General features: G+C 35.4%; 52 protein-coding genes (1 of these 52 cut by a window edge). 6 read left to right on the top strand and 46 right to left on the bottom strand.

Going from position 1 to position 57,671, the window contains the following annotated elements; all coding sequences use genetic code 11:
- From HMPREF0072_RS07085 to pcp, 8 genes are all read right to left on the bottom strand, one after another.
- Window positions 1-638 carry the 5' portion of a hypothetical protein gene (locus HMPREF0072_RS07085; RefSeq protein ID WP_004828755.1) on the bottom strand. It extends 88 nt beyond the left edge of the window, so only the first 638 of its 726 coding nucleotides appear in the window; its start codon is at window positions 636-638; its stop codon lies off the left edge, out of view.
- A gap of 55 nt (window positions 639-693) precedes the next feature.
- The gene (locus HMPREF0072_RS07080; RefSeq protein WP_004828753.1) at window positions 694-2,784 is read right to left on the bottom strand and encodes a DEAD/DEAH box helicase; all 2,091 of its coding nucleotides are present in this window, start codon (window positions 2,782-2,784) and stop codon (window positions 694-696) included.
- A complete protein-coding gene (locus tag HMPREF0072_RS07075; protein ID WP_004828751.1) occupies window positions 2,781-4,103 on the bottom strand; it encodes a BREX system ATP-binding domain-containing protein in 1,323 nt (440 codons plus the stop codon). Before HMPREF0072_RS07075 ends, HMPREF0072_RS07080 begins: the two co-directional genes overlap by 4 nt.
- Window positions 4,096-5,766, bottom strand: coding sequence for a tellurite resistance TerB C-terminal domain-containing protein (locus HMPREF0072_RS07070; protein WP_004828749.1), 1,671 nt, complete (start codon window positions 5,764-5,766; stop codon window positions 4,096-4,098). The genes HMPREF0072_RS07075 and HMPREF0072_RS07070 overlap by 8 nt, the downstream gene beginning before the upstream one ends.
- A gap of 94 nt (window positions 5,767-5,860) precedes the next feature.
- Complete coding sequence (locus HMPREF0072_RS07065; protein ID WP_004828748.1) at window positions 5,861-6,712, bottom strand: fructosamine kinase family protein; 852 nt, start codon at window positions 6,710-6,712, stop codon at window positions 5,861-5,863.
- Window positions 6,713-6,805: 93 nt separating this feature from the next.
- Window positions 6,806-7,825 carry a CAP domain-containing protein gene (locus tag HMPREF0072_RS07060; RefSeq protein ID WP_004828746.1) on the bottom strand — a complete coding sequence of 340 codons (1,020 nt, stop codon included), beginning with the start codon at window positions 7,823-7,825 and terminating at the stop codon, window positions 6,806-6,808.
- Window positions 7,826-7,913: 88 nt separating this feature from the next.
- Window positions 7,914-8,921, bottom strand: a complete 1,008-nt coding sequence (locus HMPREF0072_RS07055) for an alpha/beta fold hydrolase (RefSeq protein WP_004828745.1) — start codon at window positions 8,919-8,921, stop codon at window positions 7,914-7,916.
- On the bottom strand, window positions 8,921-9,565 hold the full coding sequence (pcp, locus tag HMPREF0072_RS07050) for a pyroglutamyl-peptidase I (protein ID WP_004828743.1): 645 nt from the start codon (window positions 9,563-9,565) through the stop codon (window positions 8,921-8,923). The genes HMPREF0072_RS07055 and pcp overlap by 1 nt, the downstream gene beginning before the upstream one ends.
- Before the next feature lie 89 nt (window positions 9,566-9,654).
- On the opposite strand from pcp, the gene HMPREF0072_RS07045 reads away from it, so the two are divergent.
- Window positions 9,655-9,951, top strand: coding sequence for a rhodanese-like domain-containing protein (locus HMPREF0072_RS07045; protein ID WP_037327100.1), 297 nt, complete (start codon window positions 9,655-9,657; stop codon window positions 9,949-9,951).
- A 25-nt stretch (window positions 9,952-9,976) separates the two neighbouring features.
- Here HMPREF0072_RS07045 and HMPREF0072_RS07040 read toward each other — a convergent pair whose 3' ends face one another.
- The 3 genes from HMPREF0072_RS07040 to HMPREF0072_RS07030 are packed head-to-tail and all read right to left on the bottom strand — an operon-like array spanning window position 9,977 to window position 13,544.
- Window positions 9,977-10,177 carry a cold-shock protein gene (locus HMPREF0072_RS07040; protein WP_004828739.1) on the bottom strand — a complete coding sequence of 67 codons (201 nt, stop codon included), beginning with the start codon at window positions 10,175-10,177 and terminating at the stop codon, window positions 9,977-9,979.
- A complete protein-coding gene (locus HMPREF0072_RS07035; protein WP_004828737.1) occupies window positions 10,174-10,908 on the bottom strand; it encodes a class I SAM-dependent DNA methyltransferase in 735 nt (244 codons plus the stop codon). Before HMPREF0072_RS07035 ends, HMPREF0072_RS07040 begins: the two co-directional genes overlap by 4 nt.
- Window positions 10,908-13,544, bottom strand: coding sequence for a valine--tRNA ligase (locus tag HMPREF0072_RS07030; protein ID WP_004828736.1), 2,637 nt, complete (start codon window positions 13,542-13,544; stop codon window positions 10,908-10,910). Before HMPREF0072_RS07030 ends, HMPREF0072_RS07035 begins: the two co-directional genes overlap by 1 nt.
- Before the next feature lie 457 nt (window positions 13,545-14,001).
- Here HMPREF0072_RS07030 and HMPREF0072_RS07025 point away from each other — a divergent pair, with 457 nt between their 5' ends.
- The 3 genes from HMPREF0072_RS07025 (at window position 14,002) to HMPREF0072_RS07015 (ending at window position 18,248) form a co-directional block, all read left to right on the top strand.
- A complete protein-coding gene (locus HMPREF0072_RS07025; protein WP_004828735.1) occupies window positions 14,002-14,799 on the top strand; it encodes a pyruvate, water dikinase regulatory protein in 798 nt (265 codons plus the stop codon).
- Window positions 14,800-14,812: 13 nt separating this feature from the next.
- On the top strand, window positions 14,813-17,437 hold the full coding sequence (ppdK, locus tag HMPREF0072_RS07020) for a pyruvate, phosphate dikinase (protein WP_004828733.1): 2,625 nt from the start codon (window positions 14,813-14,815) through the stop codon (window positions 17,435-17,437).
- 103 nt (window positions 17,438-17,540) lie between these two features.
- Window positions 17,541-18,248 carry a TraX family protein gene (locus HMPREF0072_RS07015; protein WP_004828731.1) on the top strand — a complete coding sequence of 236 codons (708 nt, stop codon included), beginning with the start codon at window positions 17,541-17,543 and terminating at the stop codon, window positions 18,246-18,248.
- A 44-nt stretch (window positions 18,249-18,292) separates the two neighbouring features.
- Here HMPREF0072_RS07015 and HMPREF0072_RS07010 read toward each other — a convergent pair whose 3' ends face one another.
- The 13 genes from HMPREF0072_RS07010 to purE form a co-directional block, all read right to left on the bottom strand.
- Window positions 18,293-18,562 carry a hypothetical protein gene (locus tag HMPREF0072_RS07010; protein ID WP_004828729.1) on the bottom strand — a complete coding sequence of 90 codons (270 nt, stop codon included), beginning with the start codon at window positions 18,560-18,562 and terminating at the stop codon, window positions 18,293-18,295.
- The gene (locus HMPREF0072_RS07005) at window positions 18,562-18,855 is read right to left on the bottom strand and encodes a hypothetical protein (RefSeq protein ID WP_004828727.1); all 294 of its coding nucleotides are present in this window, start codon (window positions 18,853-18,855) and stop codon (window positions 18,562-18,564) included. The genes HMPREF0072_RS07010 and HMPREF0072_RS07005 overlap by 1 nt, the downstream gene beginning before the upstream one ends.
- Window positions 18,856-19,116: 261 nt before the next feature.
- Window positions 19,117-19,707: a hypothetical protein gene (locus HMPREF0072_RS07000; protein ID WP_004828726.1), complete on the bottom strand. Its 591-nt coding sequence runs from the start codon at window positions 19,705-19,707 to the stop codon at window positions 19,117-19,119.
- 22 nt (window positions 19,708-19,729) lie between these two features.
- Window positions 19,730-20,314, bottom strand: coding sequence for a hypothetical protein (locus HMPREF0072_RS06995; RefSeq protein ID WP_039931224.1), 585 nt, complete (start codon window positions 20,312-20,314; stop codon window positions 19,730-19,732).
- A 322-nt stretch (window positions 20,315-20,636) separates the two neighbouring features.
- Window positions 20,637-22,280 carry a formate--tetrahydrofolate ligase gene (locus HMPREF0072_RS06990; protein WP_004828723.1) on the bottom strand — a complete coding sequence of 548 codons (1,644 nt, stop codon included), beginning with the start codon at window positions 22,278-22,280 and terminating at the stop codon, window positions 20,637-20,639.
- A 6-nt stretch (window positions 22,281-22,286) separates the two neighbouring features.
- Window positions 22,287-23,525: a phosphoribosylamine--glycine ligase gene (gene purD, locus HMPREF0072_RS06985; RefSeq protein WP_004828722.1), complete on the bottom strand. Its 1,239-nt coding sequence runs from the start codon at window positions 23,523-23,525 to the stop codon at window positions 22,287-22,289.
- Window position 23,526: 1 nt separating this feature from the next.
- Window positions 23,527-25,044 carry a bifunctional phosphoribosylaminoimidazolecarboxamide formyltransferase/IMP cyclohydrolase gene (purH, locus tag HMPREF0072_RS06980; RefSeq protein ID WP_004828721.1) on the bottom strand — a complete coding sequence of 506 codons (1,518 nt, stop codon included), beginning with the start codon at window positions 25,042-25,044 and terminating at the stop codon, window positions 23,527-23,529.
- The gene (purN, locus tag HMPREF0072_RS06975) at window positions 25,041-25,604 is read right to left on the bottom strand and encodes a phosphoribosylglycinamide formyltransferase (RefSeq protein WP_004828720.1); all 564 of its coding nucleotides are present in this window, start codon (window positions 25,602-25,604) and stop codon (window positions 25,041-25,043) included. Before purN ends, purH begins: the two co-directional genes overlap by 4 nt.
- Window positions 25,601-26,605, bottom strand: coding sequence for a phosphoribosylformylglycinamidine cyclo-ligase (purM, locus tag HMPREF0072_RS06970; protein ID WP_004828719.1), 1,005 nt, complete (start codon window positions 26,603-26,605; stop codon window positions 25,601-25,603). Before purM ends, purN begins: the two co-directional genes overlap by 4 nt.
- On the bottom strand, window positions 26,602-28,017 hold the full coding sequence (purF, locus tag HMPREF0072_RS06965; protein ID WP_004828718.1) for an amidophosphoribosyltransferase: 1,416 nt from the start codon (window positions 28,015-28,017) through the stop codon (window positions 26,602-26,604). The genes purM and purF overlap by 4 nt, the downstream gene beginning before the upstream one ends.
- Before the next feature lie 20 nt (window positions 28,018-28,037).
- Window positions 28,038-31,706, bottom strand: a complete 3,669-nt coding sequence (locus tag HMPREF0072_RS06960; RefSeq protein WP_004828717.1) for a phosphoribosylformylglycinamidine synthase — start codon at window positions 31,704-31,706, stop codon at window positions 28,038-28,040.
- On the bottom strand, window positions 31,693-32,733 hold the full coding sequence (locus tag HMPREF0072_RS06955) for a 5-(carboxyamino)imidazole ribonucleotide synthase (protein ID WP_004828716.1): 1,041 nt from the start codon (window positions 32,731-32,733) through the stop codon (window positions 31,693-31,695). Before HMPREF0072_RS06955 ends, HMPREF0072_RS06960 begins: the two co-directional genes overlap by 14 nt.
- Complete coding sequence (gene purE / locus HMPREF0072_RS06950) at window positions 32,730-33,209, bottom strand: 5-(carboxyamino)imidazole ribonucleotide mutase (protein ID WP_004828714.1); 480 nt, start codon at window positions 33,207-33,209, stop codon at window positions 32,730-32,732. Before purE ends, HMPREF0072_RS06955 begins: the two co-directional genes overlap by 4 nt.
- A 180-nt stretch (window positions 33,210-33,389) precedes the next feature.
- Between purE and HMPREF0072_RS06945 the strand changes: the two genes are divergently transcribed.
- Window positions 33,390-34,070, top strand: coding sequence for a phosphoribosylaminoimidazolesuccinocarboxamide synthase (locus tag HMPREF0072_RS06945; RefSeq protein ID WP_037326708.1), 681 nt, complete (start codon window positions 33,390-33,392; stop codon window positions 34,068-34,070).
- A gap of 80 nt (window positions 34,071-34,150) precedes the next feature.
- Here HMPREF0072_RS06945 and HMPREF0072_RS06940 read toward each other — a convergent pair whose 3' ends face one another.
- From HMPREF0072_RS06940 to HMPREF0072_RS06890, 11 genes are all read right to left on the bottom strand, one after another.
- Window positions 34,151-35,455: a sodium-dependent transporter gene (locus HMPREF0072_RS06940; RefSeq protein ID WP_004828710.1), complete on the bottom strand. Its 1,305-nt coding sequence runs from the start codon at window positions 35,453-35,455 to the stop codon at window positions 34,151-34,153.
- A 178-nt stretch (window positions 35,456-35,633) separates the two neighbouring features.
- Window positions 35,634-36,932, bottom strand: coding sequence for a sodium-dependent transporter (locus HMPREF0072_RS06935; RefSeq protein ID WP_004828707.1), 1,299 nt, complete (start codon window positions 36,930-36,932; stop codon window positions 35,634-35,636).
- 2 nt (window positions 36,933-36,934) lie between these two features.
- Window positions 36,935-38,020: a tryptophan--tRNA ligase gene (gene trpS, locus HMPREF0072_RS06930; protein ID WP_004828705.1), complete on the bottom strand. Its 1,086-nt coding sequence runs from the start codon at window positions 38,018-38,020 to the stop codon at window positions 36,935-36,937.
- Between the two features lie 42 nt (window positions 38,021-38,062).
- Window positions 38,063-39,176, bottom strand: a protein-coding gene (gene prfB / locus HMPREF0072_RS06925; RefSeq protein WP_155811889.1) for a peptide chain release factor 2 whose coding sequence is annotated in 2 segments (ribosomal slippage) — window positions 38,063-39,100 and window positions 39,102-39,176 — 1,113 coding nt in all. Because the reading frame shifts where the segments join, the coding sequence is not laid out codon by codon here.
- Window position 39,177: 1 nt separating this feature from the next.
- Window positions 39,178-41,907: a preprotein translocase subunit SecA gene (gene secA, locus HMPREF0072_RS06920; RefSeq protein WP_039931220.1), complete on the bottom strand. Its 2,730-nt coding sequence runs from the start codon at window positions 41,905-41,907 to the stop codon at window positions 39,178-39,180.
- Window positions 41,908-42,190: 283 nt separating this feature from the next.
- The gene (locus tag HMPREF0072_RS06915; RefSeq protein ID WP_004828702.1) at window positions 42,191-43,084 is read right to left on the bottom strand and encodes an RluA family pseudouridine synthase; all 894 of its coding nucleotides are present in this window, start codon (window positions 43,082-43,084) and stop codon (window positions 42,191-42,193) included.
- A gap of 20 nt (window positions 43,085-43,104) precedes the next feature.
- Entirely contained in the window at window positions 43,105-44,412 is a 1,308-nt protein-coding gene (locus HMPREF0072_RS06910) for a serine hydrolase (protein WP_004828701.1), read from the bottom strand.
- A gap of 8 nt (window positions 44,413-44,420) precedes the next feature.
- A complete protein-coding gene (locus HMPREF0072_RS06905) occupies window positions 44,421-45,884 on the bottom strand; it encodes a hypothetical protein (RefSeq protein WP_004828700.1) in 1,464 nt (487 codons plus the stop codon).
- Between the two features lie 78 nt (window positions 45,885-45,962).
- The gene (locus tag HMPREF0072_RS06900) at window positions 45,963-47,393 is read right to left on the bottom strand and encodes a hypothetical protein (RefSeq protein WP_004828699.1); all 1,431 of its coding nucleotides are present in this window, start codon (window positions 47,391-47,393) and stop codon (window positions 45,963-45,965) included.
- Window positions 47,394-47,570: 177 nt separating this feature from the next.
- Entirely contained in the window at window positions 47,571-48,131 is a 561-nt protein-coding gene (locus HMPREF0072_RS06895) for a LemA family protein (RefSeq protein WP_004828696.1), read from the bottom strand.
- A gap of 19 nt (window positions 48,132-48,150) precedes the next feature.
- Complete coding sequence (locus HMPREF0072_RS06890) at window positions 48,151-49,107, bottom strand: DUF3137 domain-containing protein (RefSeq protein WP_155811888.1); 957 nt, start codon at window positions 49,105-49,107, stop codon at window positions 48,151-48,153.
- Window positions 49,108-49,300: 193 nt separating this feature from the next.
- Between HMPREF0072_RS06890 and HMPREF0072_RS06885 the strand changes: the two genes are divergently transcribed.
- Window positions 49,301-50,128, top strand: a complete 828-nt coding sequence (locus HMPREF0072_RS06885) for an exodeoxyribonuclease III (protein WP_004828692.1) — start codon at window positions 49,301-49,303, stop codon at window positions 50,126-50,128.
- An 86-nt stretch (window positions 50,129-50,214) separates the two neighbouring features.
- Here the strand turns inward: HMPREF0072_RS06885 and mnmA are convergent, their stop codons facing one another.
- The 11 genes from mnmA to msrA all read right to left on the bottom strand — a co-directional run.
- The gene (gene mnmA / locus HMPREF0072_RS06880; RefSeq protein ID WP_004828691.1) at window positions 50,215-51,318 is read right to left on the bottom strand and encodes a tRNA 2-thiouridine(34) synthase MnmA; all 1,104 of its coding nucleotides are present in this window, start codon (window positions 51,316-51,318) and stop codon (window positions 50,215-50,217) included.
- Complete coding sequence (locus HMPREF0072_RS06875) at window positions 51,315-52,382, bottom strand: cysteine desulfurase family protein (RefSeq protein ID WP_004828690.1); 1,068 nt, start codon at window positions 52,380-52,382, stop codon at window positions 51,315-51,317. The genes mnmA and HMPREF0072_RS06875 overlap by 4 nt, the downstream gene beginning before the upstream one ends.
- 75 nt (window positions 52,383-52,457) lie before the next feature.
- Window positions 52,458-52,745: a hypothetical protein gene (locus HMPREF0072_RS06870; protein ID WP_004828684.1), complete on the bottom strand. Its 288-nt coding sequence runs from the start codon at window positions 52,743-52,745 to the stop codon at window positions 52,458-52,460.
- The gene (locus HMPREF0072_RS06865; RefSeq protein ID WP_004828682.1) at window positions 52,729-52,974 is read right to left on the bottom strand and encodes a hypothetical protein; all 246 of its coding nucleotides are present in this window, start codon (window positions 52,972-52,974) and stop codon (window positions 52,729-52,731) included. Before HMPREF0072_RS06865 ends, HMPREF0072_RS06870 begins: the two co-directional genes overlap by 17 nt.
- Window positions 52,964-53,980, bottom strand: coding sequence for a sensor histidine kinase (locus tag HMPREF0072_RS06860; RefSeq protein ID WP_004828680.1), 1,017 nt, complete (start codon window positions 53,978-53,980; stop codon window positions 52,964-52,966). The genes HMPREF0072_RS06865 and HMPREF0072_RS06860 overlap by 11 nt, the downstream gene beginning before the upstream one ends.
- Window positions 53,965-54,624 (bottom strand): response regulator transcription factor, encoded by a 660-nt coding sequence (locus HMPREF0072_RS06855; protein ID WP_004828678.1) that lies wholly within the window; start codon window positions 54,622-54,624, stop codon window positions 53,965-53,967. The genes HMPREF0072_RS06860 and HMPREF0072_RS06855 overlap by 16 nt, the downstream gene beginning before the upstream one ends.
- Before the next feature lie 88 nt (window positions 54,625-54,712).
- Window positions 54,713-55,408, bottom strand: coding sequence for an aldose epimerase family protein (locus HMPREF0072_RS06850; RefSeq protein ID WP_004828674.1), 696 nt, complete (start codon window positions 55,406-55,408; stop codon window positions 54,713-54,715).
- A gap of 57 nt (window positions 55,409-55,465) precedes the next feature.
- Window positions 55,466-55,879 (bottom strand): EamA family transporter, encoded by a 414-nt coding sequence (locus HMPREF0072_RS06845; RefSeq protein ID WP_004828673.1) that lies wholly within the window; start codon window positions 55,877-55,879, stop codon window positions 55,466-55,468.
- 41 nt (window positions 55,880-55,920) lie between these two features.
- Entirely contained in the window at window positions 55,921-56,142 is a 222-nt protein-coding gene (locus HMPREF0072_RS06840; RefSeq protein ID WP_004828672.1) for a YdbC family protein, read from the bottom strand.
- Between the two features lie 16 nt (window positions 56,143-56,158).
- Window positions 56,159-57,217: a GH25 family lysozyme gene (locus HMPREF0072_RS06835; protein WP_004828671.1), complete on the bottom strand. Its 1,059-nt coding sequence runs from the start codon at window positions 57,215-57,217 to the stop codon at window positions 56,159-56,161.
- The coding region (gene msrA, locus HMPREF0072_RS06830) for a peptide-methionine (S)-S-oxide reductase MsrA (protein ID WP_004828670.1) at window positions 57,214-57,671 on the bottom strand (458 nt) is incomplete at its 5' end. The genes HMPREF0072_RS06835 and msrA, both read right to left, overlap by 4 nt.

The following is a 57,671-nucleotide window of genomic DNA, read 5'->3' as shown; positions in this document are numbered from 1 at the left end:
TTAACATCTGTAGTTTTTGAAACAAGAACGTCTTTCCATCTGCCTTGGCTATTGTCTGTAAAAGACTCAAGCCAATTTCCCTCTAAGTCATAAATATCATATGACCCCTTGTTTAAATCATCAAGGTAAGTCATTTTATAGGTATCACCAATTTTTTCGACTTTCTTATCATAGCCACTTAGGAATTTTTCGTAAATTATATCTTCATTTCCAGAAATTATAGAGTCTTTTTTTGAATTTTTGCTATAATCGAAAATATCTGTATAATAAATCTTTTTATTTGTATCTATCCAACATCTTTCATTGCCTTTTCTAAAGAAGATTACCCCATCAAGCCTGCCGTCGATATCAATATTTTTTTCTGAATCTCTAGTTTGTATATATTTAAATGACTCACCTGTGTCAATATTTGTAGTTTCGCTAACAATCACACTCGGATCTTTATCCTCGTGATTTAGATATGTTTCTACAAATTCTTTTTCAACTCCATCAACTTTGCCCAAGTATTCCTCTACTTTGGCCTTCCTGTCCCTAAGTTCATCTTCATAATCTTTTTGTCCTATGGATCCTGCAGCGCTTAAATATACTCCACCAAAAACTATTAGACCTATAAGCAACATTGCTTTTATATGTTTCATAATATCCTCCTTATTTTATTAATTACATAATAACACGAAATAAGGAAATATTTAATTACAACTTTTGTAAGTATTCTTTAGCACCTTCAATATCTAAAACATTTTCAATTATATAGCTTACCTTCAATTCATTAGGGACTAGGATCATAAATTTATTTAAGGATATATATCCATCTATTAATCTTGAATTATCAATTAGAAATGATTTTATTTCTTCATCTTCAAGAGGATTTTCCCTTAATTCTTCTACCTTTCTTTTTATGCTAGGACCTATAAGAGTTGATGACTTATCTTCCACGTAATAATCCAGAGACTTGCTTTTGATATTTAAAATTAAAGCTAGAGTTTTATTTATCTTTGTAGACCTAAAGGTCCTAAGCCCGGTTTTACCGTCAAGGTCAACAAAATGATAGGATTCATTTTTTAATTCTTTGCCAAAATCATTTATTATTTTTTTACTTGGAGCGTCAAGGTCGATAGTAAGGGGATTTAAGAGGATTTCTTCCATCTTCGCCCTTATTTCTCCACTGATTTCAAAACCACCTGCACCTGCAAAGCTCCTGGCGTTTGCCTTATCAGACAGGCTCACTTTTATTTTTCGGCTCTTGTGGTTGATAGCTTCTATCTTCCACACCTGACCTGCAAGATATATCCTATCAGCTAACCTTAAATTTTCTCCTAGCTCAATCTCTCCCAGTGTTTGCTTGTCAGTTTGCACCCTGTAAGTTTTTTTCACAACAAATTGATTGTAAAAAGACCCCATTATCATTAATTTTTCGGCTTTATTGCCTACGATGTATTCTCCGTCAATTTCTTCAATAAAATCTTTTTCTAAGAGAAAATCAGTTAGAATCCTAAATTCTTCATCACTTATGTCAGAAAAACATTTTAAGTCATGGTTTAGCTTGTAAAAATCTTCAATTAACAAGCCATTTTTTTCAAGTAGGGTCGATAAAACTTGGTGGGCAAATATATCATAAGATTGTTGGGGCCTGTCTATCTTATCAAGCTTACCCTCTTCAAAAAGTCTTAGAGCTGCCAAAGCCTGAACTAAGTCCCACTTATCTGTGGCGATTTGATGGATGACTGATTTTCGAGTCCTTCTTCCTGACCTGCCTAGCCTTTGGGATAAGGATAAGACTGATGCAGGAGAGCCAACTTGGATTACCTGGTCTACTGCTCCTATGTCAATACCAAGTTCCAAGGTGGAAGTTGCCACAATGATAAAATCTGACCTACTGGTCTTGGCAAAATTTTCAATTTCAGTTCTTTTAAGCTTTGAAATTGAAGAATGGTGGGAGAAAACCCTAATCTCATAGGATTTTTCTGCCACAAGTTTTTTTAGCAAGTAAGATAATTTTTCAACCTTAGCTCTTGAGTTTGGAAATACTAGGGTTGATTTGCCTAGTGCATATTCTAAAATCTTCCTGGCAATTTCTTCATTTACATCTTCACACTCTATATAATCTAGACTGGTCTTTAAATCATTTTTTGACCTATCAAGAAGGATATTTGTCTCTCTGCCATTGAGGAAAAAACTTTTCGCTAAATCATAATTCTTATCCCCAATGGTTGCCGAAAGACCAAGCATTCTTGGTGGTCTTTCTGTGTAAGCATAAAGCCTCACAAGAAGGGATTTTAATTGAAGGCCCCTGTTGGTATCCAAAAATCCATGGATTTCATCAACTATAATAAAATCAAGATTCTTAAATAAAACACAAGCCCTCTCCTTATCAGAAACTAACATGGCTTCGAGGGATTCCGGAGTGATAAGTAAGATTCCCGTAGGGTTTTCCAAAAGCTTTTCTTTTTGACTAACTGATGCCTCTGAGTGCCAGCTAGTAACTCCTATATCAAAGTCTTCGCACATTTCGCTAATTCTTTTAAATTGGTCATTGATAAGGGCAATGAGGGGTGAAATATATAAAATTTTAAGCTTGGTTTTTATATCTTGGGATTTTGAAATAGTTGGTAAAAAAGCTGCCTCTGTCTTTCCAGATGCGGTAGGAGCTGCTAAGATTAGGTTATTATCTGTTGCAAAAATGTGTTTAATAGTTGCATCTTGGATTTTTGTAAGCGATGGCCATCCTTTTTCAAATATATATTTTCGCATATCCCTTGATAATAAATCGTAAGAATTTGTCATATCACTTCTATTTCATCATCTAAATTGTCTGGATCTTTGGAAACCGGAAGGAGTTTTCCAAATTTATCTAGAAGGAGCTCTGAGATTTCAGTTTCAGCATTTTGCCTTTTTATGTCAAGTATTTCTATAAAATCCTTTATAACTGCCCTTGGTGTCAAAAACTCATCTGCACCCGGCCTATTTAACTGGCCTTCCATGTAGGAAATTATTTCAGAGCTTGTAAAAGTAATTTCTGTTTTATAGTGGGCGTTGTAAATATTTACCAGATTTTCAAGTAAGGTATAAATTTCTTCGTCAGTCAATACCCTAAGCCCAAGGACGGTCTTGTTGGTATTTACAAACTCACTATCCATAGATGCTTCACTTCCAAGCCTACCCTTCAAGGCCCCATAAGAAACAAGACCTCTTGATTCATCAAAGACTGTTTTCCTTGTTGCTCCAAAATTTATAAATAAACCCTTGGCCAAGTTTGACTTGCACTCATTATAAATATTTAAAATCTTTTCGTAATTTCTCTCCCTAGTTGTGGCGTGTGGGAGTTTATAGAGGTTTACTGCCTCATCAAAATTTATCACAAAGCCTTTATATCCAATTTCTAAAAAAAGCTCTGCAAGATTTTTTATAGCCTCAAAATAATTGTCATCATTAATAATTTCATTTATTCCAAGATCTTTTTTAGCCTCTGTCTTTGTGGTTATATCTCCCCTAATCCACCTTATTGCCTTAAGTTTTAAAATCCTATCATTACTAATGAATCCTTCATAATATTTAGAAATTGCTTGACCAAGCTCATAGGAAAGACCAACAGCCTTAAATTTTGCTAAAGTTTCTAAAATTACTCCTATAACCTCATCTTTATGACCACCTGCCATTAAGTCTTTTAATTCATAACCCTTATTACTGCTAAGGCTATAAAAAATATTAGTAATCCATTCTTCGATTATAATTTCAATTACATTACCATTTCTAGCATTTTTAGTCTTTAAATTTTCTAATATTGTAGAATAAAGATTTACCGCCTTCCTATCAGTGGCATAAAACCTTCTTGAAGGATTAAGGTCGATAGTTGATGCTACAAAATTTTTAGATAGGGCGAGATTTTCTATGGTTTTTAGCATGAAAGATTTCCCTGAACCAAAGTCCCCAACCCAAAACCTAAGGTCACTATCGCCCTTTTCGATATTTTCCAAAATATTAACCAGCTCGTCAACCTCAGCCTTTCTGCCAACTAGGAGGTGACCTAGGCCAATGTCAGGCACAACACCAGCTTCTAAACTTTTTATAATTGTGCTTGCTTCTTTCGGATTTATCCTATCCATCAATTAACTCCTTTATCATTTGCTCATAAAACTCATCAATGAACACGCTATTGCCTTCAATTACGAGTGTTTGATCATTTGTATATTCATATAAGACATCATTAATATTATTTACAAAAACATTCAAAAAAAGTCCATCTTCCATAGCCAAATCATTTACTTCATCTTTTGAAATATAACCATCTTTAATGATTTTTTCCAATAACTTCATACTAGGTCTTGATAATTTCATATTATCAACTGGTGATTTTAAATCTGCCCCTTTGCTTATATTCGTTTCTTTTCCTGTCTCATCATCGATTTGATTTTCTTCACCACCAACAAAATCATTTATAGTCTCAACTGTTTTTGATAAGTCTTGTCTTGATTTTTTTACAAGTTTCTTATTCAACTTAATTCTTTTTGGCTTAACTTTTCTAAGCTCTAAGATTTCAGAAATCAAGTCTATATCAAAATCCCTACCCATAACTAATTTCAAAAATTCCTCGAAATTTTCTTGTCTAATAATTTCAAATAGGGCTTTCTTATCCTTAGTATTTTCCATTTTATTTCTAAAAATATGGTAAAGAGCTAACACTTTTATAGGTGTGAAATCATCTTTTAATAGGTTGTCTAAAATTTCTCTATAGTTATCTCCATCTTCAAATGACTTAAGAATCGCAACTTGTCGGTCCAAACTCAAACTAGCAATGAAACTAGCTATATCACTTGACTTATGAGGGTTTTCCTTTAGATAGCCCAGGTAAATCTCTTCAATCTTAGAATCTTTAAGATTATCAAGGTAAGCTAATTGGTATTCCATAAATACAATCAAAATATCATCGCAATGATTTTCAATAAGAAGATCAATAGCCTTTTGAGTTTTTATATCTGCTAGAAAAGAAAAATAATTTCTAACATTTGCTTCCGTTATTATAAGCAAGCTATCTAAAAGATTCTTAGACAGGGTGTAGGGCCTTGAATAAATTTTTAAAATATCAGAATTTATTTCATCTTTTCTAAATACAAGCTTTAGGCTTTGTAAAAATAAATTTATCGTTAAAGCGCTAAGACTTGGGCTTTCCCAAAGGACGTTTCTTCTCTGACCAAGTTGGAGAAGAGCCCTCTCCTCATCTTTGGCAAACTTATATTTTTCCCTCAAACTTCCATCTGGATCCCAAAAAACAACAACCTTGCCGCAAGCTGTTAGATTATAAAAATCAATAACTTCTCGGTTTAAAGCTGGAAAAGTTTCAAAAAATTTATCCGCCTCCACATTTAGGATTGGCTCCAAGTTTTCATGGGTGAGACTCGTTAAATTTCTATAAATTCTCATAGCCTTTTTTTCGTGATAGGGGTCAATAAAATCTTCCACATAATCACGTGCGAGGACATAGAGTTGGTTATAGAGGTAGGTGGTTTTAGGCATCTTTAAGTTTTTCTCACTTAGCCTCGCAAAATTTATATAAAGCTTAAGGCTTTGTGATTTAACCTGACTTGGCACATCCATGAGATTACCCGTCAACCTCAGTTTAGATACAAAATAACCATCATTTTTTTCTCCCAGGTCAAGGTTAATATTAGCTTTGATATGGTCTTTATTTATTTTTCTTTTAATTTTCTTTTTATCTACATCTTTGATATCTTCTAATAAATTTTCTATCAAAGCCTTTATATTATCCATACTACCTCCACTTCTAGCTTATGTATCATTATACTTCTGACAAGCACTTTTCTAAAGGCGTTATTTTACAATCAAAAAAAGTGCCGAAGCACTTTTAATTTGTAATTATTTTCATAAGATCATTTACGGATGAATCATAAACCGGACCAAATCTTAATAGGTATTTCATTAATATATACAACCTGTAAAAATTAAGTCGCTTTTGATAGCCATCTTTTAGGGGCATAATTTCCTTATACTCTTCATAAAAAGCCTTCCTAAACCCACCAAAGACAGTTGAGACCCCAATATCAAACTCCCTATCCCCATACAAAGGTGATGGATCAAACACAAGAGGCCTTTCGTCCTCATCGAACATAAAGTTTCCTGCCCACAAGTCACCATGAAGTAATACAGGCTCTGTCTGATGCTTATCAAGTTCTTTTTCTATTACTAGCCTTACTTCTTCATACCTATAAAGGTCTTTTTCGTCCCAGAGCTTAACTTTTTTAAGCATCTTTTTTAGCTTATCCATTCTCTCATTAAGGAAAACTTCCTTCCAAGTATCCTTAAATTCATTGTCAAAATCACAAGCAGTGCCTATAAATGGATAAGGAAAACCAAATTTTCCATCAGGACTTTTAATCTTGTGGATATCAGCTATAACTTTGGCTAAATCTTCTTGGCTACCAGCTCTTTCTTCCTTGTGGTAGGTCATTAACAGATAGGCAGACCCATCAACATCACCACTTGCAAGAGCTCTTGGCGCAAAAATTCCATTTTCCTCAAATAATTTAAGACCTGCTCTTTCACAAGCAAAAAACGATGCGTCTTTATTCTTGTGAACCTTTAGAAAATATGAACCACCATCAGCTTCTAGCTTATATGATTCATTTACATCTCCTCCAGTCACAGCACTAATATTAGTAACATTATTAATAGGTAATAATTCTATAATTTTTTCCATATCTTCACCTGCTCTTTCAGTTAGTAATACTTTACCATAAATGCAAAATTTTACTAGAAAAATCCCCTAATCCAAATGGACTAGGGGAAAATTTTAAATTGATTTTAAAGCTTTTTCAGATTTTTCTATAATTGCTTCTGCGTTCTTAATTAAATTTTCTAATTTATCTTTTACCTTTGCAACAGTTTTTGGCGCATTTTCTAGTAAAAACTTAGCGGAAGCAACTTCGCTTTTATTATTATCAATTGCTTCTCTTAATTTTGCCTTGGCAGCTTCAAGTCTTTCCTTATCGTTAACCTTTGGACTTGTTTCTTTCTGAGCTTTGGCCTTGCCAAAGTACATGGTGTACTCTCCTACAAGACCTGTTGCCTTATTTCCTGACTTATCTGGGTAACCAAACTCCACTCCAACATAGTTCATACCAGAAGTATTCAATATACAAAGACCCATATGATCATATTCTGGATCTAAGATTATGTGTAGGTGGGCATTCCCATCAGTATAGACACCATTTGATTCAAGTAAAAGCTCATACTCGCTTTTACCACCAAAATTTTTCCTCTTACCATGGACCCATTGGTTGAAGGCCTTACTTGGTGTATAAGGATCAGAATTGTTGGCCAAAATTTCGCCATACATTTTTACACCACTTGGCAAAACAGTTGTAGAGCAATCGCTTCCATCTGGTCTAGTATGGGAAAGGCCTGTTAAACTAACTTCATACATTCTTTGAATAGCAATTTTCTCAAGATCTGTAGACCATTTAGTCATATTAATATATTCTTCTTTAGTGTTTATACCCTTAGCCTTTAGGTAGTCTCTTAATTTAGTATTTTTTGCATTTGAATTTAGGTCATAAGTATATGGAACATTTTTATCCCACATTTCTGACCTGATTTCTTTAATAGCACTAAGAGCAGCAGCCTTATTTGCTTCATCCTGTTTTAAATTAAAAGTCAAAATCTTGTTTTCAAATTTATCAGTCTTTATGCCAAAATCAAGCTTGGTACTTGCATAGGCTACGCTAGAGCTTCTTGGGCTTGTAAAACTTAGGGCGTTTATTGATAAACTTGCAAGCAAGGCTAGAGCAATAACTTTCTTTGTAGTTTTCATGAAATCTCCTTAATAATTTGATTAATTTTATTATAACACATGTAGGTTTTTTATCAAAGTAATTTATTTGTTAATTTTGGTAAAATAATTACTCAGCATCAAAAAATTCTAGTATATCTTGATAAACTATCTCGTTATTAGTTTCATTTAAGATTTCATGTCTCATGCCTTTGTAAGTCTTGGATTTTATATTTTTATAACCAATTTCTTTCAAGAAATTAAGACTATCTCTCACACCCTTTTCCCCCTTAGTTATTATGTCGTCTTCGCCAACCATATTATAAATTTCAAGCTTTGGATTCTTACACTTATATTTATGTTTTTGTCCTAAAAGTTTATTTACTTCTATCAAAGTTTTTGAATATCCAATCTTAAATTTAAATATCCTAAGTGGATCATTTGCCTTTATTTCTATATTTTGTGGGCTATAGCTTATAAAGTCTAATCCTTTAGCTCCTACAATAGCATCTATTAGTCTACTTTCAGCTTTGTCGCCCAAATAAAAGCACCCTAGATTATAGTAAAATACACCCAAGGCTGCCGCCTTATTCACAGGCACAGTCCCAGTTACAATTAGTTTATCAAGTAGGTCGTCATTTTCTCTTAAAAATAATCTTGCAACCATTGACCCCATAGAGTGACCCAACATATAATATTTTAGACCTGGATATTCATTCTTCATATATTTGGCAATCATAATATCATCATCAATTAACTCTTCTGCCCTTTTCATGTAGCCATTTGGATAAGCTGTTGAAATAGATTGTCCGTGGCCCCTATGATCACCAATTACAACTATGTAGCCATTTTTATTTAAAAAATTTGCAAAGTCCAAATAATTTCCTGAATGTTCCGCAACGCCATGGACCAATTGGACTATAGCTTTAGGTTTATCGCAAGTTAATATCCTTACAAAAGTATCAAAACCGTCTGTGTTTGTAAGGTAAACTTCCTCATAAAAATCTTCTTTTTTTACAGTCAACTTCTTAAAAAACTTACTTGTCATATCAAGAGACTTATAACGAATATCCTTTATCCAAAAATAAATTTGTGGGATAAGTAGAATCAACAAAACAACAATCATTTTAACTAACATCAGCATATCCTCCCTTCTGCTCTTTTTAAATCTTCCTTATCTTTGTAGTCGGCACTTGTTTTTATAATGATTTCCACAGCCCTCACCATTTCGTCTAAACTCATTGATGCCATGCCTTTTTTGTCAATCACTTGGGCTGGCAAGTATGGAACATGGATAAAACCAGCTGATATATTTTTGTATTTGCTCGCAAAATATAAGTCATTATACATAACAAAGTTACAAACAAAGGTGCCTGCTGAGTTTGAAACTGATGCAGGTATATTATTTTTCCTAAGATTTTCTACAAGGGCCTTGATAGGTAGAGTAGAAAAATAGGCATTTTCTCCATCCCATCTAATTTTTTCATCGATCGGCTTCTTGCCATCATTATCAGCTATCGACGCATCCGCAATATTTATGGCGACTCTTTCAACTGTAATGTCGCTCCTGCCTCCTGCCTGCCCAAGAGATATTACTATATCAGGTCTTAGGTCAACAATTTTTCTTTCAATCAGATCTGCCACCCTAAAAAAAGCTGTTGGAATTGTAAGTTTTTCTATTTTATTTCCATTAATTTTATCCGGCAGTCTATCCAAGATAAGACTTGCAGGGTTTATTTTTTCGCCACCAAAGGCATCAAATCCTGTAATTAAAATTTTCATAATTCACCTCTATATTTATTTACCATAAATGAATTAGTTTTAAACAATTTAATCCTATTTTGAGTATAATGATAAAAAAAGGAGATAAAATGACTATGAGAGAAATTACTGGCGATGATTTATTAAAACTTGATTCTTCCTATAAAATTATTGACGTAAGAACCGAAGAAGAATATAAAAATGGCCACATCAAAAATGCTGTAAACGTGCCCCTAGATAAAATTATGGCAAATGACTTTGACCTTGATAAAAACGATAAGCTTGTAATCCACTGCAGGACCAACGGTAGAAGTAAGATGGCCTTGGCTATTTTAACAGACTTAGGCTATAAAAACCTCACCCTAGCACCAGGGGTAGACCTATATAACTACGATTTAGTAAAATAAAAATTCCCTCAATTGAGGGAATTTCTTATATTTTTTTTACTTTTTTTGCTTGTGGGCCCCTTGGGGCTTCGATTTTTTCAAATTCTACATTATCTCCAGTTTCTAATTTCTTAAATTCTTCTTCAGATACTATATCAGAAAAATGAACAAAGAGATCTTCCCCACCCCACTTTATAAAACCGAATCCTTTTTTATTATCAAAGAATTTAACTACACCTATACTCATTTTGCCGCCTTTCTTGCCGAAAATAGGACTCTTAAACTTTCTTCATCTACAACGCCCATAGTATCCTCATCAAAAATTCTTATGTCTGTAAACCCAATTTTTTCGAGCAAAGATTTTACATATTCAATACTATAAATTCTTTCTTGCTGATATTCTTCTATTCTTTTGTAGGTCCCATCAGGATTTTCTACAAAGAAGTTTAGGTTCATGTCGATTAAATCATCCTCAAGGTAATTATCCCAAGTATAGAAAATATCTTCATACTCATAGACATAGCATTCTGACCCAAAAATCTCTCGCATCTTCATTTCTGAATTTATATCAAAAACCAAAAGCGAATCGTCCTTAAGATTATCATAGGAATTTCTAAAAAGTTTCTCAAGGTCAGCTGGATTTGTGACGTAATTTACACTATCCAATAAGATTACGATTAGGTCATAAAAGTTTTTTTGTTCAAAGGCTACCATATCATAATAAATTAGATTTACCTTGTCAATATCATACTTTTCTGCAAAACAATTTAGCATATCTGTTGAAATATCAAGGGCATCTATTCTCTCAAAGTCATCAAAAAAATACTGGGTGAGCATGCCCGAGCCACAAGCGAGCTCAAGCATATTCTCATTTCCAATTTCATATTTTTTTGCCAAGTCCTTGATATTTTTGGCGTAGCCTTCGTAGTCTATATCAAAACTTAATTTGTCATAGATATAGGAAAACTCACCGTACATTACTTATCCTTTATTTCTTCAAGACTAACCTTTGTTTTTTCTAAAAGGTCTTTGTAGTCAGCTAATTTTTCTTTTTCCTTATTAACAACAACTTCTGGAGCCTTGTCTGTGAAGCCCTTGTTTGAAAGTTTGCCTTCTGCTCTTTTAATCTCGGCTTCGATTTTCTTTATTTCGCCTTGTAGACGTTCTCTCTCCTTATCATAGTCCATTAGTTCATCTAGGGACATATAAACTGAAAATTCGTTAAATACAAGTTTTACCAAGCCTTCGTCAGATATTTCTGCTTCATCCTTATTTAAAACTTCAACTCCACTTGCACTTGCAAGGTTTATAAATTGAGCTTTTATTTGTTCGAGTAGGTCCTTGTTCTTGTCGTTTTCAGCAACTATAGTTAGGTTTTGCTTAGTTTTTGCTGGTACATTCAGACTTGCCCTTTGATTTCTTATGGCTGTGATTGCCTTGATTACAGAATTTACGTTTTTCTCTTCTTCTGTGAAGTTGAATTCTTCCTTGATTTCTGGCCATTCTTCTACAATTAGCATGTCCTTTTTATTTGGAAGTGAAGAATAAATTTCTTCTGTTATAAAAGGCATAAATGGATGAAGAAGGATAAGCATTGATTTTAGTACATAAAGAAGAACTTTCTTTACATTAGCTTTTGCATCTTCATCATCACCATAAAGTCTAATTTTGGCAAATTCTATATACCAATCACAGTATTCGTTCCAAATAAAGTCTTCAATCCTATCTGCAGCCATGCCTATTTCATACTTATCAAGGTTTTTAGATACATCTTCTATAACTTGGTTAAGTCTCTTTAGGATCCACTTATCCTCAAGGGTTAAATTTTTTCCATCAAAATCTAAGTCATCAGACTCATCTATATTCATAAGGACAAACCTTGATGCATTCCATAACTTGTTGGCAAAGTTTCTTGATGCAAGAAGCCTATCCTCATCATATCTCATATCATTTCCTGGGGAATTGCCTGTAATCAAAGTAAACCTAAGAGCATCTGCTCCATACTTGTTAACTACGTCTATTGGGTCAACACCATTGCCTAAAGACTTACTCATCTTTCTGCCTTGGCTATCTCTGATTAGGCCTGTAAATAAAACGTGGGAGAAAGGTACTTTTCCAGTTGTATATAGGGAAGCAAACACCATTCTAATTACCCAGAAAAAGATTATATCATAGCCAGTGATTAGGATATCTGTTGGAAAGAAATAGTCAAATTCTTCGTTTTCTTCTGGCCAACCTAGGGTAGCAAAAGGCCATAGGGCTGATGAGAACCAAGTATCGAGTGTGTCTTCTTCTTGGGTTACCTTCTTGCCCTCGAGTTTTCCTTCTTCATCTGGTTCATCTTCAGATACAATAATTTCCCCATCTTCTGTATAGAAAACTGGAAGTCTGTGTCCCCACCAAAGCTGACGGGAAATAGTCCAGTCTCTAATATTTTCAAGCCAGTTCATATAAGTTTTTGATAAGTTTTCTGGAATCAATTTTAATTCGCCAGAATTATAGGCATCTATACACATCTTGGCAAATTCATCCATCTTTACAAACCATTGTTTAGAAATTAGTGGCTCAATTACAACATCAGTTCTTTCAGAATAACCTACTGCATGGTCGATTTCTTCGATTTTTACAAGGAGACCTTGCTCTTTTAGGTCAGCAAGCATGGCTTTTCTTGCTTCATATCTTTCCATGCCAGAATACTTGCCATAGCCTTCAACAATGTGAGCCTTAGAGTCTAAAATAACACATTGACCAAGGTCGTGGCGAGCTCCTACTTCAAAGTCGTTAGGGTCATGGGATGGGGTTATTTTTACACAACCAGTACCATATTCCATATCTACATAAGAATCTGCAATTATTGGAATCTTACGACCTACAAGTGGCAAAATTAAATTTTTGCCTATCTTATCTTTAAATCTTTCGTCTTCTGGATTTACAGCAACAGCCAAGTCGCCAAGCATGGTTTCTGGACGAGTTGTAGCTATTGTTATAAAATCATCGCTATCTTCGTAATAATATTTGATATACCAAAGCTTGCCCTTTTGGTCCTTGTGGTAAACTTCTGCATCTGAAATTGCAGTTTCTGCCATCGGATCCCAATTTACAATCCTATCGCCCCTGTATATCAAACCATCGTCGTACATTTTTTTGAAAACTCTTTTTACTGCACGAGTTAGGTTTTCATCCATTGTGAAAGAATCGTGGTCCCAATCACAAGAAACACCAATAGTCCTTAGTTGTTTTTTAATTGTACCACCATACTTATGGGTCCAATCCCAAGCTTCTTTGAGGAAGCCATCCCTACCTAAATCTGCCTTAGTCTTACCTTCACCTGCAATTTTTCCTACAACCTTGGCTTCTGTAGAAATAGAAGCATGATCAGTTCCAGGTATCCAAAGGGCTTCAAAGCCTGCCATTCTCTTGTATCTAATAACAATATCTTGCAAGGTATTATTTAGGGCGTGGCCTAAGTGCAATTGCCCAGTTACATTTGGTGGTGGCATTACTATTGTAAATGGCTTTTTGTCCGGGTTTACTCCCGCTTTAAAATATCCACCATCTTCCCATTCTTTGTAAATTTTTTTCTCAAAATCCTGTGGATTATATTTTGTATCCATAATTTCTCCTCTCAATTAAAAAGGTGATAACGCATTCTAGGACGAATTATCGCGTTACCACCTAAATTTCTTATAAAAAGACTCTCTTTGCATTTATGCATGCTACATTAACATATACGAAAGCAACCTTCACCTAATAGATCCAAAGATTTTCACCAGCCATCTTCTCTCTGAGGGACTTTTTAGCTTACTCCTCTTTCATTGTTAGTATTTAACTTAAAATTATTATATTAATAATTAGCTGAAAGTCAACACCATCAAATTTTGTTAAAGAAATATCCATGTTTTTCATGATATAGATTTCCTTAAAGATATAATTTCCTTACCAAGCCTTATCCTTGTAATTTAAGCAATTTATTCTCAAGGCTAAGGATAATTATAAATTTTTGATGAAAATATTTTCATTATTTTAATTTTTTTGATATAATAGGTGTAGAGTCTTGGTGTAGGAGAAATTATGAAATTGCAAATATATATAATCTCAGATAGTAGCGCTATTGCCCTATTAGAAATGGTTAAACTCACCATGGGACACTTTGATAAAGCCTATGAAATAAAAACGTTTGATAGGATTAATAGTGAGAAAAAACTATCCCAGATACTAACATCAATAAAGGATTGTGACAGTTCGATAATTTACCACTCATTTAGAGATTCTAAAATGAAGGCCTATGTCAAAAAATACTTGGCTAGTAAAAAATTAAAGGCAATCGGACTTATGGATTATTCTGTAAGTCAAATGGCAAATCTCTTGGATAAAACCTCAGAAAAAAAAGTCCAAATAGATTCACCAGCAAAAAATCATCAAAAGAGAATCGATGCTCTGGATTTTGCGATAAATTTTGATGATGGACAAGATTTTAAGGGCCTAGCTTTTTGTGACGTAGCAATAATTGGAGTTTCAAGATCATCTAAGACCCCCCTATCCATGTACCTTGCTAGCAAGGGACTTAAGGTTAGCAATATACCAATTTTGGTTGACTCAAAGGTTCCAAAAGAATTATTTGAGATAGACCCTAGTAAAATTTTTGGTTTGACTATAGACAAGGGAGTCCTTAAAAAAATAAGAGAAGAAAGACTTAAATCTTTAGGCTTGTCTATTGATTCGCTTTATTCCTCTAAGGGAAGGATTGATAGGGAGATTGATTATGCCCTAGAGCTTATGAACGACCTAGGTTGCACGATTATAGATGTTACTTATAAATCTATAGAAGAAACTTCAGAAATTATCATCAATAGCTTAAATAAAATATAGAAAGGAACGAATTATGAGCACAAAATACGTTTATAACTTTGATGAAGGCAACAAGACAATGAGAGATATTCTGGGCGGTAAGGGTGCAAACCTTGCAGAAATGACAAATATGGGTATTAACGTACCATATGGTTTTTCTGTAACTACTGAAGCTTGTATCAGATATTACAAGGAAGATAAAAAGCTTTGGGATACCTTAAACGAAGAAATTACTAGCCACATCAAAGATCTTGAGAAACACAATGGCAAAACTTTCGGTAACAACGAAGACCCTCTTCTAGTATCAGTTAGGTCTGGTGCACCAATATCTATGCCAGGTATGATGGATACTATCCTAAACCTTGGTCTTAATGATGTTGCTGTTAAGGGTCTTGAGAATAAGACAGAAAACAAGAGATTTGCCTACGACTCTTACAGAAGATTTATACAAATGTTTGCTGACGTTGCCATGGGACTTGATAAAAATAAATTCGAAGAAGTTCTTACAGCAAAAAAAGAAGAAAAAGGCGTAAAAACTGACCACGATCTAGATGCAGAAGACTTCGTTGACGTTGTTGAAAAATACAAGAAAGTTTACAAAGAACTTGCGGGCGTTGAATTCCCACAAGATCCTAGAAAACAATTAGACCTTGCTATTTCAGCTGTATTTTCTTCATGGAACAACCCAAGGGCTATCCTCTATAGAAAATTAAACGAAATTGATGATAAGATGGGTACAGCTGTTAACGTTCAAACCATGGTATTTGGTAACATGGGTGAAACTTCTGGTACTGGTGTAGCTTTCTCAAGAAACCCAGCTACTGGTGAAAACGTCCTTTACGGTGAATACTTAATGAATGCTCAAGGTGAAGACGTAGTTGCAGGTGTTCGTACACCAGAACCAATAAGCCACCTTCACGAGCTTATGCCTGAAGTTTATGACGAATTTTATAATACAGCACAAACTCTTGAAAAACACTACAAAGACATGCAAGACATGGAATTTACTATCCAAGAAGGCAAACTTTTCCTCTTACAAACTAGAAATGGTAAGAGAACTGCCCAAGCAGCTGTCCAAGTAGCTGTAGATATGGTAGAAGAAGGCTTAGTTGACGAGAAAGAAGCTCTTTTAAGAGTTAATCCACAAGACCTAGACGGTCTTCTCCACCCAACCTTTACTGCTGAAGCTGTAAAAAATGCCCAATCACTTACCAAGGGTCTTGCAGCATCTCCAGGAGCAGCTGTAGGTAAAATTGCTTTCTCTGCCCCAGAAGCAGCTAAGAGAGCAAAAGATGGTGAAGTAGTTGTCCTTGTTCGTGAAGAAACAAGCCCAGAAGACCTCGAAGGTATGGTATCTGCAGTTGGTATTCTTACTGCACGTGGTGGTATGACTTCCCACGCAGCTGTAGTTGCAAGAGGTATGGGTAAGTGCTGTGTATCTGGTGCATCAGATATCCACGTTAACGAATTTGAACACACCCTAAGAGTAGGCGATGTTGTCCTAACAAGTGAAGATACAATTTCAATTGACGGATCTACAGGTGAAATCTATGCAGGTGCCCTTGCTACTCAACCACCACAAATGCATGGTGCTTTCGGCAAATTTATGCAATGGGTAGATAAGTATAGAGATATGAAAGTTAGAACAAATGCTGATACACCAAGAGACGCTAAACAAGCGCTAGAATTTGGTGCAGAAGGTATTGGTCTATGTAGGACAGAACACATGTTCTTTGCTGATGACAGGATTTTCCAAGTTAGAAAGATGATCCTTGCTTCAGATCTTGAAACTAGACAAGCTGCCCTTGATAAAATCCTTCCAATGCAAGAGGAAGACTTCTATCAAATCTACAAACTAATGGAAGAAAGACCAGTGACAGTTAGACTTCTTGACCCACCTCTTCACGAATTCCTACCAAAGGGAGAAAAAGAAATATCTGATCTTGCCCTTGACCTAAAGATGCTACCAGCTAGGGTTAAAGAAAGAATTGCAGAACTTCAAGAAGTAAACCCAATGCTTGGTTTCAGAGGTCTTAGACTTGGTGTAATCTATCCAGAAATATCAAAAATGCAGGCAAGAGCAATCATGCAAGCTGCAATTAGATTAAATAAGGAAGGCGTAAATGTTGTTCCAGAAATCATGATCCCATTATCATCTGATGTTCACGAACTTGATTACGTTAAAAATATCGTTAGGGAAGAAATAGAAAAAGTCTTTGAAGAACAAGGAATGGAAATCAAATACCTTCTTGGTACCATGATTGAAATCCCAAGAGCAGCTATCACAGCAGATGAGATCGCACAAGTAACTGACTTCTTCAGCTTCGGTACAAACGACTTGACTCAAATGACCTTCGGTCTATCTAGGGATGATGCAGGTAAATTCTTACCAGCTTATATCGAAAAAGATATCTTTGAAAAAGATCCATTCCAAGTTCTAGATCAAAAAGGCGTTGGTTTCTTAGTAGAAACAGCTGTAGAAAAAGGAAGAAAGACAAATCCTGCCCTCCACTTAGGTATCTGTGGTGAGCACGGCGGTGAACCAAACACAGTTAAATACCTCTACAATGTAGGTCTTGACTATGTATCTTGTTCACCATTCAGAATTCCAATAGCTAAACTTGCAGCAGCTCAAGCAGCAATAGAAAAAAATAAATAAAATCCAATCTCCGATTAGTTTTCTAATCGGAGATTTTTTTGCTAAAAATTTGCAATTTTTATAATTTTAAGATATAATCTCCTAAAACAATAAGGAGAATCTTATGGAAAAAATCAAAAATTTAAAGGGCATAAACGGTGCCCAATTAAAATATATAGCCTTCGCTTCAATGTTTATAGACCATTTCAACAAGGCAATCATAACCCCATTTCTAACAGGAACTGGCCCTATGGTTATTATTACAACTATTTTTGACATATTAGGAAGGATCGCCTTTCCTATATTTGCCTTTATGGTTGTGGAAGGATTTTTCAAAACCAAATCACAATGGAAATATTTAAGAAATTTACTTATTTTTGCAGTGATTTCCGAAATTCCCTACGACATGTTCCAGTCGGCTGAATTTGTAAATACTTGGTCACAAAATATTCTCTGGGGACTTGCCCTAGGCTTATTCACAATCATGGCAATTGATAAATTAAAAGCCTACATCAAAAAAAGACCCCTATGGATCTTTGTATCCTTACTATTAGTCGCACTTTCAAGCCTTGGCTCCATGCTCATATCATCTGACTATGAGTACTATGCCATCATAATAATATACCTATACTATATTTTTTATGACAAAAGACTTCTTGCATCAGGACTTGGCTACCTTGTAATAATCAAGGAAATCTACGCAATCTTAGGCTTTGCAACAGTACTTTTATATAACGGCGAAAAAGGCAAGCAAAATAAAATATTTAACTACCTATTTTATCCAGTTCATCTTTTGATTTTTGGAATAATAAGGATGGCCTTTAAAATCTAAAAGACAGCTTAATTTATTTAAGCTGCCTTTTTATTTTGCAATTTTTATCTATGAAATTTTATTAATGAAATAGAATTTATAATAATTGAAAGGGCCACACATATACAAAGGGCCTTAGATATGGTTGGCATGGTATCCATTAAGCTTGCCCAATCTTCTCTTATTACTCTTCCTGCCCCATCCGCATAAAAGGCACAAACAGTTAGGCTTGTGAAAGCTAGGCTTAAAAATCTAAAGATATCAGCACGATTTTTGTAATTCATTATATTTAAAAGGGCGGTAATTATTGCCGCCCCTCCAAAGATAAGCCACATTAGAAGGCTTCCTTTCTTATATATTTCTTAACTATTATAGCAAAATAGATTGACATCAAGATAGCTACAACTCCTGCAAGGGCTCTTTTTGTCATTCCCACAGCCGGGATAAAAATCGCTATGGCAAAGAGAGATAAAATCGCTATTGTATAGATAGATAAAACAATACCCCTAGTTACCATTTTCACTGTGGTTGCATTTTTATCTTCAAAAGATTTTCTCAATATAAAATAGAAAAATCTCATAAAAACTATTATAAGTAATAAATAAAGCGCTTTTCCTAGAATTTCCATATTTTATCCTTCCTTATTTAACCATTAGATTAAGGTCAAAATATTATTTTATGAGCTAAGTTCTCCAGAATCTTAACTTTCAATATTCGAGCCTGATAAGAGTACCATACAGTATGCTAATATAATTATTTTTTTCATACTATCCTCCTTTATCTTATCACTTATATAATATCACAAATCAGAAAAAACTTATTTGAAAAATTATAAAGAAAAAGCGGCCAAAGCCGCTCTTAAGTTTTGATAATAGATTCTATAATGTTATTACTCACTATCCTCAAGTCTTAATTCTAAGAGCATACCTGAGTATTCCTTATTATTTTTTATCCAATCTCTTATATCATCTTCATGAAAAATTGGGGTTACTAAAGAATTAGCTTCATTAGAAAAACTTGCAAATATTGGGTAAACTTCTCCGTTCTTGATTACCCCACCATTATCCCACTGCCAGCCATTTGACATCTTGTGAGTAAGTTTTTTATCTTTAAATTCATATTTGGTAAGAACAGAAGTTTTCTTATCTGAAATAGAATAAATATATACTTTACTTGAGTTTACTGCAATTCCAAGCTTTTCCTTATCTTCTATTTTAGGAAGCTCAATATCAAAAGCTTCTGAAATTTCCCCATTTTCATAAGTTGAAAGAGTCAGGCGAAGATCATCAGGCCTTATTCCCTTGAAGGAATAAACTCCTGCCCCATAATCTAAATTATCTCCACCATCAAAGGTGTCAAGCACGTTAAGCTCATAGTCTTCTTTTGTAAGCATAACATCTTCTGCATTTTTCACTTCTACTTTACAAGACGCTAAGCTTAGTATTAAAAATAGACTTAATAATACATTTCTCTTTTTCATTTTTTTCTCCTAAATATGGAAATTACTTTTCTTTTTTATCTAGTATAAGTTCAAATGCCAAAATCTTGAGGTCCTTATCTTCCTCACTCATTTTTCTAAGGTATTCTTTTGTGATACTTTTAATGTCAATGTCCTTATCATCCTTGGACATTCCAACAAAGAGGATAAGAAATTCTTTATCTTTAATATCCCCCTGATCTAGCCAATAAGTTTTCTTAAATACGTCTTTGTCTATAGAATAATCAGCCCTAAAGCTTGACGCATCCTTTACTTCCTCGCCATCTACCCTAAAGAGTGTATAAGAATTCTCATTAAATCCTAGACCTATTAAAGCAGATGGCTTTGTGGCATTCACAGGTCCACCTGCAACGTCAAAGACTTCCCCATCTTTTATAGAAAATAGTTTCATTTCTAGCTTTTCTGTATCAAGTCCTTTTAGGGAATAAATATTATAGGCAAGGTCTAATTTCTTTTCTTCGCCAAAATACTCTACCGCATCTACATCAGTCTTAGCTTGGCTTATTTTCACACCTTCTTCTAGATTAGCTTTTTTATTACAGCCAGTAATGGCAAGGGCCAAGGCACATATTATTAAAAACTTTTTCATCTTATCCCCCTTTATCTTGTTACTTATATAATACCCAAAATCAAAATAAAAAAAAGGATTTCCCAAATAATTTTTCACGAAAAAAGCGGCCGCAGCCGCTTGTAAATTTTTATAAAATTATTAATAAGAAGATGATTAAAAGGACCATTAAAACCTTAGCACCCAAGGGTAAAATTTCAACTTCTTTTTCCCAATCTGTGCTCTTATACATTCTTTGTTCATCTATATATGAACTCGTAAAGGACAAAGATTTTATATAATAGGTTAAATTTTCCTTAATTTTGATGATTTTATCTTTCAGCTTCTATCCTTTTTGTATTTTCTAGAATAAATTTATAATATTATCATTTTCGTCAACGTCTATGTCAAGAGCATTTGGGTGTTTTGGAAGGCCTGGCATAGTTAGGACCTTATTAAGATATGCAACTATGAACCTTGATCCTGTCTTAATTTTGATGTCAGAAACTGTAATTTCAAAACCTTCTGGTCTGCCCTTGATTTTTCCATCATCTGTTAAAGATGCTGGAGTTTTTGCCATACAAACTGGGAAATTTCTATAACCAAGTTCGTCGATTTTATCAAGGACCGCCCTTGCCTCATCTGTAAAATTAACCTTGGCTGCTCCGTAGATTTCCTTGGCGATTGTGTTGATTTTCTCTTCTGTTGATAGGTTGTCCTCGTAAAGAAGTTTCATGTCTTCCTTATTGTTTTCAACTAATTTCACGAGTTTATTAGCAAGGTCAATCGCACCGTCACCACCCTTGGCCCATACTTGGGTTAGGGAGAACTCAACTCCAAAGTTCTTTGCCCAGTCTTCCATAAATTTGATTTCAGCTTCTGTGTCTGTCACAAATTCATTAAGGGCAACTATTACTGGAAGGTTGTATTTTTTCATATTTTCTACGTGCTTTTCAAGGTTTTTAACCCCTTCTTTTAGGGCATCTAGGTTTTCTTCGGTGAGATTACTTTCATCAACCCCGCCGTGAAGTTTAAGGGCCTTGATAGTTGCAACTACAACAGCTGCCTTTGGACGTAGGCCAGAAACTCTGCATTTGATATCTAAAAATTTCTCTGCACCTAAATCTGCCCCAAAACCTGCTTCTGTGATTACATAGTCAGAATATTTAAGGGCTGTCTTTGTTGCAATAACAGAGTTACAACCGTGGGCAATATTGGCAAACGGACCGCCATGGATGATTGCTGGGTTGTTTTCCAAAGATTGAACAAGGTTTGGATTCATGGCATCTTTAAGGATAGCCACAACTACACCTTCAACGCCCAAATCTTTTGCAAAAATAGGTTTGTCATCTTGGTTATAACCCACCATGATATCACCTATTCTTGATCTTAGGTCTTCTAGGTCTTCTGCAAGACATAGGATAGCCATGATTTCACTTGCAACTGTAATATCAAATGAAGAATCCCTCTCGTCCTTGCCATTGGCATTGATTTTTATCCTTCTAAGGGCTCTTTCATTCATATCCATGACATAGTTAAACATGACTTTTTTAAAACCAAGTTCATTGCCTTGGAAGATATGGTTATTAATTAGAGCCATGATTGCATTGTGGGCAGATGTGATGGCGTGAAAGTCCCCATTAAAATGTAGATTTATCTCATCCATTGGCACAACTTGGGCGTAGCCTCCACCTGTTGCCCCACCTTTTCTACCCAAAACTGGTCCAAAAGATGGTTCCCTAAGAGCAACTGTAGATTTTTTGCCTATTTTATTTAAACCGTCAGATAGGCCTACAGTTACAGTTGATTTTCCTTCCCCAGATGAGGTTGGGTTTATAGATGTGACTAAGACTAGGTTTTCAGATAAATTGTCAAAGTTTTCTCTTTTAATCTTTGCCTTATAGTCCCCATATTTTATTAATTTATCGGCTGAAATGCCAATCTTTGCTGCAACGTCTTCTATTTTTTCTTTCTTTGCTTGTAAAGATATTTCGTAATCAGTCTTCATTTTCCCTCACTTCAATGATAAATGTCCGATGTCTTTCCTACAGAAAAGATTATCGCACTTAATTTTTTCAACGTCCTTGTAGGCGGCTTCTCTTGCTTGTGCCAAAGTTTCTCCTTCTGCACACACGATTAAAACCCTACCTCCATTTGTAAGAATCTTTCCGTCACTTTCCTTTGTACCCATATGGAAAACTTTTGAATCAAGACCATCAAGTCCTGCAATTTCAAAACCTTTTTGGTAGGATTCTGGATAACCCTTTGAAGCAAGGACAACACCTATATAGGCCCTATCCTTCCACTTAATTTCCATTTCCCTATCGTCAAGAACAGCCTCAGCCAAGTCGTAAAGGGAAGTCTCCATAGATAAAAGGATAATTTCTGTCTCAGGATCTCCAAAACGAACGTTGTATTCTATAGTTTTAACCCCGTCCTTGGTTTTCATAAGGCCTGCAAATAAGATTCCCTTAAAAGGTCTGCCTTCCTTAATCATAGCCACAGCTGTTGGCCTTACAACCTTTTCTAAGGCCTCTTCAATATCTAAGTCTGTGATGTGTTTAATTGGCATATAAACGCCCATGCCACCTGTATTTAGGCCTTCGTCATTATCAAAGGCCCTCTTGTGGTCTTGGACAACCTTCATCGGCATAACCTTATCACCTGACACAAATGATAAGAGGGAAAATTCCTCACCCTCAAGAAATTCTTCTATAACAACAGATGCACCAGCTTGTGCAAAGATCTGATCAACCATAATCTCTTTGAGGGCTTCTCTTCCCTCTTCAAGATTTTGGGCAATTATTACTCCCTTACCTGCAGCTATTCCATCAGCCTTAATTACCAAAGGAAAATCAGATTTCTCAACATAATCCATGGCTTTTTTGTAATCTGTAAAAGTCTCGTAAGATGCTGTTGGAATGTCATATTTTTTCATCAAATCTTTGGCAAAGGCCTTTGAACCTTCAAGAATGGCAGTGGCCTTGTTTGGGCCAAAGACCCTGATATTTTCTTTTTCTAAAAGGTCTACGATCCCGTCAACCAAAAAGGCTTCTGGGCCTACAAAGACCAGGTCAATTTCCTTTTCCTTACAAAAAGCTGGAAGTTCTCCGACTTCGCAAGTGATACAAGTTCCAAACTGGGCCACGCCAGGATTTTCTCCCAGCATAAAAATTTCGTGGCCTTCCCTATATAATTTATCAGAAATGGCATGTTCCCTGCCGCCATTTCCTACTACTAATACCCTTGCCATATTAATGTTTAAAGTGACGCATGCCGGTAAATACCATAGCTATGCCGTTTTCATTACAAGCATCGATTGATTCTTGGTCACGAATAGAACCACCTGGTTGGATTATGGCTTTGATGTCGTGTTTAGCTGCCTCATCAACACTGTCCCTAAATGGGAAGAAGGCATCTGATGCAAGAACTGCCCCCTTTGCCTTATCCCCTGCTTGTTTAAAGGCGATTTCAGCTGCACCAACCCTATTCATTTGACCAGCGCCAACACCTACGGTTTGACCGTCCTTGGCAAGCAATATCGCATTTGATTTTACGTGTTTTACAATCTTGTTGGCAAATTCTAGGTCCTTTAGGTCTTCTTCGCTGACCTTTGTATCTGTAACTGTTTCTAGTTTTTCATAAACCTTGTCATCGTAGTCTTGAACTAGGATTCCGCCTCTAACTGATTTTATTAATTTAGGATTTTTGTCAGTCTTCTTTGGAATCTTGTAAATCCTTACGTTTTTCTTCTTTTCAAGAATTTCTAAAGCTTCATCTTCATAATCGTAAGCAAGAATGATCTCAAGGAAAATCTCGTGCATTTTTTCTGCAGTTTCCTTATCAATTGTACCGTTAATGGCGACAATGCCACCGAAGATTGAAACTGGATCTGCTTCAAAGGCACGCTCCCAAGCTTCAAAAACAGTCTTACCTGTAGCTACTCCACATGGATTCATATGTTTTAGGCCAACACAAACAGTCTCGTCAAATTCTTGCAAAATATCAAGGGCAGCTGAGGCGTCTTGGATATTGTTGTAAGACATTTTCTTTCCGTGTAATTGCACGCAATCTTGGAGGGCATAGGAAACTTCTTCGTCTGAAACATAGAAGGCAGCCTTTTGGTGAGGGTTTTCCCCATACCTTAGTTCGTCCTCAAGTCTAAATGTTAAATTCAAAGTTTCTTCAGTACCATTAATTTTATTAAAATAAGAAGCGATTAGGCAGTCGTATTGAGCAGTTTTGTTAAAAACTTTACCTGCAAGTCTTTGTCTTGTTTCTAAGCATGTTTCGCCCTTTTCTTCTAATTCCTTAAAGATGATTTCATAATCATTTTTATCTGTAACTACGGTCACAAACTTATAATTTTTTGCAGCAGACCTTAACATAGAAGGGCCACCGATGTCGATATTTTCGATAATTTCTTCATGACTTACCCCTTCTTTTGCAAGGGTTTCAGCAAATGGATAAAGGTTAACGCAAATTAGGTCAATATAGCCGATTTCGTTGGCCTTAAGCTCTGACACATGACTTTCATTATCTCTTTTTGAAAGAAGACCACCATGGACTTTTGGGTGAAGGGTTTTTACCCTGCCTTCTAAAATTTCTGGAAAACCTGTGTAGTCTTCTATGGAGATGCAATCTACTCCAGCTTCTCTTAGGTGGTTTAAGGTTCCGCCTGTGGAAATTATTTCAAAACCATTTGCCACAAGACCCTTGGCAAAATCTGCCACACCGGCCTTGTCACTCACACTTATCAATGCTCTTTTCATTTTTCCCCCTTTAATATTTCTGCTGCTGTTTTTATATATAACCTGTGCTCAAGATCATGCACTTGACCTTCTACTTCATCTAAACTTTTATTATAATCAACCTTAAACTTATCTTGGGCGAGGATTTCTCCGCCGTCGATTTCCTCATTTACATAGTGGATAGTCACTCCTATGTACTCTTCTCCCGCTTCGTAGGCTCTTTTGATTGACTCTATCCCCTTGTATTTTGGAAGGAGGGAAGGGTGGATATTTACCACCTTGCCCTTATATTTTTCTAGAAAATCTTTAGATAAAATCCTCATATAGCCTGCTAGGAAAATATAATCAAGGTCTTTTACCTTTTCTAGGATTTCTTTTTCATAAGCTAACTTGTTTGCATAGTCTTTTGGATTAAAAACAAAGGTCTTAATATTTTTATCTTCTGCCCTTTTAATAACCTTGGCCCCAGTCTTGTCACAAACCATTATTTTTATATTTGCAAGACTTTTTATTTGATCTGAACTTGCTAGAGCCTCAAAATTTGTACCTGTGCCTGAGGCAAATATTCCTATTTTTTTCATAGAAGGACAATCCCTTCCTTGTCAGTAACTTCACCTAAGACAAAGGCATCATCAATTAAATCTAAGACTTTTTGCTTATCGGCATCGTCAACAATTACAGCAAGGCCTACGCCCATGTTAAAGACTTGGTACATCTCGTCATGGTCTATTTTGCCTTTTTCTTCTATAAATTTGAAAATTGCTGGCACTTCGTAAGAATCCCTATAAATTTTCATGCCAAGACCTTTTTTGAGAGCCCTTGGGAGATTTTCTATAAATCCCCCACCTGTGATGTGGGAAATGCCTGCAACCTTCACATTCTCAAGTAAAGTCTTAACTTCCTTAGCGTAAATTTTTGTAGGTCTTAAAAGAGCCTCGCCGATAGTCTCGCCATTAAAGTCATCATCAAGACTTATATTTTCATCCTTCAAAACTTTTCTTATTAGAGAAAAACCATTTGAATGAAAACCTGTTGAAGGTATGCCTATTACAGCTTGGCCCGGCTTGGTATTTTCTGGATTAATTAAATCTTCTTTTTCGGCAGCGCCAACAGCAAAACCTGCTATATCGTACTCGCCTTCCTTATAAAAACCAGGCATCTCAGCAGTTTCCCCACCCACAAGGGCAGCTTGCGCCTCTCTACAACCATCAGCCACTCCCTTGACAATAGCTTCAATTTGAGCTGGATCATTTTTGCCACAGGCAATGTAATCTAAAAAGAAAAGTGGAAGGGCGCCTTGGGCGAGGATATCATTTACACACATAGCCACAGCGTCAATGCCAATTGTATCGTGCTTATCCATGTCAAAGGCAAGTTTAAGCTTGGTGCCAACTCCATCTGTCCCACTTACCAAAACTGGATTCTTAAAACCATAGGCAGAAAGGTCAAAAGCTCCACCAAAACTTCCAATCATATCCATCATGCCTTTGTTTTTTGTGGATTCTACGTGTTTTTTTATTCTCTCAACTGATTCATAACCGGCATTTAGGCTAACACCTGCCGCCTTGTATTTCTCGCTCATTTATTCCCCTTTGCTAAATATTGTTTTTGTATGTCTGTAAGTTCTTTCTTAAATTCTTCCTCGTAATCACCTAGGCCTTCATAATATTCACCTGTGAAAATATCTAAGGAAATTCCGTTGTTTGGACTATCAAAGTCAAAACCGATTGCTTCCTTTAGACCTTCTACAGTTATAAATTCCAAACTATCGGCACCTATTAAATCTCTTACCTCGTCTTTGGTAAGGTTGGCTGCAATTAATTCCTCAGAAGTCTTCATGTCGATTCCCGAATAAGAAGGGAAGATTATCTCAGGAGAGCCTATTCTTAGGTGGACTTCGCTTGCTCCTGCCCTTTTGAGCATGGAAATGATTCTCTTAGATGTAGTGCCCCTTACGATTGAATCGTCAAGAAGGATTACCCTCTTATTTCTAACTACGTCAGATAGGGCAGACAATTTCATCTTTACTGCTATATCTCTTAAATGTTGGGAAGGCTCGATAAAAGTCCTTCCTATGTATTGGTTTTTGATAAGACCCATTTCATATGGCAAACCAATTTCTTCTGCATAACCTGAAGCAAGTGATAGGGAAGAATTTGGTACACCAACAACTATATCAGCCTCCACAGGGTATTCCCTTGCCAAAACCCTGCCGGTATTTTTCCTAACTATGTGGACGTTTTTGCCAAGGATAGTTGAGTCTGGTCTTGCAAAATAAATAAATTCCATAGATTCGATGGCTATATTTGAGCCTGGTGTGAAACTTCCTATTTCATAGCCTTTATCATCAATTTTTATAAATTCACCTGCTGAAATATCCTTTAAAAAGTCTGCACCGATTACATTTAGGGCACAAGATTCAGATGCAATGGCATAAGAATCATTAAGTTTGCCAAGTACTAGAGGCCTTGTAGCGTGTCTATCAACAGCTCCATAAAGAGCATCTTGGGTTAAAAGCATTACAGAGAATGATCCCCTTAACTTATTTAAGGCTTCCTTAAACCTTTCTTCGATAGTTTCCTTTCTTGACCTTCTAATTAAGTGCATGATAATTTCTGCGTGGCTTGCTGAGTGGAAAACTGCTCCCTCGTCTTCAAGCTCTGCCCTTAGCCACTTGGCGTTATTCAAATTACCATTCATGGCTATGCCAAGGTGGCCATCGTTAAATTTATACAAGAGTGGTTCGATATTCTGAACGTTGGTGGAATTGCCACTTGAGTACCAAAGAGCACCCAAGGCGGCAGACCCATCTATTTTTTCTAATTTTCCATTATCTTTAAATACATCAGCAAGAAGGCCAATGTTTCTATAGCCCCTTAGTCTAGTTCTTTCTGTTGATACAATTCCTGCACCTTGTTGACCCCTGTGTTGAAGAGCGTGAAGAGCATAAAAGGCAACACTTGGTGCCTTTTCTATATTCCAAATTCCAAACATTCCTACTCCTTTGTTAAATCTTATCTAGTAAAATATTCTACACCGTTTTTAAATATGTCTTGCCTATCCTTTAAGGTATTGGTTTTGTAAAGAGTCTTATAGGACCTTTCAGAATGGCCCATCTTACCTAAGATTAGACCATCTTCACTTACCATTCCCTCAATGGCTAGGGCTGATCCATTTGGATTATATTTGCCGTTTAGACTTGCGTCCCCATCGGCGTCTACGTATTGGAAGGCTGCAAGGTGTTTGAATTTTTCAATCTTGTTGCCAACGAGTCTTCCTTCTCCATGGCTAAAGACAAGCTCATGGAGGTCTCCAATTTCAAACCCTTGGGTCCATGGTGACTTGGTAGATGCCACTCTTGTGATAGCTGTGTCTGATATATGCCTATAGCCAACATTTCTAAAAAGGCTAAGGTCATCTTCGTCAAGATTACAGATTTTTCCATAAGGCAAAAGTCCTGATTTTATAAGGGCTTGGAATCCGTTGCAGATACCAAGTATTAGCTTTTTGTCAGCTAAGTGGGCATGGATTGCTTCTTTGATCTTGTCATTTTTAAGGATGTTTACAATAAATTTCGCTGACCCATCTGGCTCATCTCCTGCAGAAAATCCCCCAGGGAAGGCTATGATGTGAGAAGTTTTAATTTCTTCTACGAAAGCATCGATTGATTTTTCAATGTCGTCCGATTTTGTATTGGTAAAGACAACTTGGGTCACCCTTGCACCCGCCTCTTCAAAGGCCTTTTGGGTGTCGTATTCTGAGTTTGTACCAGGGAATACTGGAATTACCACCTTAACCTCGTCAACTTTTTCCTTGTAATAGATATTCTCGGTTTTTTCTGAAACGAGATTTTCTACCTTGCCTTGGTTTTTGTTGTAGTAGGTAGGATAGATTTCTTCAAGAGTTGACATATAGGCTTTTTCAGCCTCATCGATATTTATTTTAATGCCATTTACAGAGATTTCTTCGCTTACCTTACCGATTTCCTTAAAGTCTAAATCAGTATTTGCTTCAATGACAATTGAGCAAGGATTAAAATCAAGAGTTGCATCATAGTCGATTGTAAAACCTAATTTATTACCAAGAGCCATCTTGATTAAGGATGAAGTTACAGATCCAAAGTCTTGGACGTAGGCTGCTACAACCTTCTTATCTTTGATATAAGAATTCAATTTTTCAAAGTCTGCCATGGCCTTTTTAATATTTGGATAGGCCTTTTCGTCTTTTTCTATTTCTATGATATATAATTTATTGCCGACTTTTTTAAGATCTGGAGTAATAACGTCTTCGATTTTTACAGGGGTACAAGCAAAGGAAATTAAAGTTTCAACTACATTTAGGTCGTTAAAAGATCCTGACATGGAATCCTTGCCACCGATTGAAGGTCTGCCAATTTCTCTTTGAGCGATAATTGATCCTAGCATGGCCTGGGTAACCTTGCCCCATTTTTCTGGGTCATCTAGGAGTTTTTCAAAATATTCTTGGAAGGAGAAGTATAAGGACTCCTTATTTCCACCAGCTGCATAAACTTTGGCAACAGATTCTAAAACTGCGTAAATGCTTGATAGGAATGGTGAATATTTTGAAATTTTTGGTATAAAACCGTAGGCCATAATTGTTGCTGTATCTGGTGTCGAATACAAGGTCGGAATGGCTGCAACAGATGCTTGGACAGGAGTTATCCTTTCCTTGCCTGCAAAAGGCATCATAACTGTTTGAGCACCTACTGTTGAGTCAAACATTGAAACCATACCCTTTTGGTTGGTGACATTTAGGTCTTTTAGCTCATCCAGGATAGCTTGCTTGCTCACTTCTTTTTTAACAAAAGGATTTTCACGAACCTTGTCAACTAGGTCTGCCTTGGCGTGTTTTCTAACACCCGCTGTTGCTAAAAATTCTGCACTAAAGTCTACAATTTTTTCATCATTGTAATACATTTCCAAGCGTTTCTTGTCGGTGATATTTGCAACGTGAACATATTCAAGGTTTTCTTTTTCACACTCTTTTACAAAGGCCTCATAGTCTTTTTTGTCAATTCCTACAGCCATTCTTTCTTGGGATTCTGAAATGGCTATTTCTGTTGGATTTAGTCCCTTATATTTGGTCTTTACCCTATCAAGGAATATTTCAATACCTTCAGAAAGCTCACCGATGGCAACAGATACACCACCAGCACCGAAGTCGTTTGATTTTTTGATAAGTCGTGTAACCTCTGGTTTTCTGAAGAGTCTCTGGATTTTTCTTTCTTCTACGGGGTTTCCCTTTTGAACTTGGCTAGATGCAGTTGTTAAAGATGAGTCATTGTGGATTACAGAAGATCCAGATGCACCTTGGATACCATCCCTGCCAGTTCTTCCTCCAATCATGATAACTATATCACCAGGGAGAAGCTCTTCTCTCTTGTAATCTCCGTCTTTTACTGCGCCAACAACAGCCCCAACTTCCATGGTTTTTGCCACATAGGATGGGTCGTAAATTTCTCTGACAAAGGTTGTTGCAAGGCCGATTTGGTTACCATAAGATGAATTTCCTAAGGCCTTTCCCTTAGAAATTTCAACCTGTGGGAGCTTGTTAGCCATAGTATCTTCTCTTTTTTCTAGGATATTTCCAGCACCAGACACTCTCATAGCTTGGTAAACATAGGACCTACCAGAAAGTGGGTCTCTGATAGCCCCACCAATACAGGTTGAAGCTCCACCAAATGGCTCGATTTCTGAAGGATGGTTGTGGGTTTCGTTTTTAAACTGAATTAGCCACCTTTCCTTCTTTCCCTTATTTTCTATCTCTGTGAAAAACGAACAAGCGTTGATTTCTTCAGAAACTTCTATATTAGTATCACCCAACACCTTGGTGTGGTACTTGCCAAAAATTGAGGCCATATCCATGAGTCTAATTGGCTTAGTAATGCCAAGCTCTTCCCTTAATTTCAAATAATAATCAAAAGCATCTTGTATTTCTTTTTGGAAAAGTTTTGAATTTATTTTTACCTCATCAAGGCTTGTTTCAAAGGTTGTATGCCTGCAGTGGTCAGACCAAAATACGTCTAGAACGTAGATTTCAGTTTCACTTGGGTCCCTATTTTCTTTCTTGTAGTGGTCTTGAATAAATTCCAAATCTTCAAGGTCTAGAGCTAGTGATAGGTCTTTTATTAAACCTTCGAGTTCTTCTTTTCCATAATTCCTAAAACCAGTCAAATCCCTCAATGGTTTCATTTGAGAATCTATAGCAAAGTCCATTTTTCCTAGGTCTTTTTCCCTAGATTCAATTGGGTTTATTAGGTATTTTTTTATTTTTCCTAGTTCTTGCTCAGAAACTTCTCCATCTAATACTACAAGCTTGCCTGCCCTAACTAAGACGTCTACCTTATCGTCAATTAATTTTAGGGCTTGCATAGCTGAGTCTGACCTTTGGTCGTACTGGGCTGGGAGGGTTTCGTAAGCTATGTAGGTTTTGCCATCAAGGTCAAGGTCTTCAAAGACTTGATCAGTCATCATTTCTGCGAAAACTCTTGTTTTTGCCTTCGCATAAAGGTCTTCTGAAATGTTATAAATGTCGTAAATTACGTATGTATCAACTTTCTCTAAAGCAAGATTAAAATCTCTGTTAAAAAGTTTTTTTAGATTTTCGCTCTCCCTGTCATAGGCAGGTCTTTTTTGTACAAATATTCTCTTATTCAAAGTCATCCTCCAAATATACATTTCCTAAAAAGTTCATGTGACCGATTTTCCTGTTGTGGCGAGCTTCCTTTTCGTATAAGTGAAGATAGCCTTGTTTCTTGGTGATTAGGTTAATAAAATATTCTTCGTTTTGGCCGAGAATATTATATAGGGTCGCTTCCCTGTTTTCTATTTTTCCCACCTTTAGTCCACAAATACCTTCTATGTGGGCCCTAAATTGGGACTTGGTCGCTGATTCCTGGGTTATATGACCAGAATTGTGGACCCTTGGAGCAATTTCATTGAAGATTACATCTCCATTTGAAATAAAATACTCAACTGTAAGTACTCCGTAGTAGTCATTGTCAGCGAGGATCTTCTTTGTATATTCAATTGCCTTTGACTCTTGGTATTTGGTAATATGGGCAGGAATATTTGACCTATAGAGGATGTTGTGTCTATGTTCATTTTCAACCACAGCCACAATCTCGATTCCATCGATATCCTTAACTGCAACTACCGAAATTTCCTTATCCAAATCGATTAGCTCTTCGAGGATTGTGTCTTTTTCTACTTCCTCATTTGAAGAAATAATTTTTTGCCCCTTGCCGTCATAACCAAATCTAGTGGTTTTCATGACGAACTTGCCATCAATTTCATAATCGCCTTTATTAGCATCAAAGTATTTTACCGTTGGAATCCCAAGCGACCTAGCATATTCCTTTTCCTTAAGCCTGTGCTGACTAATTTCCAAAATACTTGAAGACTGGACGAAATTGTATTTACTTTCAAGTTTTTTATAAGAATCTATGTCAATATTTTCAAACTCGAAAGTAATTACATCGCTCATTTGGCACAGTTTTTCGATATTTTCGTATACATTAAAAGCACTATGGATAAAATAATCTGCGAATTTTCTAGCGCAGGCGTCTTCGCTTGGATCGAGAATTGCAATCTTATAGCCCATTTCTTTTGCGCTCATAGCAAGCATTCGTCCAAGTTGGCCGCCACCGATTATACCGATAGTGCTTTTTGGTAATATAGTCTTGATCATATTTTCATATCTTCCTTTACTATATTTTCTAATTCAATTTTAAAATCCCTGTACTTTTCTGCTAATTTTTCATCATTGATAGCAAGAATCGCAAGGGCAGTAATAGCAGCGTTTTTAGCTCCTGCCTCTCCTATAGCCATGGTCGCAACTGGCACGCCATATGGCATTTGCACAATAGAAAGCAACGAGTCAACGCCATTTAGAGTAGATGATTTAATTGGAACACCAATTACAGGTAGTGTAGTTGACGCAGCAACCATACCTGGCAAATGTGCAGCCCCACCAGCTGCAGCTATGATTAGGCTGTAGCCGTTCTTCCTGGCATTTTTCGCAAAGTCAACCATTAACTCAGGTGTCCTATGCGCACTGATAACCCTCTTGTCGTAGTCTATGCCAAACTTATCAAGCACAGAACAACATTCTTTCATAGTCTTGTAGTCAGATTTTGAACCCATTATGACAGCTATTTTTGACATTTTAACTCCTTATCTTTTCTTCTACAAAATTAGTATATCTATTTTATTATTTTTTTCAATGTTTAAAGTTAAATAAAAAATTTTTCATCTATCCTTGACAAATTTTCCTAAGTTAATAAAATTTACTTGTAAGAATGTCATAAATTTATATCATTATTGCAAAAGAATAAGGAGAAAATAATGGATTTAATTTACAAAGGCAAGACAAAGAACATCTATAGCTTAGATAATGGCAACATCTTGATGAAATTTAAAGACGACGTTACAGGCAAGGACGGAGTTTTTGATCCAGGTGAAAACCAAGTTGGTCTTTCAATTGATGGAGCTGGCAAAGCTGGACTAAGGATGACAGAATTTTTCTTTAACAAACTTAACGAAAAAAATGTCCCAACCCATTATGTAGCTGCAAACATTGATGAAAACACTATGGAAGTTAGAAAAGCAAAAGTGTTTGGCAAGGGTCTTGAATTTATCTGCAGATATAGGGCAGTAGGTTCTTTTTACAAAAGATATGGCAAATACATAGAAGAAGGTGCTCCACTTGATGGATTCTTTGAAGTTACAATAAAAGACGATGCCGCAGGCGATCCTACTATTTCAAAAGATTGTCTAGCAGCCTTAAATATTGCAACAGCTGACCAATACGAAGAACTAAAAAGACTTACAAAAGAAATTTGTGGTCTAATCCGTGACATTCTAAAAGAAAAAGGTCTTGACCTTTATGATATAAAACTAGAATTTGGCGTAGATGAGAATGATAAAATCATCCTAATTGACGAAATATCTGGTGGCAACATGAGAGTCTATAAGGATAATGAATACATCGAACCACTTAGACTATCAGAATTAGTCCTTAAATAAAAACCAATCCCTCTTGAGATTTTACAAGAGGGATTTTTTTATAATTTTCCAACACAAAAGCAGGCAAACGCCTGCTTTTGTTAAAATGATATTCTAAATATTACTGCAATTAAGCAAAGAATAACTGCTAGAGGTACATATAGGAATTTACCAATATTATACCAAGTATTTCCGTATTGTTTTTTAGCACCTAGGTTAATTGCTCCAAGAAGCTGATCTTTGGTTAAGATCCAGAACCAAGTTACAGCACCAATCATTGCCCCTATTGGGATAACATATATTGAGATAAAGTCCATAAATGGTCCCCATTGGCTAATCATTTCCATGTTTACACCTATAGCAAAAACCACGAGACCTATCAAAAATAAAACTAGATTACGTTTTAATTTGGGGTGTCTTTGCATGAGGGATTCTGCTACTACTTCAAACATATTTTGAAGGGATGATATACCGCCAAAGACAACTGCTACGTATAATATAATTGCAAAAACTCTACCAAAGCCCATATCCTGTAAGATTGTTGGTAGGACTTGGAAAAGTAAACCAGGTCCACCTGCCTGGTCCATGTTGTAGACGATAATCGCCGGAATCATTACAAAGGAAGCAAGCATAGCAGCTACAGTATCTAGGAAACCTGTCATCTTTGAAGATGAAACGATGTCTTCATCATCAGAAAGATAAGCACCTACAACTAGCATACCAGAACCAGTCACTGATAGGGAGAAAAACGCCTGGCCCATAGCCTGAAGAATTGTTCCCCAATTTATCATTTCTTTATCAAACCTAAACATATACTTGTATCCCTCAAAGGCATTTGGAAGTGTTAGAATCCTAATAGCAAGGACTACAAAAAGCACAAAGAAGGCTGGCATCATGATTTTATTTGATTTTTCAATAGTAGATGCGCCACCAATACAAGAAAGTAGAGTAATGGCTATGATAAAAAAGTGGTAAGGCACTACTGAGAAAGGTTTTAAAGAAAAGCTATCAAAATAACTTGTTGTATCTACAGTTAAAAGTGACCCGGTTAGAGAATCTACCAAAGCTTTTAAGACGTAGGCAACAATTACTGCATAACCAATCGCAATCAAAAGTGATCCAATAAGTGGTATGTAACCTATAAATTTGCCTATGATTGTATCTTCCTTGCGACTTTTAAATGCCTTTTGGTAGGCGCCAAGAGTACCTGTGTGAGCGTACCTACCCACTGCAAACTCACTTGCAAGACCACAGTAAGCAAAGACGCTTACAAAAAATATGTAGGCAATTAAAAAAACTATGCCTCCCTTTTGAAACTTATATGGAAAGCCCCACACATTTGCCATACCGACTGCAGAACCAACTGCCGTGAGGATAAATCCTAATTTAGAACTAAATTTATTCATCTTTTTTCTCCTTTTTCATTATATTTATTTATTTTCTTTGTTGATATATCACTTTAAAGCATAATCTAATTATAACCGAATTTTTAAATAAATCAAGAAAAAAAATCTCCTACAAAGATAGAAGATTTTGCTTAAAATTTAGAAACTTTTTGGCAAAAAATCTTTGTAGGAGTAAATATTAATGAAACAGAATTGCTGCAAGGCTGACTAATATAACAAGTGGGGTGTAAATATACCTGCCAATCTTTATGAAGGTCTGAGTTTTTTTATGTTTTGCACCCTTATTTATTTCATCAAGCAAGACTTCTGAGTCCATAACAAAAAACCAAACCACTGCTCCAAGCACTGCACCTAGAGGAATTAGGTAATAAATTGTAATGTCCATCAGGCTTGTCCATTTGGCTAGTGGGTGAAGGTCAACACCCAAAATTAAAACTGTAGTTCCTACCAATAGCAAGGCTGTTTTATCATTCATCTTAAACTCTTGGTTTAAAGTATGGGCAATCGATTCGAATATTGTTTGAAGCGAGGTAAGACCTGCCATTATTATTGCCATATAAAACAAAACTGCAAAGCCTCTTCCAATCCTCATCGAGTTAAAAATACTAGGCAATATTTGGAAAATTAAAGCTGGTCCTCCAGCTTCATGCATGGAGAAAACTACAATCGAAGGAACAATAATAAAAGCTGAAAGAAGTGCAACAATTGTGTCAAATAGACCAGTTAACTTTGAATTTGTAACTATGTCATGATCATCTGTAAGCATCCTTCCAACAAAAACCATGCCAAAGCCAGTTATAGAAAGGGCAAACAAGGCATCTCCCATGGCAGAAATAGCTGTGCCTATATTACAGTCCTTAAAATCAAACCTAAAAAGTAGTTTGTAGCCTTCTTCAATGTTTGGAAGCGTTAACATCTTAAATAAGACTATAAGGTAAATCACTATCATTGATGGCATCAAAACAGAGTTTAGCCACTGGACTGATTTAAAACCTCCAAGGCTTATTAAAATAACTAGGACAATTATTAAAAGATGAACTTCCATTACTGCAAAAGATCTAGAAGAAAATTCTTCAAACCAGGTGAAAGATGGTGTAATTATGAGTTTTCCATTTATGGTATCCACAAGTGCCTTCGCTACATAAGAAACTATAATTGTATAGCCAACAGCCATGATTAAAGATATTAGCAAAGGAAAATAACCGTAAATTTTTGCAATTTTCGATTCTGGATGCCTTGTCTCGATAGCTTTTTTATATGATTTTACAACTGATCCCTTTATCATCCTTCCTATAGCAAATTCGCTAGAAAGGCCGACATAAGAAAAAAGGGAAATAAAAATCAAATAAAAAATCAGGAAAAATATTCCACCCTTATGAAATTTATAAGGAAAACCCCAAACATTTGCCATACCCACCGCAGAGCCTGTGGCGGATAGGATAAAGATTGTTTTTGATTTAGTCTTTGGAAGCTTCATACCTAGTCCTTGTACTTATTCTGAAGGTCTTTTATAAGGTCAGAATCTTCAAAATAATTAATTCCCATAGCAGCTTTCACTTTTTCAAGTTTTTTAGCTCCTTGACTTCTCGCATCAGCTGTGCCTTTTCTTAAAATATCAAACACGCCTTCTATGTCTTTTTCATATTCAGCTCGTCTAGCTCGAATTGGTTCAAGCTCCTCTTCTAGGACCTTGATTAAGAATTTCTTACACTTAACATCGCCTAGGCCTCCCCTTTGGTAGTGGGCCTTTAATTCATCTAAATTTTTGTATTCTGGTAAATATTTTTCAAAATGGCTATCATTTGAAAATACATCTAGGTAGGTAAAGACAATATTGCCCTCTACCTTGCCCGGATCATCTATATTTATGTGGTCTGGGTCAGTATACATAGACATTACTTTTTTCTTTACAGTATTTTTGTCATCTGCAAGATAAATGGCATTTCCAAGTGACTTGCTCATCTTGGCAGCTCCGTCAATTCCTGGCATACGGCGAGCCATTTTAGATTCAGGAAGAACTGCTTTTGGTTCCACAAAGACTTCACCATATATATTATTAAAACTTCTAGCAAGCTCCCTAGCTTGTTCAAGCATTGGTTCTTGATCTTCGCCAACAGGTACAACATTCGCATCAAATAATAAAATATCAGCTGCCTGGCTTACAGGATAAATCAAAAATCCTGCTGACAAACTAGTTTCAAAATTTCTTAATTTTATTTCTGATTTTACAGTAGGATTTCTTTCAAGCCTTGAGAGGGTAACTAGATTTAAAAAGTAAAAAGTAAGTTCAGTAAGCTCTGCCACCTGTGATTGGATGAAAATACTCACCTTGGATGGGTCTATTCCCACACTTAAGTAATCAAGAGCTACTTCGATAAGGTTTTCACGAATTTTTTGTGGATTGTCAAAATTATCTGTAAGAGCCTGACTATCTGCAATCATGACATACATCTTATCATACTTGCCTTCATTTTGCATTTTTACTCTATTTCTGAGGCTTCCTACGTAGTGCCCAAGGTGGAGTCTACCAGTTGGTCTGTCACCTGTTAAAATTATATCTCCCATAAATTCTCCTTTTCATGTAAAAAAGGGGAAGCTTCTGCTTCCCTATTTATTTTGATTTTGTGCTAGATAAGCATCAATGAAGCCTTGGATATCGCCATCCATAACTGCTTCCACATTTCCCATCTCATAATTTGTCCTGTGGTCTTTAACCATGGTGTATGGCTGGAAAACATAAGATCTTATCTGACTACCCCAGGCAATTTGTGAATAGCTTCCCTGGATATCTTCAATTTTTTCTTTTTTCTCTTCTTCTTTTATTTGAATCAACTTTGAAATAAGGAGGTTCATTGCTGTTTCCCTATTTTGCATCTGGCTTCTTTCGGCCTGGCTGGTTGCAACTACTCCTGTTGGTATGTGGGTTATCCTAACTGCAGAGTCAGTCTTATTTACGTGCTGACCACCTGCCCCACTTGCCCTATAGGTATCAATCCTTAAATCTGATGGATCAATTTCTATACTTGTATCCTCGTCTAATTCAGGGAATACATCTACTGAAGAAAAAGAAGTATGACGCCTTGATTGGCTGTCAAAAGGTGAAATCCTTACTAATCTATGGACTCCCTTTTCCCCCTTAAGATAACCATAGGCATATGGACCCTTAACATGAAGAGTAACAGATTTTATTCCACCTGCCTCTTCGTTATTTAAATCCTTAACCTCAACCTTAAAGCCCCTTTTTTCGCAATATCTGGTGTACATCCTAAAGAGCATGTCAGCCCAATCTGTCGCTTCAAGACCACCTGCACCTGCATTTATGGAAAGGTAAGCATTATTTTTATCATATTCTCCATTAAGTTGAGTCTTTAGCTTAAGACTTGCGAGTGACTTTTTGATTTGTTTTAAATTTGAATCGACTTCTTCTAAGGTTTTAGACTCATCTTCATCACTTAATTCAACAAGATCAATTAAGTCTTTGTTATCTTTTATAGCATCTTCTATATCTGTGTAGGCCTTTAAATCTTCTTTTTTATCAGATAGGTCTGCCATCACAGTTTGTGCCTTATCGGAGTTATCCCAAAAATTTGGGCTCATTGATTTTTTTTGAAGTTCATCTATTTCTTCTTTAAGCCTAGCCGGGTCAAAGACTGTCTCCGACTAGGGTTAAAGTTTCTTGAAAGTTTTTGATTTCTTCTTTTAGTTCAAATATTTCTCTCATATTATTTCTTTACAGTTGATTTCTTAGCTTCGCGGTCCATTCTCCTGCGCTCAGCCCTGTTTAGTCCTTCATAGTCTTCTTCATCTGTAGATGGACCTGTAACATCTTCATGGCTTGCATCTTCTGGGATTAAAACTTGCTTTCTTTGGATATTTTGTCTAATTTCTACATTCATCATGTATCTTACTGTATCTTCAAGGATAGCCCTGGTCATTTCTTCGTACATATCAAAACCTTCGTTAGTGTAGGCCCTAACTGGATCTTCTTGGCCCATTGCCCTAACTCCGATTTCCTTACGCATTTGATCCATTGCATCAATGTGATCCATCCATTTTTGATCTATTACCCTAAGAAGGATTACTCTTTCAACTTCTCTCATATTATCTGGGCCAAAACTTGCTTCCTTATCTTCATATTTAGCAAGAGTCGCACCTGTTACATATTCGATTAGGTCATCTTGAGTGTAAGAATTGATATTTTCAAAATGAAGTTGGGTTACAGGTACACCAAGACCATTTAGGTAGTTAAGTAGGGCTGTCATTTCCCAATTTTCTGGCTTAACTTCTGGATTTGTGAAGGTATAAACAGCATCTTTTATGACTTGTTTAATCATATCGATGATAGTTTCCTTCATGTCTTGACCCATAAGAACTTCACGTCTTTCGTTGTAGATTATTGTTCTTTGTTTGTTCATGACATCGTCGTATTGGAGGACTCTTTTTCTTGTAGCAAAGTTGTTTGCTTCTACTCTTGTTTGAGCCTTTTCAATTGACCTTGTAACCATTCTTGAAACTATTGGTTCATTTTCATCAAAATCTGCTTTTTGAACAAATTTTGCTACAGCTTCCCCACCGTTAAGTCTGATCAAATCATCTTCAAGAGATATGAAAAATCTAGACTTACCTGGGTCTCCTTGACGGCCTGAACGACCTCTAAGCTGGTTATCAATACGTCTTGATTCATGTCTTTCAGAACCAATGATATATAGACCACCTGCGGCAATTACCTTAGCTTCTTCTTCTTTGATAGCTGGTCTAAATTGATCTTTGTAGTGTCTGAATTTCTTTCTAATATCTATGATTTCTTGGTTATCTGTTGCTGAGAATGAGTCAACTTCTTCGATTAATTCTTCGCTAGTTCCCTCTCTTCTTAGTTTTTGCTTAGCCATGAAGTCTACGTTACCACCAAGGGTGATATCTGTACCACGGCCTGCCATGTTGGTTGCGATTGTAACAGCACCAAGCCTACCTGCTTGGGCAACAATTTCTGCTTCTCTTTCGTGGTTTTTAGCGTTTAGGACTGTATGAGAAATACCAGCTTGTTTAAGAGCAGCTGAAAGTCTTTCACTTGCCTCGATAGAAATTGTACCAACAAGGATTGGTTGGCCAGTTGCGTGAACTTCGTTAATTTCATTTATGATTGCATTAAACTTACCACGTTCATTTATATAAACATGGTCGTTATCATCTATTCTTTGTACTGGTCTATTAGTTGGGATTTCAACTACGTCTAGCTTGTAGATTTCATCAAATTCGTCTTCTTCTGTCTTTGCAGTACCAGTCATACCTGATAATTTAGCATACATTCTAAAGTAGTTTTGGAAAGTAATAGTAGCAAGGGTCTTGCTTTCTGCCTTAACTTCTACACCTTCTTTAGCTTCTATCGCTTGGTGAAGACCATCTGAAAATCTCCTACCTTGCATGATACGGCCTGTAAACTCATCTACGATTTCAACTTCGCCATGGTTTACAACATAGTCAATATCTCTTGTCATTGTTGTATTTGCCTTAAGAGCATTGTTGATATAGTGAGATAGCTCTAGGTTTTCTGTATCAGATAGGTTTTCTATACCAAAAAATTCTTCAGCCTTTTTTGTACCTTTTTCTGTTAAGTTTGATGATTTTCTCTTCTCATCTACAAGGAAGTCTACGTCTTCTACCTTGAATTCCCTATCAAATGGGTCAATATCAGCATCTTCATTAGGATCTAGAATCCTACCTTCTAGGGTTTGGATAAATTCATTTGCCTTTTGGTAGGTATCTGTTGATTCATCGCCTTGACCGGAAATAATAAGAGGTGTTCTTGCCTCATCTATTAAGATTGAGTCAACCTCATCTACAATTGCGTAGTTTAGGCCACGTTGAACCATGTCTTCCTTATAAATAACCATGTTATCTCTTAGGTAGTCAAAACCAAATTGGTTGTTGGTTCCATAAGTGATGTCTGCGTTATAATTTTCTCTTCTTTCGCTATTTGTAAGTCCGTAAATAATACAACCTACAGATAGACCAAGCCAGGTATGAACCTTGCCCATCCACTCTTGGTCACGCTTAGCTAAGTAGTCGTTAACTGTAACTACGTGAACACCCTTGCCAGATAAGGCATTTAGATAAGATGGAAGTGTTGCTACAAGAGTCTTACCTTCACCTGTTTTCATCTCCGCTATCTGTCCATTATGTAGTACAATACCACCTAAAAGTTGCACTGGATAGTGCTTGATTCCTAAAACCCTGTAACTTGCTTCTCTAACTACAGCAAAGGCTTCAACTAAAAGATCATCCAGGGTCTCGCCATTTGCTAGTCTTTCTTTAAATTCAATTGTTTTATGTTGTAACTGCTCATCAGTTAACTTTTGCATTTCTTCATCTAGTGCTAAAATCTTATCTACCGTTTTTTGGTTTTGTTCGATTTCTTTTTGACTAAATGACTTAAATATATTAAATAATGCCAAATTTTTCACCTTCCAATTCTTCACTTATCCTACCCTTATTATACAAAATTTCAATCAAATATAGTTAATAAAGCCAAATTGGGCGTGTATTATTTCCAAATATAAACTAAATTTTATTTCGTAAAATAACAGATAATGATTTTAATCCACTATACATTATATATGCTTTGGGTGTTTTATTCAATCAAAATTCCTAATTTACAAAAATTTTAACAAAAAAAGCCCTAAATTTTTTTAGGACTTCCCTCTTGAAACAAACCAACCACTTTTCATATGGTTTTACTTATAAACCAAGAATATTTTTATACTTTTCAAACTCCTCTGGCACTTCTTTATCAAAAACCATTTCATTTCCATCCTTATCTTCAAAAGAAAGGTGGGCACAATGGAGTAGGGGGTGGTCTAGGTTAAATTTGTGTTTAAAGTTTCCATAGACAGGATCGCCCAAGAGCGGGTGGTTGATAGATGTCATGTGGACTCTTATTTGATGGGTTCTGCCAGTTATGATATGAACTTTAACCAAGCTAAAACCATCAGTTTCGCTTAGAACTTCGTATTCAGAAATCGCCCTTCTCCCGCTAGGACGGACTGCCATCTTACGTCTATTATGTGGGTCCCTATCCATGAAATTTTCAATCCTGCCACACTTTTCGTCAAAATTTCCAAAGACTATGGCAAGGTATTCTTTCCTGACCTGTCTGGTTTCAAACAGAGTTTTTAAATAGCGATAAGATTCATTATTTTTCGCTATTACCATAAGGCCAGTCGTATCCTTATCAAGCCTGTGGACAATACCTGGCCTATCATCCCCACCAATGTGAGATAGGCCATCATAGCCGTACTTATAAAGAAGGGCATTGACCAAGGTTCCTGTCACAATCGCCCCTGCTGGATGGACTATGAGGTTTTTTTGCTTGTTTATAATCGCATAATCGTTATTTTCATAGACTATATCAAGAGGAATATCTTCTGCCTTTATCTCTTGAACTTCAAAGAGCGAATCGTCTATAAAAATCTCATCGCCCATCTGAAGCTTAAAGGATGGTTTTATTTTTTTGTCATTAACTTTTATTAAAGAAGCTTTGATAAAATCTTTTATCTTTTCCCTTGGTATGCTATCAAGCTCATCAGATATGTATTTATCAACTCTTATAAGGTCATCTGCTATTAATATCATGTGTTTATTATATAGGTAAATTAAGATTTTTCATTCAACTTATCAAAAAACTTGTTCATTTTCTCAAAGGTCTTCTCGGATTTTTTAATATTCTTAAGAAGTGGTCTTCTGATGCTTAGACTGGTTTTTGGTGCCTCATTCAAAAGCATTTCTCCCGCCTTAACAGCAGACTGATTTTTATAAAAGGCAATCGCTAAGTCCTTGTCAACTTTCGAATCTAAGTCCTTGTTGGTATAAATAAGCCTTACAAGGTTAACAACCATATCATTTTCATTTTTAATTGGCTCTTTAGATAGTTTAGCGAGCACCTTTTTTGATTTAACCAAAGTCTTTTCAGAATCATTAATCTTCGCTAAAAGAGCTGGCCTCATCTCATCAACTGCTCTAAGGTCAGAATTAAGCAAAATTTTACCAGCGTTTATAAGAATTTGATTAGAATAAACTGCGTAAGCAAGTTTTTTTTCTTGGGTATTTAACCTTGCTATTACTTTTTCATCACTTAGTCTTTTCCTATTCTTATAGGCTAGTTCGTACTTATCAAAAGCTAGAGCGATTTTTTCTCCTAATTGATTTATAAGGAGAATTTGATTGTAGGTATCCATGTATCCGTCATTTTCTGTCATTACACTTATGATGTAAGCCTGAGACTTAGTTTCTACAAGGGCCACATCATTTTGGATTCTATCAAGCTCACCCGTCTTATTCATAGACTTATAGGATGGGTTTATATTTTTTAAAAGTTTCACCCTTTTTGATGATGAGTTGGAAAGAGATCTGACCATATCCCTAGCTATTTCAGAATTGCTCCTATAAATCCCATATAAAGCCCAGGCTAAATCTTTTGCATTAGTATAGTTTTCATTACCTGCCCCAAGCATTAACCTATTAAGGCTAGTTCTGTTATTTTTTGTAAAGGATTTTATAAAGGCGTTTATAGGATCAAACCCACCAAGAGCTTCGATTAACCTGTTTGTAGCATCGTTATCTGATAATCTAAGACTAAGGTCAAGGTCCCTTTTTATTTCCTCGCTATAGGTCATCTTTCCATTTTCAACCCTATTTAAAACTGCAAGACCAATCATTGTCTTTATAGTAGACGCAGCAGGAAGCTTATCCTCATCCGAATTAGCCATATAAATATTTACATCACTAGGACCATAGACTGTTCTTACATTCACCTGGTATATTAACTTCCCATCAATGGTGTCCTTAATGGCAGTGTGTATATCATTTCTTAGCATATCATCGTCTGTATTTGCTAAAGCCTTGCCAACCAAACCTAAATTTATTAGGATTAGGGCAAAAATTATTTTAAGTATTTTTTTCATAGTAGCTCCTACATTTCATTGATTCCTTCTTTGTTGAGATATCCAGCAAGGGTCTTACCCTTGTAATCATCAGTAATAAAAATCGCCTCGATATAGTCTCCCTCATCTGTAAGGGAAAGGACTTTTGGATTGGTGAATTTTTTAGCAAGCAGGTTAGCTACTGCCTTTTCAAAAGGCACTCCCAAACTATATTCGTCAATTTCATCACTTATCTGTTCTTCGACATCAAAGTCTTCAAAGCTAAACCTATAGGCAAAGTTGTCTGTAAATTCTTCAAGGGTCTCACTCGCATCATAATAATTATTAACACAAGTTAAAAGCTTATCATAATCAGCCTCATTTTTCTCCATAGTGTTGGCAAAAAGTGCACCCATGTGTTTAAAGACAGCATCAGATTTTTCTGTAAGGATGAAGCCATCTTCACTGGAATAAATATAACCTTTCTCTATAAGACTTGTGACAATTTTTTTGCTATCTTCAATAAAATAGCCATCTATATCGTAAATTTCGTCATAAGCTGTAGAGTAAATTGTTGTATAATACAAGCAAAATTCAAATTCAGCCAGGGTCAAATCATAGGCTGGAGCAATAAATTCATAAAGATTTCTCAACTTTTCCTTAATTTTTTTATGGTCCCTATTAAAATCATCCATTAGCATCACAAAGTGAGTGAAGGCCTCGCCATCTTCGATTTTTTCATCAAGGTCTTCTACTTCAATTATATCTTCGTAGTCGTCTTCCTTTACCAGAAGGGCTTTTTTTATCTTTTTACCATTTTCAGTATATTCAATTTCAAGCTTATGTCTACCTTCCTCAATAAGACCTACAAGGGCATGGTCAAAATCCTCATCATCATAATATTCCTTGGCCATTTCAAAGCTTAAAATTTTAAGGTCAGAATATTTTTTATTTAAAGATTTTTTTAAATCTATAAGAAGGTCAAAGCGATAGCTATAAGAAGAAATATCAGAATTTGAATCTAATTCTAAAAAATGCTTATCATCAGCCAAAATTTTTAGGTCATCAAGGAGATTTGCTAAACTATTTTTACTATCTAGGTAGGATTCTGGCACCACATCTTGGGCAGATCTATATTTTTCAAGAATAGCAGAAAGTCTTTGCCTAAAGTCCACATATAAGAAAGAGGCCTCTACCGTATAGTCATATACGTAATAGTAGTCGTCATCACTTTCATCAGCTCTTTCAATTTTTATATATCCCTTATCTGAGAGCGACAAAAGCTCATCTTTAACTTCCCCTAACTTAAATAAAGCTGATAATTTTTGGTTTTTAGAAATTTCATCTCTTTCAAAATATAGACTTTCAATCAAAAACTCAAATTCTCTTAAACTTAAATCATAGGCTAGAGCAAAAAATTGAAAAATATAGTCTATTTTTTCTTTTACAAAGTCATATTTTTCAGCTAAGTCAAAGATATGGCCCAGGTCTGATTCAAAATTATTGCCGGTCATAATTTCCTCCTTTACTATATTAATAATTTTATCATAAATTTGAGGACAAAAAAAGACACCCTGAGGTGCCTTTAGATTTTATTTGATTTTCTTATAGCCAAGACCTGCGCCGATTAATCCGACAAGGGCAAGGCTTGTGCCAATTAGACCTGTCTTTGGGTTTGTTGCTGGATTTTTATTTTTCCCTGCCATCACTTCTTCGATTTTGTAAATCTTGCCAAATTGGGCTGGATAAGATGTGAGAACTATGTCATCTGTGAAGATTTTGTATTCCTTGCCTTCTTTAATTTCAAGCTTGCCAAAATCTTTTTTAGGAACAAGGTACTTATCTTCCTTGTTTGACTTTCTTGCTACAGTTACACCTTCCTCATCGATTTTTTCTACTACAAAGATATCAAAAATAGTTTTTTCAGCTTCTTTCTTATTTTCTTTAGATTTTTTAGCTGGTTTTTTCTTATCAGCTGGCTTCTCGTTTTTCTTTGGAGTTTCTTTTACAAGTTCAACCTTATAAATAGCTGCAAATTGAGCAGGATCAGAAGTTAGGATTTCTTCTGATGTTTCGATTTTATAGGCCTTACCTACTTGTGGAGTAATTTTTCCAAAGTGTTTCTTTGCAATATTATACTTACTATCTTTCATGCCCTTTTCATGAACCGTTACTATATCTTTAGTAACTTTTTCAACAACATAAGATTTTACCATAGTCTTAGCTGGTATTGCTTTTTCAACAATTGAGAAAATCTTGCCAAATTGAGCTGGGTAGGATTTTAAAGAAATGTTATCAGATGTGATAGTAAAGACCTTGCCCTTTTCAAGTTTCATTCCCTTAAATTCTGATTTTGGAACATTGTAAAGATTTGATTCGTTGCCTACTTCATAAAGGGTGACCCCTTCTTCGTTGATTTCTTTTACAACAAAGTCTCTAACGACTTTTTCTTCTTTAGGCTTTACTTCATTTATTTTATGGATTTTTGTAAATTGAGCTGGATAAGAAGCGAGAACTGTATCGTCTGCCACAATTTCTACTTCTTTACCCTCTACTAAATCAATATCCTTAAATTCTTTTTTAGGGATATTGTAAAGGTCATCTGGATTTGATTTCTTGTAAACATCTACGCCTTCTGCGTTTATTTTTTTAATTACGTAAATATCAGAAAAAACATGGCTCTCTTTGCCTTCGATAACCCTATAAACTTTTCCAAATTTTGCTGGATCAGATTTTAGGATATCCCAATTTGTATAAAGGGTGAAAATTTTTCCTTCTTTTAATTCCATGCCCTTAAAATAAGATTTTGGAACATTGTAGACATCAGCTTCGTTATTTACGTCAACGATGTCTACCCCTTCTTCATAGATTTTCTTAACTTTGTATTCTGCAACTTTTGGATTTGAAATAGGGTCCTCTGCTTCGATTTCATTTACTTTTTGATCTTTCATTTCGCTAGCATAAGCGCTATTAATAAGCATAGCAGACACTGCTAGGGCTAGTAATAACTTAGATTTTTTCATGACACCCTCCTTAAAAATTCTTATATTAGTGTCTCTTCTTAACTATATAATACCCAAAAGGATGTTAATTTTGTGTTAAATTTGTAGAAATTTTTAAAAAAATTAAATAAAAAAACTGGTCTCTAAAATTATTTCTAACTTTAGAGACCATGTTTATCTGCTTCTTATTATTAAGCCTTATATCTCATAGTCAAAACTATCAATTGATTTTTTATTTTCTAGATTGTCTTCACTAAGAAAGTCTAATTCCTTGATTCCATTCATACTTGCAACAATAGAATTTGGAAAACTCACAACTTCTTGGTTAAGCATACTTATATTGTTGTTAACTATCCTCTTGGCTGCGGCTAATTGTTCATTTTCGTCATCAATCTCGTTTTGTAATTTCAAAAATTCATCAGAAGATCTTAATTCTGGATAAGCTTCAGCAAGGGCAAAAATCTTATCTATGGTTTGATCTTGATTTTTTATTGTAGTGTTAAAATCTTCTATACTGTGACTAGCTCTTGATTTAGCCAGTTCTGTAAGGGTGTTTTTTTCATATCTAGCATATGATTTTGCCACATTAATCATTTGAGAAATTGTGTCATATCTTTTAGCTAGGGCGACATCAACATTCTTCTTTGATTCCTCTATAACTACCTCATACCTCTTTAGTTTATTTAAAGTTCTAATATAAAATCTAAAAACCAACCACAAAATTATTACTGGTAATATAAAACTACTTAAATGATTCATTGTAACTCCTTATTATTTCTTATAACTTTCCCTTGATTAAAGCCATCAGACCATAAAAATACGCCAAGTTTACTCGCACCTTTTCATATTCACCTGAAAGAGAAAGCTTGTCAATAGCGACTTTCCTTGATGGCAACTCAAACATATATGAACCAGTGTTAAAGCTCATCATAAGCCCTTTTACATCCACATAAAGACACAATTCAGTTCTTCCATACCAAGCGTTTAAAATCTCTATGATATTTGGATCTAGAATGCGTTTGGCTAAAAGTTCATCAGTGGCAAAAACAGCATAAGAATCGTTAAATTCGATTGATTCTGTTAAAATTTCTCTTTCACCTTCTTGGATTTTCCCATAGTATGCTTCTATGTGAGGCCCATACTCATTCCTATATTTTAGGGGCACTATCCTAACATGGCCTTCACCTTTTGTATCGAAATTTTCTAGTAAAACTTGGCCTAAAAAACCAATACTATCTACAAGATTACCCTTGCTATTCCTATACTTATAAAAGGCCTTTAAATTATAAAGTTGGGTCTTATAAGGATCAGCAAAACTAATATGGCAAGATGATTCATACCTATGTGAATCTATAAAAATTTTATCAAAATCTTCAACTTCCAAACTTTCATTATAATTCACAGTAGTTTCTGGAAAGACTTCTTCTAAAATCGGCGCCATAAAAGCATTCGCATAGTCATCACTAATATCGTTATCAACCTTATTATCTGACTTAAAAAATTTTAAATACAAAACAAAGCATATGATAAAAAGAGAATAGTAACGTGTATGCATTAGCAAAATCCCAATAACTAGAGCGATTAAAAAACTAAAATCAAATACTTGTGTTTTCTTGCCCTTCATTTTTGTTTTTATAGCTAAAAGCTTTTCCTTGAATTCTGGAGAATTTTCTTTTTCTTCGATCCTTTTTATAGTATCAGGATCTGTGAATTTATTCATATAATATTCGTTCACTATCTCACCCCTCTTTAATAATATACTTCCACTTTTTTATCTAGTCTCAAAAATCATATAATATTTTTCATATTAGTTTATGTTTAATTTGAAATATTTACATATTTATTTTTAGCTAGGCCCGGATGCAAATATTTTCTTTATTATTTATTAGTTGTATATTAATAATAGAATATAAAAAAGAGAGGTAGTTATGAAATTTATTTCATGGAATATAGATTCACTAAATGCAGCCCTAACAAGTGATTCTGCTAGGGCGATTATGAGTCGTTTAGTCTTAGATACAGTAATAAAGGAAAATGCTGATGTAATTGCTATCCAAGAAACCAAACTTCCATACACAGGTCTTAGCAAAAAACACATCGCAAAACTCGCCGAATATTTCCCTGACTATGACTATGTTTATAGGTCAAGTGAAGATCCTGCAAGAAAATCCTATGCTGGAACCATGACTCTTTATAAGAAGGGTCTTAAGGTTGAACCAACCTACCCACAAATAGGAGCTCCTTGCACCATGGACTTTGAAGGCAGGATTATAACTTTAGAATTTGATAATTTTTACTTTACCCACGTCTATACACCAAATGCAGGAAATGGCCTAACAAGGCTCGCTGACAGGCAAGTTTGGGATAAGCTCTATGCTGATTATTTAAAAAGTCTAGACCAAAATAAACCAGTGATAGCAGCTGGTGACTTCAACGTTGCCCACGAGGAAATCGACCTTGCCCATCCAGAAAATAACCACGAATCACCAGGTTTTACAGATGAAGAAAGGGAAGGTTTTACAAATCTTTTGGCAAAAGGATTTACAGACACCTTTAGACATATCCACGGCAGGGTAGAAGGAAAATATACTTGGTGGGCCCAAAGGGTAAAGACAAGTAAAATCAACAACTCTGGCTGGAGGATTGACTATTTCCTTGTTTCTGAAAGGATAAAAGATCTAATCACAAATTCTGATATGATCGACTCTGGTGAAAGACAAGACCACACTCCAATTGTTTTGGAAATCAATATATAAGAAAAAACCTTGAAGAATCCATTTTTTAATGGTCTTCAAGGTTTATTTTTGTTTGCGATTTAAAATCTATTTTTTTAAATTCTATTTTAGACCCTTAACTTTCTATCATCCATGTAAACCTCATCTATAATGGCAGAACCTAGGCAGACTTCTCCGTCGTAGAAAACTGCAGCTTGACCCGGTGTTACGGCCTTGGTCTTATCATATGTTACTTCTACCTTGCCATCTCCTAGGACTTTGACATGGGCCTTGATATCTGCTTGCCTATACCTAAACTTGGCTGTGCAGTCAAATTCCTTTGGACATTCTTTATCAGAAATTGTAGAAAATTCTGAGCCGTATAGCTTATTTGAAAATAAAAGTGGGTTATTTTTGCCTTGGCAAACTAGAAGTTCATTTTTCTCTAAATCTTTGCCATAAACAAACCAAGCTTCGCCCTCACCACCTATACCAAGACCACGTCTTTGTCCGATGGTGTGGTACATTAATCCGTCATGCTTGCCCATGATATGGCCTTCGGTATCGACAATATTTCCCGGTTGGGCTGGCAAATAATGAGATAAAAATTCGTTAAAATCTCTTTCGCCAATAAAGCAAATACCTGTTGAATCCTTCTTATTAGCAGTTGCAAGTCCAGCTTTTTTGGCGATTTCCCTCACTTCTGATTTTTGCAAATCTCCTACTGGAAATAGCACATCTTTAATTTGTTCTTGGGATAGTTGGCTAAGAAAATAAGTCTGGTCTTTATTATTATCCAAACCTCTTAGCATCTTTGTTTCTCCATCGGTCCTATCAACCCTAGCATAGTGGCCAGTTGCAAGATAGTCTGCCCCAAGATTTTTGGCAAAGTCCAAAAAGGCCTTAAATTTTATTTCCTTATTGCACATGATGTCAGGATTTGGAGTCCTGCCCTTCTTGTATTCATCAAGAAAGTAGGAAAAAACCCTGTCGTAGTATTCTTTTTCAAAATTTATAGAATAGTATGGAATCCCTATTTGATTACAAACAGCAACTGCATCTTCGAAGTCTTCTTCAGCAGTACAAAATCCGTTTTCGTCTGTATCATCCCAGTTTTTCATGAAAATCCCTGTCACATCATAGCCTTCTTCCTTAAGAAGAAGGGCAGCAACAGAAGAATCAACCCCACCGGAAATACCTACTATTACCTTTATATCTTTTTTATCTGTCATCTCAATTCTCCTAAAACTTCTAAGAGTTTGTCAATATCTTCCCTAGTATTTTCAAAACCCAGGCTAATCCTAAGCGAATGGCTGGCTCTTTCTTGTCCATAAATTCTTTCAACAACCTTTGAAGGAATCACAGCTCCTGCTCTACAAGCAGATCCTGCAGAAACTGCAATCTCGTGCATATCAAGATAAGTTAGCAAAAAGTCTGACCTGTAATCTTTGAAATATATATTTACAATATGGTCTACAGTCTCTTCTGGATTGGCATTTATTTGGTAAGATAACTTTGATTTAGCCAAAGAATCTAGCAAATATTTTTTTAAATCCTGAATCTTTTCTCTTTCTTCTATCATATAAGGAAAAGACTTGGCCATGGAATAGGCTCCCATAACAAAGGAAGTGCCGGCTCTGCGGTATTTTTCCTGCTCGCCACCCTTTATAAAGGAAGGGAGGGTTTCTCTTGCGAAGAGCACTCCAAAACCATTTATACCCCCAATTTTATGGCCTGAAAGGGATAGGAAATCAATATTCATAGCATCCACATCTATATCAAGGTGGCCGTAGGCTTGGACACAATCGACGTGAAAGTAAATATCTTTTTCCTTTAAATAATCACCAATTTCCTTAATTGGCATTATAAGGCCCATTTCATTATTAACCATCATTACCGAAACGAGCTTGACCTCATCTGTGATTTTTTCCTTTATTTGGTCAAGGCTTATGCCTTCTTGGCTCGCTTCAATTAGGATTGTATTTTCTGGATTATAGGTGTTTTCAATCGAGTCGTGCTCGATATTTGTTGTAATTATTTTTTCATTTTTGAAGGCAGAAAGGACTGTATTGTTTGATTCACTAGCGCCAGATGTGAAAATTATCTGACTTGGCTTTGCCCCGATGGATTTCGCAATAGCCTTTCTAGATTCTTCCAAAATCTTTTTGGCATCCCTTCCAAAAGAGTGGCTGGAATCAGGATTTCCGTCAAACAAGTCGGCCTTACTTAATATATCTTCTAAAATTTTCTTTCTTTTTATGCTGGTTGCTGCATAGTCAAAATAAATCTTCTTCATTCTCTCAATATACTTGTCTAGCGCTTCTTATCAAGGTTTTTAACCAAAGTAAAACCATCATTAAGCTGGTTAATTTTACTTATTTATCATTTTGTAAATAAAAATTATCGGTCCAAATACATAAGAAACTAAATGTACGGTTTTGTAAGTTAGAATAATATTATTCCCAATTTTCTCATTAACTATATCATATACAAAAAACATGGTAAAAACCGAAATACCAAAATATATGGTTGGTATGATGGCTAATCCTTTGAAGGGATCAATTTTAAAAAATTGAGTCATTACTAAATAATATGCACCAAAACCAACAAGGCCAAAAATAAAGACTAAAAAGTCATAAAAATCAAATTTCTTTTTCATAAAGTTCTTCCTTTCTCATGTTCTTTGTGAAAATAGTTCCTAAAAATATAAAATAAACAAGGACTATTACATAAAGCCTTTGATCTATACCATCAAGGATAAATTTGTAGCTAATAGCAAGGCTTAGAGGTCTAAAAAAGCTATAAAAGCCCAGGTCTTTTTTTATCAATTTATAAAAATCAAAACTGGCAAAGATTATTAGGGTTATTAAAAATAATTTATTTTCCATGCTTATCCTCCCCAATGTCTAGACAAATTTTGGCACGTCCCCCATTTTCATTTGCTAAAATAAGGTCGCCTCCCATGGCAGAAATATAGGAATCTGCTATAAAGAGTCCCATGCCAGTCCCCTTACCGGATGTCCTGCCATAATTGTCCGTATAGAAAAGTTTTTTCCCATCTCTGAGGCTCTTTTCATCAAAACCTGCCCCGTCATCGGCAACTGTGATTATGATTTTTTCATTTTTTGCCATGACCTCTAGCCAAACAGACCTCTTTTTGTGTTCAAAAGCGTTGGTTAAAAGTTGGTTAAGAGCCTTGTCAAACCTATTTTTATCAATATTTATATAAAAATCATCTTTAGAATTTATTTTATTTAAAATATTGATTTTTTCTTCCTTCATGTCTTCAAAAAGAGATAAATGCGCCTTAAGATTTTCCATAAATACCGAAAAAGAAATTTTTTCTAACTGAATTTCATCGATAAAGCCCCCAGCCACTTCCATCAAGTCATCTATATAGGATGAAATTGTTTCACTCTCGCCTTTGATTTTAGATATTCTCTCTTGGTTTTTGGGCTCAGTCACTTTTATCAAGGAAAGATTAGTATTTATCACAGTTAGGGGAGTTTTCATATCGTGGGAAATTGCTGCTAGACTTGTTTTGATGAAAGAATCTTTCTCTCTTAATTTTTGGTTTTTATCTTTAAGAGTCTTTGCAATTAGGTCAAATTCTGCTAATTCCAAGTCCTTGTCATAGTTATCTTTTCTGATATAATCTTCTAGATTTCTTAAATCTCTTAAGATATTCCTATCAATTCCGATGTAAGATTTTCTAAGAAAATAAAGGGTATAAATCATAAATACTCCCATGGCAAAATCTCTTTTTAGCCTCAGTGGATATAGGTATGCTTGGCCTAATTTGAGGGCAATAATTGTTAATATTCCGTAGACTAAGATTCTTAAGAAATTATCCAAAAGAATTCCAAAAACTAAATTTTTCACTCGTTTTTCCACTTATAACCCTCCTTCCAAATATTTTCTATGGGGTCGGCTGCTCCTATTTCTAGGATTTTCTTCCTGATATTATAAATATGGGTCACAATTGTCTTTTCAGATATAGAATCAAATTTTTCAGAAACCATAGAAAGCAGACTCTCCTTGGAGAGAACCTTCCCCTTATTTATATAAAGGATATTTAAAATTTTTTTCTCCTGGTTTGTAAAATAAGCCTTACTTTCGTTTTTCTTTACAAATCCCGTTTCAAAATCAAAGGTCGTATCTTTGTATGAAATTTCTATATTTTCATTAAGCCTCAATTTACTTTTTATCCTAGCTAGCAAAATATCTGGATCAAAAGGTTTTTTGATATAATCATCTGCACCAAGCCTGAGACCTCTTAGCTCATCTTCCTTGCCATTCTTGGCAGTAAGGATAACAATCGGTCTTTTTATTTCATTTCTGATTGTCTTAAGAAAATCAAGCCCGTCAAAATCTCCCAACATCAAATCCAATATTATGAGGTCATATTTATTTAAAGTTAAATAATCATCAATTTCCCTAAGGTCCAAAAAATAATCCACCTCATAGCCTTCACTCTCCAAAAGATCCTTGAGAGATTCGACCAAGGTTAGGTTATCTTCAATTATGCATATGTTCATCTTCTCACCTCCCTAATATTCTACATAATTTTTATCAAGAATTGATAAAGACCAACAAAAAAACCAGACCCTAAAGTCTGGTAAAAATCTAAGCCTCTATTTTTATTTTCATCTTTGCAAGGAAAGTCTCACCCGCCTTTAGGATGTAAGGCTTGCCATCTTTCACAAAAGACTTACCATTATAGCAAGGCTCTACACACCTATAATCGTCTAGAAAATCTGTCCATATAGCAAATTTGTGGAAGTTCTCATTTTTAATTTCTATATTGAAATTTTCTGCCTTGAAAGAAACTTCACTGGCATCTAGAAAATAAGTATCTTCGAGTTTGAAACTACCAAAGTCAACACCATCGACCTTAAAACTTTGACCAGCTCTGAAATATGGGTGGAAACCAGGTGCAACCGGTAGGTCTTTGTTAGCATTATTTATCATTTTTATTTCTGCTAGCAACCATTCATCCCCTAGTTCATAGGTAATAAAAGAATCCATTCCTTCATACCCACAAAGACCTTCAAGTTTTAAAACAACCTTGTTAGCACTTTTCTCTACTACTTCCCAGTCACAATCTCTACCATAGCCATGATCTTTTAGGTCATTAATCTCGCTTGGGCCAAAAGATGGAAGACAAGGGTGGCTACCACCTCTAATTTTCTTTTTGCCGGCAATTTCGGTTTCGAATTTAGGAAAAATTATATCCTTACCATCGTAGGCATATTCCTCTATATAAGCTCCATTTGTATTTGCTATTAATTTAGCCTTATTTTTTGAAAGTTCTATTTTCATTTTAACTCCTTTATTATTACTATTAATTATTTACCCTATTTTTAGAAAATAATCTACTTAGATAACCATAATAAGGGTACCAAGTCCAATTAAAATTGTACCTAAGATGGCTTTTTTACTTGCGGCTTCTCCTAAGATTAGAAAAGCAAATATTATTGTAAATACAACGCTTAACTTATCAATCGCCACTATTTTTGATGCGTCTGTCATCTGTAAAGCCTTATAAAAAGCAAGCCAAGATATACCAGTAGATAGACCTGACAGGATGATAAAAACTAGAGATTTTTTGCTAATTGCTCCTAGATCGTGTTGACCTCCTACCACAAAGACCATCAGCCAGGAAAATACCAAAACAACTGTCGTTCTAATAGCAGTTGCCAAGTTTGAGTTAATATCACTTATACCAATTTTAGCTAAAATCGATGTTAGCGCAGCAAATATTGCCGAAATAAGGGCGTAAATATATGCCATATAACCTCCATAAAAAACTCCCCCAAAAAGGGAGAGTCTAATTACTTATCGAATTCATCTGCTAGAATATTTTTTAAGACTTCTGCCTCTTCTGTTGTTAGAGTGATACCCTTGCTCATCCTAGTGTGATCTTCATTCCAATCTCTGATATCATATTTTGCTTCTCTATCATTCCAGCTAACAAGGTTTAGTTCCTTAGTCCAACCCTTAGCATTGGTAGAAAGAATTCCTAAATTTTCTACTATATCATATTTAATTGCCATAATTCACTCTCCCTTTCTATTTTTTCAAATTCATGCGTCTGGTAACATCTTTTTGAATTTTATTATAATCATAGCCAGCATATTTGAGACGTTTCTCTCTTTCCTTGCCTGTTGACCAGTGACCATCTATTATTTCTTGAATTAACTTGTTATAATCCTTCCTGCTCTTGCCTTTAATAATCAAAGGATAATCTTTATAAAGAGCATTTTTATCAATATTTCCTGCATAACCATTAACCCTACCCTTGTGGGCGTATTGCCAAATATCAAAGTCTGTATCTGTGTAGCCAGTAAAGCCTATGCCAGCATAATCAGCAATCCAGAAATTACCCCTATTTCTGATTTCTTTTGTAAGGTGCTTCTTGGCAAAGTAAGGATATGAATATACTCCTGATACATAACCATTTCTTTCCATAATATTTATGAAAGTCTCAGCAGCCTTGGATAGGCTTTCCCTGCTAACTTTTGACTGCCTTAAATTATCTTCAATGTCTATATATATCGGAAGTGAAACATTTTTACCCCTTATATAATCAAGAACAAAATTAGCTTCCTTCGTAGCTTCTTCTTCATTTGTGGCTCTTGAATAATGATAAAAACCTATAGGCACATTTCGGTTATTTAGATTATTATAATGAGTATCTACTGTAAAGTCACGTCTTAAATAATAGGACTTCTCTTTAGTTTCCTCATCTTCCTTAAAAGTTGTTATAGATGACCTTAGAATAGCTCCGTCTATGTCTGCTGCAAACTTATCGTAGTTTATAGAAGATGGTTTTTGGTGCTCGCTTATATCAACCACGTTTGAATATACTGCTGTTTTCGGATAAACAACAGGCTTATTTTCCTTAACTTCTTCTACGACCTTTAGGTCTGGCTTAAGATCAGGATTTTTCTTTACCAATTCATCACGTCTTGCCTTAACCTTTGATTCATCAACCTTAATTCCATTTTTCACTAAGATTTGATCAAGGTTTGTAGGGTCATATTTTACAATTTCATCTGCATGAGCTAGACATGGCGTACCAATCATTAGTGCCACACCTAGGACAATTATTTTACTTATTTTTTTCATTTTATCTCCAATACATCTGTTAGGTCTATGTGGCAATAGCCAGCTGGGTTTTTCTTTAAATAATCCTGGTGGTAGGCTTCGGCTACAACGTAGGATTTTAACTGCTCTACTTCTACTAGGATTTTTCTATCAGAAGCTTCTTGCTTTTTTCTTAGGAAATTTTTCGCAACTTCTAAATCATTTTCATTTTCAGAATAAATCCCAGTCCTATATTGACGTCCCATATCATTTCCCTGCCTATTTAAAGAAAAAGGATTAATTATATAATAAAAATGTTCTAAGATTTCTCTTAAAGCTATAACTTTTTCGTTGAAAGTAACTTTTACAGTTTCTGCAAAGTCAGTTTTATACAATTCCTCATAGCTAGTTGTCTCTGTTTTTCCGTTAGCATAACCTACCTCGGTAGCAACAACCCCATCAAGATTTGAAAAATAGACATCTACTCCCCGGAAAC

Source organism: Anaerococcus lactolyticus ATCC 51172 (assembly GCF_000156575.1).
GTDB lineage: Bacteria > Bacillota > Clostridia > Tissierellales > Peptoniphilaceae > Anaerococcus > Anaerococcus lactolyticus.
The sequence above is the reverse complement of the archived record's forward strand: the minus strand, read 5'-3'. Positions and strand labels throughout refer to the sequence as shown.

Bases quoted from the DNA above. Each gene is read 5' to 3' on its own strand.
- HMPREF0072_RS07000 (WP_004828726.1), bottom strand. From the start codon at position 19,707: ATGAAAAAGAGAAATGTATTATTAAGTCTATTTTTAATACTAAGCTTA.
- HMPREF0072_RS06900 (WP_004828699.1), bottom strand. From the start codon at position 47,393: ATGAAAAAATCTAAGTTATTACTAGCCCTAGCAGTGTCTGCTATGCTT.
- HMPREF0072_RS07005 (WP_004828727.1), bottom strand. From the start codon at position 18,855: ATGGAAATTCTAGGAAAAGCGCTTTATTTATTACTTATAATAGTTTTT.
- HMPREF0072_RS06910 (WP_004828701.1), bottom strand. From the start codon at position 44,412: ATGAAAAAAATACTTAAAATAATTTTTGCCCTAATCCTAATAAATTTA.
- HMPREF0072_RS07075 (WP_004828751.1), bottom strand. From the start codon at position 4,103: ATGGATAGGATAAATCCGAAAGAAGCAAGCACAATTATAAAAAGTTTA.
- HMPREF0072_RS06835 (WP_004828671.1), bottom strand. From the start codon at position 57,217: ATGAAAAAAATAAGTAAAATAATTGTCCTAGGTGTGGCACTAATGATT.
- HMPREF0072_RS06960 (WP_004828717.1), bottom strand. From the start codon at position 31,706: ATGACTTTGAATAAGAGAATATTTGTACAAAAAAGACCTGCCTATGAC.
- HMPREF0072_RS06870 (WP_004828684.1), bottom strand. From the start codon at position 52,745: ATGAAAAAGAAATTTGATTTTTATGACTTTTTAGTCTTTATTTTTGGC.
- HMPREF0072_RS06875 (WP_004828690.1), bottom strand. From the start codon at position 52,382: ATGAAGAAGATTTATTTTGACTATGCAGCAACCAGCATAAAAAGAAAG.
- HMPREF0072_RS07035 (WP_004828737.1), bottom strand. From the start codon at position 10,908: ATGTACGGTGAGTTTTCCTATATCTATGACAAATTAAGTTTTGATATA.
- HMPREF0072_RS06905 (WP_004828700.1), bottom strand. From the start codon at position 45,884: ATGACCGGCAATAATTTTGAATCAGACCTGGGCCATATCTTTGACTTA.
- purH (WP_004828721.1), bottom strand. From the start codon at position 25,044: ATGAAAAGAGCATTGATAAGTGTGAGTGACAAGGCCGGTGTGGCAGAT.
- HMPREF0072_RS06885 (WP_004828692.1), top strand. From the start codon at position 49,301: ATGAAATTTATTTCATGGAATATAGATTCACTAAATGCAGCCCTAACA.
- HMPREF0072_RS07030 (WP_004828736.1), bottom strand. From the start codon at position 13,544: ATGGATACAAAATATAATCCACAGGATTTTGAGAAAAAAATTTACAAA.
- HMPREF0072_RS06995 (WP_039931224.1), bottom strand. From the start codon at position 20,314: ATGAAAAAGTTTTTAATAATATGTGCCTTGGCCCTTGCCATTACTGGC.
- HMPREF0072_RS07055 (WP_004828745.1), bottom strand. From the start codon at position 8,921: ATGTTAGTTAAAATGATTGTTGTTTTGTTGATTCTACTTATCCCACAA.
- HMPREF0072_RS07010 (WP_004828729.1), bottom strand. From the start codon at position 18,562: ATGTGGCTTATCTTTGGAGGGGCGGCAATAATTACCGCCCTTTTAAAT.
- HMPREF0072_RS06865 (WP_004828682.1), bottom strand. From the start codon at position 52,974: ATGGAAAATAAATTATTTTTAATAACCCTAATAATCTTTGCCAGTTTT.
- HMPREF0072_RS06850 (WP_004828674.1), bottom strand. From the start codon at position 55,408: ATGAAAATAGAACTTTCAAAAAATAAGGCTAAATTAATAGCAAATACA.
- HMPREF0072_RS06945 (WP_037326708.1), top strand. From the start codon at position 33,390: ATGGATTTAATTTACAAAGGCAAGACAAAGAACATCTATAGCTTAGAT.
- HMPREF0072_RS07060 (WP_004828746.1), bottom strand. From the start codon at position 7,825: ATGAAAACTACAAAGAAAGTTATTGCTCTAGCCTTGCTTGCAAGTTTA.
- HMPREF0072_RS07025 (WP_004828735.1), top strand. From the start codon at position 14,002: ATGAAATTGCAAATATATATAATCTCAGATAGTAGCGCTATTGCCCTA.
- HMPREF0072_RS07015 (WP_004828731.1), top strand. From the start codon at position 17,541: ATGGAAAAAATCAAAAATTTAAAGGGCATAAACGGTGCCCAATTAAAA.
- HMPREF0072_RS06935 (WP_004828707.1), bottom strand. From the start codon at position 36,932: ATGAAGCTTCCAAAGACTAAATCAAAAACAATCTTTATCCTATCCGCC.
- HMPREF0072_RS06845 (WP_004828673.1), bottom strand. From the start codon at position 55,879: ATGGCATATATTTACGCCCTTATTTCGGCAATATTTGCTGCGCTAACA.
- HMPREF0072_RS06855 (WP_004828678.1), bottom strand. From the start codon at position 54,624: ATGAACATATGCATAATTGAAGATAACCTAACCTTGGTCGAATCTCTC.
- pcp (WP_004828743.1), bottom strand. From the start codon at position 9,565: ATGAAAATTTTAATTACAGGATTTGATGCCTTTGGTGGCGAAAAAATA.
- purE (WP_004828714.1), bottom strand. From the start codon at position 33,209: ATGTCAAAAATAGCTGTCATAATGGGTTCAAAATCTGACTACAAGACT.
- mnmA (WP_004828691.1), bottom strand. From the start codon at position 51,318: ATGACAGATAAAAAAGATATAAAGGTAATAGTAGGTATTTCCGGTGGG.
- purM (WP_004828719.1), bottom strand. From the start codon at position 26,605: ATGAGCGAGAAATACAAGGCGGCAGGTGTTAGCCTAAATGCCGGTTAT.
- HMPREF0072_RS06915 (WP_004828702.1), bottom strand. From the start codon at position 43,084: ATGATATTAATAGCAGATGACCTTATAAGAGTTGATAAATACATATCT.
- HMPREF0072_RS06940 (WP_004828710.1), bottom strand. From the start codon at position 35,455: ATGAATAAATTTAGTTCTAAATTAGGATTTATCCTCACGGCAGTTGGT.
- HMPREF0072_RS06840 (WP_004828672.1), bottom strand. From the start codon at position 56,142: ATGGCAATTAAATATGATATAGTAGAAAATTTAGGAATTCTTTCTACC.
- HMPREF0072_RS07070 (WP_004828749.1), bottom strand. From the start codon at position 5,766: ATGGATAATATAAAGGCTTTGATAGAAAATTTATTAGAAGATATCAAA.
- purF (WP_004828718.1), bottom strand. From the start codon at position 28,017: ATGTTTGGAATTTGGAATATAGAAAAGGCACCAAGTGTTGCCTTTTAT.
- HMPREF0072_RS07065 (WP_004828748.1), bottom strand. From the start codon at position 6,712: ATGGAAAAAATTATAGAATTATTACCTATTAATAATGTTACTAATATT.
- HMPREF0072_RS06895 (WP_004828696.1), bottom strand. From the start codon at position 48,131: ATGAATCATTTAAGTAGTTTTATATTACCAGTAATAATTTTGTGGTTG.
- HMPREF0072_RS07080 (WP_004828753.1), bottom strand. From the start codon at position 2,784: ATGACAAATTCTTACGATTTATTATCAAGGGATATGCGAAAATATATA.
- HMPREF0072_RS07045 (WP_037327100.1), top strand. From the start codon at position 9,655: ATGACTATGAGAGAAATTACTGGCGATGATTTATTAAAACTTGATTCT.
- HMPREF0072_RS06955 (WP_004828716.1), bottom strand. From the start codon at position 32,733: ATGATCAAGACTATATTACCAAAAAGCACTATCGGTATAATCGGTGGC.
- HMPREF0072_RS06990 (WP_004828723.1), bottom strand. From the start codon at position 22,280: ATGAAGACTGATTACGAAATATCTTTACAAGCAAAGAAAGAAAAAATA.
- HMPREF0072_RS07040 (WP_004828739.1), bottom strand. From the start codon at position 10,177: ATGAGTATAGGTGTAGTTAAATTCTTTGATAATAAAAAAGGATTCGGT.
- purD (WP_004828722.1), bottom strand. From the start codon at position 23,525: ATGGCAAGGGTATTAGTAGTAGGAAATGGCGGCAGGGAACATGCCATT.
- purN (WP_004828720.1), bottom strand. From the start codon at position 25,604: ATGAAAAAAATAGGAATATTTGCCTCAGGCACAGGTACAAATTTTGAG.
- ppdK (WP_004828733.1), top strand. From the start codon at position 14,813: ATGAGCACAAAATACGTTTATAACTTTGATGAAGGCAACAAGACAATG.
- trpS (WP_004828705.1), bottom strand. From the start codon at position 38,020: ATGGGAGATATAATTTTAACAGGTGACAGACCAACTGGTAGACTCCAC.